Here is a 45,469-nt window from a genome sequence, read left to right as displayed (position 1 = left end):
TAGTGCGGGGTGGAGCAGTTGGTAGCTCGTCGGGCTCATAACCCGAAGGTCATCAGTTCGAGTCTGGTCCCCGCTACCTCTTCAAGCCGAAAGGTAAAAGCAGAAAGCTCAAAGCTTTGGTCTTTTCCCTTTAAGCTTATAAGCTTGAAAGGCCCGTTCGTCTAGGGGTGAGGACGCCAGATTTTCATTCTGGAAACAGGGGTTCGATTCCCCTACGGGCTACGAAGACCGCTTACCATGGCGGTTTTTTTATCGGCAGAGGCTGATGCAAGGATGGTGTTCCTTATAAAAACACATTATAGTGCGGGGTGGAGCAGTTGGTAGCTCGTCGGGCTCATAACCCGAAGGTCATCAGTTCGAGTCTGGTCCCCGCTACCAAATTGAAATACGATTGAAGAATTACGATTTACGATTTGAACACCAATCGTAGGTCTAAAATCCTAAATCTAAAATCAAAATGGCCCGTTCGTCTAGGGGTGAGGACGCCAGATTTTCATTCTGGAAACAGGGGTTCGATTCCCCTACGGGCTACAGAAAATTAAAAAACCTTTAACGAAAGTTGAAGGTTTTTTTGGTTTAGAGGGGTTTTTGATATTTGAATTGCTATTTTTTTTGAAATTGATTTTTCCAATGAGGTAATAAATTTTTACTAACATGAGAAAGACTGAAAAAATCAATATCTTTACACTAGATGCAATTTTTATGAATAAAAAAGCAATTAATAGGTTAAAATTTGTTCTTGCGGAGAAAAATGTAAGTTGTAAATGGCTGGGAGAAAAGCTAGGAAAAAATGAAGCAACCACTTCAAGATGGTGCATTAATGAAGTACGGCCACCTATCAAAAATTTTTTAAAGATTGCAGGTTGCTTAGACGTAAAACTGACTAATATTTTTAATTATTAAATAAATGGGAGAAGGCAATAATAATATTATCCCATTTAAGGTTTCTGCTAGAACAGCAAGATTAATTGGTAGGGAAAATGTCGCAAGTTCTAAAGGAGCGATTATAGAACTTGTAAAAAATGCCTATGATGCAGATAGCAAAGTCTGTATCGTTTATTTCGATAATAAATTTTCAACGCTGCTTTCCGAAATAGATCAGAAACATTACGATGGTTTAGTTAAACTAGGGTTTTCAGTGGAATCTTTAAATGAAATCTATTCCCAAAATGAAGAGGTATATAATTTAAGAACAGAATTGGCTGAGGAAAAAAAATCATTGTTCAAAAATGTTCTTTCAAAATTATCTGCACTTTACATAATTGATTTTGGTGAGGGAATGACTCAAAATATTATTCGTGATCATTGGATGACCATCGGAACAGATAATAAAGCAAATGAGGTTTTTACAAAAAATGGAAGAGTAAAATCCGGGGCAAAAGGAATTGGAAGGTTTGCACTAGATAAATTAGGTAGTAAATGTGAAATGACTACTATATTCAATCCATCACCTGAAATTCATGCCACCGATACTGATATTGAAGGTAAAATTACTAACAACAATGGTTATAATTGGGTTGTTAACTGGGAAGATTTTGAAGGTGAATTTAAAACTATCGACAAGGTAGGTGCTAAACTAATTGGTCTTCAAACGGATTCGATTAAAGAGGAAGTCTTAAAAATACTCCCTGAGAGTGATTTAAACAAAATTGAGTCTGAAAAGGAGTTTAAATATGGGACGATTCTAAAAATTACTGAGTTAAGGGACAATTGGGAAGATTTTTTTGTGGAACAAGTTTTTTCTGACTTAGAGGTATTAGTTCCTCCAAAAGAAGCAGGTGGATTTGAAATTTTTGTATTTAACTCTTTAACTCCCGAAAAATATGGAGAAGTTTTAGGATCTGTCTGTGATGATTTTGATTATAAACTTGTTGCCACAGCAGATGAAAATCAAAATGTTAAAATTAAAATTTATAGAAATGAATATAATGTCGAGTTAATTCCGAATGCATTTTTCGAGAGAGAAGCTATGCAAAAGGAGAACTACAAGAGAAAAGATTTTCTAAGAGGATATTGGGAAAAGGAAACTTCATTTAATCAATTGCTTAAAGGGTTTAATGCGATAGATGAGGATAACATCTTTAAAAGTATTGGCGTCTTTAATTTTACATTCTATTTTTTAAAAAGACAGTCTAATTCAATTGATGCAAAAAAGTTTTTTAATAAGAACTTCATGTCAAATAGTAGAAAAGATTGGCTTAACAAATTTGGAGGAATTAAGTTGGTTAGAGATAACTTTAGGGTTAGACCTTATGGAGAAGTTAAAAATGTAGCTTTTGACTGGCTTGGTTTGGGTAGTAGAAAAACTCAAAGCCCTGCAAGTGTTGCAAAAAAAGAAGGCGGATACAGAGTTGAACCTGATAATGTAGCAGGTGCCATAAATATATCAAGATTGACAAACCTCAACTTTGAAGATAAGTCAAGTCGAGAAGGATTACAAGAAAATAAGATCTTTCAGATATTTTCATTATTGATAACAGAGATAATTGCTGAATTTGAGAAAGATCGAGCATATATTGCTAGAGAAATGTCGGAATATGATGATTTTATCTACGGGCCAGAAAGAGACCGGCAAAAGGCTGAAGAGTTAAAAAATGATATTTTAGCGAAAAGTAGAGTAAAAAAAGAACAAAAAACTAATGATTCTAGTGGTAATAAAAATCAGAGTGAACAATGGAAGGAAGAAGAATCAGAATCAGACAAAGAAAAAGAGATTCTTGCGGGCGAGTTAGATAGAAAAGATGAAGAAATTGAAAAACTTAAGGAAGAACAAAAAATGCTTCGAGCTTTAGCCAGTAGCGGAATTGTTTTAGCATCTTTCAGCCACGACTTGAGCAAGCTAAATGATGTTTTAGCTTCAAGAACAGAAAAGCTAAAAGACCTAATGCTTGAAAAAATAACAGAGGATGAATACGTTGGGTCAAAAGACAGTAAAAATCCTTTCAAACAATTGGAGCGGATAAAAAAGCAAGATACTAAACTTCAAAATTGGTTGAATTTTTCGTTAGGAGCAACCAGAAAAGACAAAAGGAAAAGAAAACAATTATTCTTGAAACCATACTTTGAAGGTTTAAAAAATGATTGGAGTACAGTCTTTGAAGATAGAGGAATAATTCTGGATATTTCTGAAATAGAAGAACTAGACATGAGGGTATTTGAAATTGACATTGATAGTATTTTTAACAATGTGTTGGTTAATTCAATTGATGCCTTTATCATTTCAAAAGATGAACGACAAAGGATTGTTAAAATAAAAGTATCAAGTAACTCTAAGGATATAGTAATCGATTATCATGATAATGGACCTGGTTTATCGACAGATATTTTAGAGCCTGAAAAAATATTTGAACCACTATTTACTACTAGAAGAAATAAACAAACTGGCGAAGAAGAAGGAACGGGATTGGGCATGTGGTTAGTAAAATCTATTGTTGATGAAAATGATGGGAAAGTAGCCCTCTTATACCCAGAAATAGGATTTGGCTTAAAAATTACGTTCCCAATCAAATACAAAAGATAACTATGTACAAAATATTATTTATAGACGAAGAAAAAGATACATTAGAAGATTTTGAAGAGTTTGTTGAAAAATCTCCTTTAAAGACTAAGTTGGATCCTATTACTATGTTTCCACTAGCTGATTTGGATGAAATGATAGAAAGTATTATCAAAATTGCTCCCGATGCAATTATTTCAGACTATAGGTTGAATGAACTTAAAACTGATATTAAATATAATGTCCCGTATAATGGTGTTGATTTAGTGGAGGAATTCCAAGGAATACGCAATTATTTTCCTAGTTTCGTTTTAACCGCTTTAGATGATGAGGCAGTCAATAGCTGTAATGACGTAAATATTGTATACGTCAAAAATATACTTTACAATAAAGAAGAAGGTAATGCAAAAGCAAAATTTCTAGATAGAGTTATTAGCCAAATTGAACATTACAAAAATAGAATTGAAAGTTATAAGCAAGAATTAGCAGAGTTAATAGAAATTAGGAAAAAGGATGAGGCTGATATCACAATTGAAAGTAGAATTATTGAACTTGATGAATTTTTAGAAAAATCCATTGATGCAAAAAGCGTAATTCCTCCGGAATTTAAAACACTAACAAATTATAATAAACTCGATAATATTATTAGCAAAGTCGATCAGTTATTAAGAAAGATAGATGAAGATGGCAAGTAATTTTAGACAAGTTAGTCCTAAAAGAACTTGTACAAAAATTTATGCAAGTTACAGAAGCTTTAAATCATATTTGGCTGCGGATTTTAATTCAAGATGTGGATATACTGATTGTCCAGACTTTTGGTTTGGGGGTAAAAACACGTTTCACATAGACCACTTTAAACCCTTCTCCAAAAATCCTGCACTGGCAACGGATTATAAAAATTTGGTTTATTGTTGTTCATATGTTAATATATTAAAATCAGATGATGAGGGAGATTATTTAGATCCTTGTGATATTGATTTTAACGAGCATTTTGAAAGAGAGATTGATGGTTCAATTATACCCAAAGATACTTCTAAAGAAGCAAAATATATGTTTTCGAAATTACAACTAAACTTATCAAGGTATAGGTTCATTTGGAAATTAGATGAAATTTGGGCAAAATTATTGAAACTTCAGGAACAAATTAATGATCCTAAAAATTTAAGGATAAAAAATGATTTAAGAATAATTCATAGCGAATTGGCTGAAGAATTTACAATCTATTTAAAATATCTAAAATCAGCCCAGTAATTTGAAAAAAGAAATTTTTAAATATCTTGAATCATATTCTCCGTTTCCAAAAGAAGTGGATAAACTCATTGTGTCTGCTTTTATTGAAATAAATGATTTACAGTCAATAAGCAATAGGTTTCTGAAAAGCTATTCAATCTCAAAGAGAAAATCACCAAAAAGAGAAAAGCTGCTCCAGTTTATTAAAATTGTACAAAATGAAATAGAAACTTTTGATATTGAAAAATTGATTGAACTATTTGAGTTTGTAATTTCTCCATCAGATAGAATTATTAACGGAGCAATCTATACTCCATCAGAAATTAGGGAATATATTATTGCTCAATCCTTCCAGAGAGAGGGTACTAGAATTACAGATGCAAAGATTGCTGATATAGCTTGTGGTTGCTCTGGATTTTTATATACAGCATCTAAAGAATTAAAAAGAAGAACAGGTAATAGTTACCAATATATTTTTCAAAATCAGATTTTTGGCTTAGACATTCAAAAATATTCGATTATTCGGAGTAAACTGCTATTGAGTTTATTAGCATTGTCTGAAGGAGAAGATGTGGAAGAATTTAAATTTAATTTACATCAAGGGGACGCTTTAATTTTTAACTGGAATGAACATTATGATAATTTTAATGGATTTCAAATCATAGTTGGAAACCCTCCTTATGTGTGTGCAAGAAACTTAGAAGATACCGTAAAAGAGAACTTAAGAAATTGGGCTGTATGCGTTTCTGGAAATCCAGACCTTTATATTCCTTTCTTTCAAATTGGGTACGAGAACCTTGCAGAAAATGGTATCCTTGGATACATTACAATGAATACTTTTTTCAAAAGCTTAAACGGTAGAGCATTAAGGAGCTATTTTGAAGAAAATAAAACTACCATAAGGGTTATTGACTTTGGCACACTTCAGATTTTTAAATCTAAAAGCACATATACTTGTATTTGTTTTCTTGAAAATTCAGAACAAAACTATATCGAATATTATAAGTCGACTGAAAAAGAAGTGCCCACTAATAGAAATCAATATAGGAAAATCAAATATCAAAATCTTGATGCAAAAAAAGGTTGGAATTTAAATGATAATGAAATTATTTCTCGAATTGAATCAATAGGAACGCCATTTGGAGAAAAATATAAAACCAGACACGGTATTGCTACATTGAAGAATGATATTTATATTTTTAAGCCAGTAGCTGAGGATGATGATTTTTTTTATCTCCAAAATGGAAGTCTATATCCAATTGAGAAGGGAATATGCAAAGATATTTTGAACTCAAATAAATTAAGTAGAGTTATTAATTTTGATACAGTTGTTGAAAAGGTGTTATTTCCATACAATGACGAGGTAAAGCCAAAAGCACTTGATGAAAACTTTCTAAGAGAAAATTTTCCAAGAGCTTTCGAATATCTGCAGGTAAAAAAGAATATTTTAGCAGCAAGAGATAAAGGAAAAGGTAAATACGAAAAATGGTTTGCCTTTGGAAGAACTCAGTCTTTAGAAAAGGTTGGTAATAAATTATTTTTCCCAAAATTTTCAGATAAAATTCCAAGTTACTTAATCAGCAATGATGATGATTTGTTGTTTTATAATGGTCAGGCAATCATAGGCCATTCAGAAGATGAAATGCTATTAATCAAAAAGATTTTAGAATCGCGTTTATTTTGGTATTATATCAAAACTACAAGCAAGCCTTATTCATCAGAATATTATTCTTTGAATGGAACCTATATTAAAAACTTCGGTATTCCTGACTTTACCAAGGATGATATTGATTTTCTAATAAATGAGCCTAATAAAGATATTATTGATATTTTTTTGGAAGATTATTATGAAGTCCAAATAAATGAGTAGTTAGTTTTTATTTAGTTGCTTAAAGTTACTAAAATGGCATTTAAGATTTTTTTCATGCTGCTGTAGTATACTCAGTAATCAGTTATTTGGAAGGTAGAAAAAGCAGTTAAAATCCCTCTTAGTAGTTCGAACAAATTCCCATCCCCGCTACAGAAAATTAAAAAACCTTTAACGAAAGTTGAAGGTTTTTTTGGTTTTAGACATTTTAAATCTTCTCTACTTCTATTTTTCAAAAACTAATATTTAACATCAAATTTTTATAGTACAAGATATTTTATCGAAAATAATTACAAATTTATTGTTTATCAATAAATATTTATTTATAATTGCATCGTTGTATTTAAAAATTAGAAACGATGGAAATTAAAATTTCAACCCAGCAAATCCTCAAAGTGCTTTATGTTGTCGCTTGGATCATCTTTATCGGCTTATGTATAGAAGCAGGAGGGATCATCTTCAATACTTTTTTTGCGCTGTTCATTAACCCAAAAAATGCAAGTACCATGTGGGGCATGGATTTAGGTGATTTGTATCAAAACGATAGCGGAAGGTTTTTGATGCTTACTGGTTACATGATCATTACTTCGCTAATGAAAGCTTTCATGTTTTACTTAATCGTGAAGATTTTGCACGATAAAAAACTGAATTTAGTGCAGCCATTTAACAGGGCAGTCGCCCGTTTTATTGCTCATGTGGCTTATTTGGCTATAGGTATTGGTATATTTTCCCTTTGGGGCATTAAATATGCAGATTGGCTGTTGCAACAAGGCATAGTTTTACCAGAAACCAGGCATTTAGGTTTGGCAGGTGCCGATGTTTGGTTGTTTATGGGCATTGTGTTATTGGTAATTGCACAAATTTTTAAAAGAGGAATAGAAATACAAGACGAACACGAATTAACGGTATAAATTATGGCGATTATAGTAAACCTAGATGTGATGATGGCAAAGCGAAAAATGTCGCTCAATGAACTATCTGAAAAGGTAGAAATTACGCTGGCCAATTTATCTAATCTAAAAACAGGTAAGGCAAAAGCCATTAGATTTACTACGCTAGATGCCATTTGTAAAGCGTTAGATTGCCAACCGGCAGATATTTTAGAGCATCGTTAGTAAAATTTAATTTTGTGATTTTTTTATAAGTAATAATTTAAAATTAATTTTTATTCTTTGTCAGTCTGAGCTTGTCGAAGACCCTTTAATGCGCTTCGACAAGTTCAGCGTGACAATCTCTAATATTTAATTAGTTAGTTCTTGGCAGAAATGATTTAAGAGACAACCTATTATTATTTAGTGATTTGCAAATTAATGTGATGCGCTATTCTCAAAGCCAAAAACAGTTAAACGGTATGGCGTAGCAGAAACTTTAATCTTTTTGATGATGCTTAAATCGCTTAAGCTCACTTGCTGTACTTCGCCAGCTTTTGGCATTACCACATAAGCATAACGAGCAGTGCCAGCCAAGGTTGGCTTTTGTGTTTCGGTTTTAGCAGTTGCGTCTAAAACTTTAGCTTCTTTTTTAAGTGAACCTGTACTTAAATCGTAAACTTTAAGTGTTCCATCATGTAATAGAACCAATAGATTTTTCTTGGCAAAATCAACTACACATTGCATAATGTCTAAGCTTTCAACTATAGGCGTAATTGTATTTGTATTGGTGTTGATTAAGTATGCACCTTTAGCTGCAGTGTAACCGATAAATCTTCCATCGGCACCGCCTTCCAAAATGGTACCAAACCAAGCCGTACCAAAACCTGCAGGGTGAGCAATTAAGCGTTGTGCACCAGTTTGATCTACCACTAAAATGCCGCTGCCAGAACCAAATAACGAAACTTTACCATCACTTGCATTGCCATGTATGCCAGTAGTTTGTATGGTAGAAGCGGCAACTTGTGCACCCGAAGCATTAATCAATTTCACTCTTTCTGGTAAAGTACCACTTACCGATCCATCTTTAACGGTAATAGCATAATTACCATTGTCAAACTTAGTCATGGCCCCATGGTGAGCCACATTGCCAGCATTGATGATCTGCATTTTAGCACCAGCCACATTAAAATTAGCTTCGTTGGCCACGCTTAAAGTTCCATCGCCGTCGTTAAAAGTGATAATTTCGTTTCCTTTAGTTTTAAAGTGCGTAGGTCTGTTGGCATCTCCAGTTAATGCAGCCATTCTAGCGGTGTTTTTTATATCAACGTGGTCGCCATGAAACTCTAAGCCACTATCAAAGTTCTCTACAAAGTTAAAACCGCCGTGTATTAAGGTGGCGTATCTGCCAGATGCGGTAGTATAAAGTGCCGCTTTAGGGTGTTTAGCTGTAAAAGATTCTACTTTTCCAGTTGCCGGATCAATTAAACTCAATTGATTAGTTATTTCATCGCTCACTAAAAGCCTTAAGTGTTTATGTTCAGCAACCGCTTCAACTGGTTCTGGATCTACGGTTCTGTCTTTTTTACATCCGCCTAAAGCAATTAAAGCAACGGCTAATACAATTAATAGTTTTTTGTAATTTGTTTTCATTTGATTTATAGGGTTTAATTTATTTTAATACTGATGCCTTTAATAGTTTGCCAGCCTTCTTTATCGGTTAGCTTAATTAAAAAATGGTAATCGCCTGGGTCTATATCTGCAGGTACGGTAATCTCATTTGTGGCTTCAAAAGTTTTTTGTCCTGTCGGGATTTGAAAAGTATTGATGAGCACAAATGGCTTAACAGGCGTTTTAACAACTACTGCAGAGCAATCCGAAACTTCTGTGCTGTGCGAATGATTATCAAAATTGTGGTGAATGTCTAAACTGTAAGAACCTAATTCCGCATTGTCGGTAAATCTGGCTTTAAACGTAAATTTTTGCCCGCGACTAACCGTTGCACATTGTTGTGGAAATGCATTAGCAATAGAAAGGTCGATTACTGGATATTCGGTGTCAATGCTTTGTTCGTCTTTTTTACATCCGGCAGCAAAAATGCTCAATAAGCCAAAGGCGATTAATGTTTTGTGTAAATTTTTCATCGGTTTTTTCATCATTTAAATCGTGTTATTAATTCCTTTGTTAGCTTATGGTTTATCAAAGTGTTCTTCAAACTCGTTTTCTTTGCCAGCTTGGTCTACCACTTTTAAATGCACATGGTAATGTCCTTTTGGTACTTCAGTTACGTTGATGTGTTTGTGAAAATTGTAGCTTGTTGCACCAACTATTGCAGCATCGGTGTACAAAAACTCTTTTTCGTAAGTGCCGCCATGTATTTCTACCACTACTCTTGCAATTTTAGTTACTGCGATGATATTTGCTTCTACATGTAAATCGTCGCCAGCTGTGTTTAAACCAACTTCAAGTCCGCTTGCTTGCGGTAAGGTTGGGTCGAATTTTAACTCCAAATCAGATTCTATTTTGGTAGATTGGCCTAGCGCATCGGTTAGGGTTAAAACCACACGGTACATTCCTAAAGCCGCATCAGCCGGAATGTCAAAATGCTCATGAAATTCAGCATTTTTTAAGCCAGCAAAACCATCAGTAAATTCTTGGTTAAACTTCCATCCAGTAGCAGCAACAGGGTTGATTTCAAGTTTTACACTAGCAATATTTGCAGTTGCAATTAGTTTAGCCTCAATGTGTAAATCTGAACCAGGAAATGCTACTTTGCTATTGTTTAAGCCCACTTCAATATCGCTAATGGTAGGCAGTTCGAAGGTTTCATCTTTTTTACAAGCTGTAAATAATGCAGCTACGGTAACAAATAGAAATAAGAATCTAGAAAATTTAATAAGCATAGGTTTTTTGTAAAAGGTTTGCATAATTGTTGTTTTTTAAGATGATTGTGTAATTGTTAATTGTGGGTATGTGATAAATTAAAAGGTATTTTTAAGGATAAAATGATGTTTCTTCCAGCTTCTGGCAGCTCAATTAAGCGGTAGAAACTGGTGTGGTTCATGTATTTTGTATCTAGTAAGTTTTGCGCTTGCAAACTGATCATCAAGGGTTGTTTATAGAGGTGTAGTTTAGTGCCCACCTGTAAATTGATGATGTTAAAGCCATCCGTTTTACGCTCTGGTGGTACAATGTTATTTTGCGTGGTGGTAATGCGGTAATCGACAGAAAAATAGGTATCCTTTAATAACTGATGATTTTTTGGTGTGTAGGTTAGATTAAACAAAACTGATGGAGGTGGCGAGAAAGGCAGCGTAAAGCCTTTTTTTGCACCCGAAATTTGCTCGGCATATAAATACTCGCCCAATAATTCGGTACTTAAAAATTTAGAGATTTGATAGCTAAACTGCAGCTCGCCGCCATACCGCATCACTTCACTTTGTGCATATTCGAAAACCTGGTTGCCCGCACCGTAAAAATAATCGTAGTTGGCAGTTGGATTTAAGTAAATATAGTTCGGGAAATAGTTGTAAAATGGGCTTAATTTGATAGACCAGCTTTTTTCTTTCCAACCTATGGTGGCATCTGCCTGATATGATTTTTCTGGAGCAAGTGTCGGATCACCTTTTTCATAGCTGAAATAATGATAATTTACACCATTTGCGCCAAGTTCTTTGGCAATTGGCATTCTAAAGCTTTTACCAATATTGGCCTTAAAAATAAATTTTTCTGGGTTGTAGTTAATCCCAACTGACCAAACTAGGCTGTTAAAGTTTCGCGTTAAATCATCGGCTCTAACTAAATTTTCCTTGCTGCCATCATTTAAGGTAGATGCGAACCAGTCGGTATATTTATTGAGTTTGATGCGGCCATAATCATAACGCAATGCTCCATGCAAAATGGTTTTTTCGTTCAGCTGTAATTGATCGTAAACAAATACACCACTTGTAAATTGCTTAAATCCGGGCACTAAAAAAGTCCAACCATTAATGCTATTGTCTTGATATTCTACATTTCCGCCAAAGCTCAATTGATGTTTACCCAATTCAAACCTATCTCTCAGGTTTGCCGAATAAACATTCTTATCAAATTCACGTTCATTATCTCTGGGTATTCCTAAATTTTCAGGATAGATAGCAGGCATGTAACCATGGTTTACATACTGACTAAATTCTTGTCTAAAGTTGCGCTGGTAGCCCAACTCCATTTCCACTTTGTGCTTATACAGTTGCAAATCGCTTCGGTTAATTAACTTAAAGTGGTTTACCTGTTGTTTTGGCAATAAAATATCTCGGTTGCTGCGATCGTGTAAGGCTAAATCAACATTTCTAGGTTCTAAACCGTGTGCGTTGGCAAAAAATCCACTTTCACTAAATACATTGCTTAGGTAAAAAATAGAGTTAAACTTTTCGCCCAAAATACCAGCGCTTAAATGAATTCCATTTTCGTTTCCAGCGGTGTTGCGTAAATAATTGTTATCCAATGGCACTTCGAAGTTGTACACCGAAACTCTATCGGTTGGCACACGGTAATCTCCATAATTTTGATAAGTAAATCTGCTATCAAAAAAGAACCGTTCATTTCTGCCTAATAGATTTACCGATGTACCGTACAAATTATTGTTGCTTTTGTCAATTAAATCCACGTTTCCACCTAAGCTGTGCTTGGCTGGTAATCTTGCTGGTTTAACATTTATTGCGCCTGCAATAGCATCAGAACCATACATAAATGATGCAGCTCCTTTTAAAATTTCTACTTCTCCAGCAGCAAATTGATCTAACTCTAAACCGTGGTCGGCACCCCATTGTTGCCCTTCGTGTTTTACTCCTTTGTCTACAACAACAACTCGGTTAAAGCCCAAACCTCTAATTAATGGCTTCGATTGTCCGGAGCCAATACCAATTGTTTTGATGCCTGGCAGGCGCTCTAGCGTTTTCATTAAACTACCACCTAAATTGCGTTGTATAAAATCTGCATTTATAACTTCAACATTAAGCGATTGTTCTTTTTGCAGGTTTTCAATCCTATTGTCTTTAATTAAAACTTCATTTAAAAGATAGCTTGATGCAGCTAATTTGATAGTTAATGTTTGCAGGGCATTTTTTAGCGTAAGTGTTCTTTTTTCATTCAAAAAACCATCCTTACTAACGCTTACGATTATTGTTTCGCCAATTTGGCCATCATAGGCAAATTTACCCTCGGTAGTACTTGTAAAGGTTATTGCAGCAGGGCTGATGTTTATTTTTGCACCAAAAACGGGTAGGCCGTTGCTGGTAATTATGCTGCCATTTAATTGCGATTGTTGCGCAAAAACATAAACTTGGCAAAATATAAATAAGCCGAGGATACTGAATTTCTTCATTATCATTTTAGAAAATAGATAAACTAGCTGATTGAAAGTCTTAATTAGATTTTCGCTCAGTTGAGTAGGTAAAAAAATAGGAAGCACCAGAAAGACTTGTTAAGTGGTGCAGATTTTAATTAAGAGAAAAGCGTAGGCGGGCCTTTATTGGTAAAGCCGTTTAAGGTAAAAGCGTAATTGATAGCTATGTAGTTGCCATATTTTTTGACAGGCTTAACCAAAGCAATTGAAAATGAATTTGCAATTGGTAGATGATATTCTTTAACCTGTTTGTGCGCTAAAAAATCACAAAGTTTACACTGTTCACTTAATTTATCGATAACAGTTTTTTGATCTGCATGAGCGCTAGATTGTATATTATCACTGTGAAAGTGGAACAGCTGCATTGTTGGCATAGCCAAAAAAAGCAACAACAATAAGCAAGCGCTTAGCTGTTTCAATTTTAATGCAATATGGTTTTGTTCTTTTTTCACGGATGCAGCAAAGTTGCAACAAATAATTATAAAAACCTAATTAGGATGTGAATTAGCTGTTTTTATATAAAAAATGTGACAGAGTTTAGAATTGATTTAGCCTTTGGTGTTGCAATCTTCGCAAATGCCATGTGCCAGTAATTGAATTGATTCCATAGTGAAATTAGCAGGAATTGTGGTGTTTGGAATTTTGATATCTAAACAATAAACTTTTTTGCATTGGTTACAATTGAAGTGCAAATGCTCATCGTGGTGATGGTTTGAGGAGCAGTTAGACTGGCAAATGGCAAAATTCGCAGTGCCAGCATGATCAATAATTTTGTGTAAAATTCCTTTTTCTTCAAAGGTACTTAAGGTGCGGTACAGGGTAACCCGATCTACTTCCTTGCCCAATTTTTTCTCCAACTCAGGTTGAGAAATGGCAGAGTTTCGTCCAATAATCTGATCTAAAACCATTAAACGAGGTTTAGTTTGTTTTAAATTACTGGCGGTAAGTATATCTTTTGGTTCCATGTTTTGATATACAAGATTAGTGATAATATGCAGTTTTGCCAAACATTAAACAACATGCTAAAGCTTATTTACAATTTTTTAGCAAATTGAATCATTGTTTTACGAGCTAAAAGTTTTCGTTCGGTAGTCTTTACTTCGTGATGATCGTGTCTGCATCCCGGTTGCAAAATACTCATGATCATCAGCATCAATAAAAAGTATTTACTATTCATCTTCATGTTTATGGTGTTGATGTGTGCTAAAATTTTTATGCGCTTTAATGTTAAAAAAGTGAGCCATGGCAATTAATAATCCACCTAAAGGGATTAAAAACGCTTCGGCATGAGCTACGAAATGTCCTAAACCGATAAGTAAAAATCCAGCTGATAAAATTGAAATAGGTAATTTTTGTTGATGTAAACGATAAGCAGTCGTTAGGGCAAATAGCCCAATGCAAAGCGATAATACGAGCATTGAAATTTCTACTAATGGATTGGCTAAGAATGTTAAACCCACCAAAGGCAGCAAGGTAGTTACTAAAGGTAAAGCAGCACAATGTATAGCGCAGGCTAAAGATGCAGCAATGCCAGTTTGATCTAACCATAAAATTCTATATCTATTTTTCATACCACAAATATAAATGCAATTTAGTTGCATTTAAAATATTGAACTTAACATCAACCAAAAAATGATTATTTATGTAAGGTGAAATATTTAGAAAAGTGGTTGTGACAACTTAGAGAGCCGTTTTATTAGATTGTAAATTAAATGCAATAATGTTGCAATTGTAATTTTAAGTTCGCATCTTTCGTTTTCATCATTAGTTAATAGTTCAGATATGGTGCAGCGGATTGGTTTACGTTGCACCTTTTTATCTATGAAGATCTAATATCAATGGTTTTCTTATTTTTTGCTGAAAATGCTTAATTTGCCTTGCATATGCAATCTAAAAACCATGTATAAATTACTTTCGGTATTCATTTTAAGTCTAGTAAGCTTTTCTTTACCTTCTAAAAAACCCATGATAGTTTATATTATCGGCGATTCTACAGCTGCAAATAAAGCTACAAATGCTTTTCCTGAAACAGGCTGGGGCATGGAGCTAGGATCTTATTTTAATAAAAATGTTCAGGTTGACAATAGAGCAATGAACGGTAGAAGTACTAAATCTTTCATCAACGAAAAAAGATGGGATGCGATTCTAACTACGCTAAAGCAAGGCGACTATGTATTGATCCAATTTGGGCATAACGACGAAAAAATTGACAAGCCAGGTATAGGTACATCTTTGGCTGAATATAAAACTAATCTGATCAAATTTATACAAGAAACCCAAGCTAAAAAGGCAAATCCGATAGTGCTTACGCCAATTATGCGAAGAAGTTTTAAGAATGGAGATCTTATAGATACGCATCAAGGTTACCCGTTTGTTGTACGTCAAGTAGCCGATTCGCTTCGGATTCCTTTAATTGATATGCACCGTAAAACGGCACAATTGTTTGTGTTGCTTGGTGAAAATTCTTCAAAAGCACTCTTCAATCATGTGGCTGTTGGTCATGTGAATTATCCAGATGGCAAAAAAGATGATACACATTTAAGTCCAAAAGGTGCTAAAATAATTGCTGGTTTAGTTATAGAAGGCATAAACGAACTTTACATCCCGTTAGGGAAACAAATAAGAAAAACTGGCAAAGTCATAAGAAAATAATTTTAGTTCTTTTTTTTGTGAACTAAAAAAACTTATGTAAATTTGCATTGTTAATTTTAAAAGCTATGACAGATAACAAGGTGATATTGAAGAAAGAGCAGGTAGCGCTTATAGAAGAATTGGCAAATGTGAATGAACGTTTGGGTATACAACCTGCCATGTCTAAAATTTTAGGTTTATTGGCAGTTTCTGATAATCCAGAACTTACTTTCGACGAGATTAAAGATACCTTAGAGTTGAGTAAAAGTGCAGTTAGTCAGGCCTTAAACCAATTGCAAATGTCAAAAAAAATCAGTTATAAAACAAAAATTGGCGATCGAAAAAGATACTTTCATTTAAGAGTAGCCGATTGGGATGCACATATTTTAGAACAGTTTGAGGGAGTTTCTTCTTTAATCAGAGTACATGAAAAGGTAATCGCAGCCCGTACAAGTGAAACGAAAGAATTTAATGACAACCTTAGAAAAATGGTCAATTTTTTATCGCTGGTACACGAGCAGGTGATGTTAATTCATCAAAAAGTTGTGAAGGATAAGCAATAATTTTTTTGAATTTATGGTTCTTTAAAAACAGAACTAACTAATAATAACTAATTAAAATAGAAACTATTAGGCTATCTAGATTAACGCGAATAGGTAGGATTTTATAAATAGTTGAGATTGGATACAAGAGCATATATTATTACAGAGGCCGATAAACTTTTTTGCCAATTTGGTTTTAAAAGTGTAACCATGGATGATATCGCAAAGCATTTAGGGATATCAAAAAAAACCATATATCAGCATTTTGCCGATAAAAATGACTTGGTAAATGTTTTAATGGAAGCGAGATATAGCAACCATAATTGCGAGATGAAAATGCATACTAAACATGGCCTGGATGCGGTGCATGAGATTTTGTTGGGGTTAGAAGATATGAACGAATGGTTAATTACCCTCAACCCAAAACTGTTTTTCGATTTGCAAAAGTATCATCCAGAGGCTTGGTTTAAGTTTTTGAAGTTTAAGGAAGAAAGCTTGGCAATTGCCATAGCAGCAAATATGGAAAGAGGAATAAAAGAAGGGATTTATAGAAGTGATATTCACATCCCGATTTTAACGGAAATGCGTTTGGCGCAAACACAGCTTGTTTTGAACGAATACAATACCTACCATAAAAACAAATACAGTATTCCGCAAGTGATGATTGAGATTACCCAGCATTTTCTCTTCGGAATTGTAACTAATGAAGGAAAAATAAGATTAGAAAAATACATAAACGAACAATTAATTAAGCAATAAAATAAAAATGAAATCGAGAATAGAAATGGTTAAGCTGCTGCTGATCTTGGTTGGGGTAATTGCCCTCCCAGAATTTACGATGGCTCAGCAGAAAATTACTTTAGGTGAAGCCTTAAATTTCGCTCTGCAAAACAACACTAGAATACGCAAAGCGAGATTAGATATTGAAGGTGGAAAGTATAAAGTGGAAGAAGTAAGAGCTCAAGCCTTACCACAAATTACGGGTACATCGGGTTTAACTTACAATCCAATTATTGGGCAACAAGTAGTAGATTTTGGAGGTCAGTTACAAACTTTACGTTTTGGGCAAAAGTGGAATTCTAATGCTGGCGTTCAATTATCGCAACAGTTATTTAACCAACAAGTATTTACAGGTTTACAAGCGGCTAAATCGAGTACAGAATATTACAATCTAACAGCTCAATTAACTGAAGAGCAGATTATTGAGTTGGTGGCCAACAACTATTATCAAGTTTTAGTAAATAGACAACAATTAACAGTGGTTGATAACAACATCAAAAATGTTAAGGTGATTGAAAAAATTATCTCCAATCAGTATAAAAATGGCTTGGCAAAAAAGATTGATGTAGATCGTATTCAAGTTAATCTTACCAATTTAGAAACCCAACGTGAGCAAAATGTAAATGCAATAATACAGTTAGAAAATCAGCTTAAATTTGCGATGGGAATGCCGGTAAGCACGCAGATTGTATTGCCAGAAACTGAACTAACAGCGGTTACGCAATTACCTCAGTTTACAGATACTGTTGCTTTAGCTAACAGAACGGAAATTAAATTATTAGATACACAGGATAAGCTTTTATCGCTACAAAGAAAAGCTTACGTATCAGAATATTATCCAACTTTAGCCTTAACAGGAAATTATACTTATTCTAGTCAGAGTAATGGTTTCGATTTTTTAAGCTCAAATGCAAGTGCCATCGGTTTTGGTTCATCAGCCATAGGCTTAACCTTGAGAGTGCCAATATTTAATGGGTTTTTAACCAGATCAAAAATTCGCCAAGCAGATGTTGATATTAGAAAAGCTAGAGAAGATAGAAGAGAAACAACAAACTCGTTAAACTTGGCTTATGAAAATGCTAAAATTCAACTAAAAAACAGCTTAAACACCATTAATGCGCAAAAAAGAAATGCAGAGCTGGCGCAAGAAATCTATAAAAGCACACAAAACAATTACAACAATGGCTTGGCAAGTTTAACTGATTTGTTAGATACAGAAAGTTCACTTACCGAAGCACAAAATAGCTATACACAGGCATTGTTAAATTATAAAATTGCCGAAATACAATTAATTAAATCAAACGGAAACATTAAATCGCTAGTAAAATAAGATGAAAAGAATAGTAATCATAGTTGTTGTAATTGTTGTTGCTCTTGGTGCAATAGCTTATGTATTAACAAACAATAAAAAGAAAAATCAAGAGAAAACAGATTTCGTAGCCAAAGGAAATGGAGCAATTGCAGTAAATGTAGCTGTAATTAATAAAACAGTTCCTGAATTAGATTTTAGTGCAAACGGAACTTTTGCTCCAAACCAAGAGTTAAATTTTTTATCAGAAAGTGCTGGTCGTGTTAAAGCCATTTATGTTAAAGAAGGTGCAAGAGTAAGTAAAGGGCAAGTTTTAGCTAAAATAGATGCTGAGATTATTAATACCGACAGAGAAACTGCTGAAGCAACGTATCAAAATGCGTTAAAAGATGAAGCTAGATACCAAAGTTCTTACACTACTGGTGGTGTAACACAGCAACAATTAGATCAGGCTAAGTTGGCGACAAAGAATGCAAAATTGCGTTTACAAGCATCACAAAGAAGATTGAGCGATGCCAATATCAAATCTCCAATTAATGGTATCGTAAACAAAAAGTACATTGAAGTTGGTGCTTTTGTAACTGCTCAAGGAACACAATTATTTGAATTGGTTGATGTTTCTAAACTAAAATTGAAAGTTAATGTAAACGAAAGTCAAGTAGCTAATTTAAAAGTTGGCGATAAAGTAGCCATTCAATCTTCAGTTTTTCCTAAAGATAAATTTACAGGTAAGGTTACTTTTATTGCCCCTAAGGCAGATGAAGCACTTAACTTTCCGATAGAAATTGAAGTAGCTAACAATATTAACAACTCGTTAAAAGCAGGGATGTATGGTACTGCAGTTTTCGATTTTCCAAAACAAGCATCTAGTATTTTAATTCCGCGTACTTCATTTGTAGGCAGTGTAAGTAGCAACCAAGTTTTTGTTTACGACAAAGCTACCAACACTGCTAAAACAAGAAGTGTGGTTAGTGGTAGAATTTTGGGTGATCAAGTTGAGGTTTTAAATGGTTTAAACGAAGGTGAGACCGTAATTACAAGCGGACAAATTAACCTGGTTGATGGCACACCAGTAAGCATAGTTAAATAAATTAGATAGGAGAAGTTAGATATGAGATTTGAGACAAATCCCAATTCTCCCATCTCATAAAAATAAAAACTAATAAAGCACAATAGATTAGAAATTGGGATAGAAAATTTGAGAACAGCATTGAGTTTTAGCTTCTCAGATCTCAAATCTCACGTCTCAAATCTTAATATAAAAAAAGATGAAAATAGCAGAAATATCCATTAAAAGACCTTCGTTGGTAATTGTAGTTTTTACTGCATTAACCTTATTAGGCTTGCTAAGTTATTTCTCATTGGGCTATGAATTATTACCAAAATTCTCTCCAAATGTGGTATCGGTATCAACCATTTATCCAGGAGCATCGCCAAGTGAGGTAGAAAATACGGTTACCAAAAAAATCGAAGATGCCGTTTCTTCGATGGAAAATGTTAAAAAAATTAACTCAACATCACTAGAAGGTGTATCTATTGTTACCATTACCTTAACAACGGCTGCAGATGTAGATTTATCCTTAAATGATGCACAACGTAAAGTAAACGCCATCTTATCTGATTTGCCTGAAGATGTAAAAGCACCTTCATTAAGTAAATTCTCATTAGATGATATGCCAATTATTACGATTGCGGCAACAGCAAAAATCTCAGATATTGATCTTTATGATATCATCGACCAAAAAATTGCACCAGAAATTTCTCGTGTTCCGGGTGTAGCTCAAGTATCTATAATTGGTGGTTCTGAGCGTGAGGTTAAAGTAGGTATCGATGCCGCAAAATTAAAAAGTTACGGTTTAACGATTGTGCAAGTTCAACAGTTGGTACAAGGCTCTAACTTAGATTTTCCTACCGGAAGTGTTAAAGCTGATGGACAGGATATTTTGGTTCGTTTGTCTGGTAAATTTCAAACCATTGATGAATTAAGAAACTTAGTCGTAGCCACTACTCCGGATGGAACACAAGTGAGAGTTTCAGACTTTGCTGATGTTCAGGAATCATCTAAAGAAGCTGAGAAAATTTCTCGTATCGATAGGTCTAACTCGCTAACATTGAGTATCGTAAAACAGAGTGATGCAAATGCGGTAAGTGTAAGTGAAGGGGTTAAAGCTGCCATCGCAAAAACCAATGCAGATTATGCAAAAGTCAACGGCTTAAACTTAAAAATTGTTAACGATAGCTCGATATACACCTTAGAATCAGCCGATGCTGTAATACATGATTTAATGATTGCTGTTGTATTGGTGGCATTTGTAATGCTTTTCTTTTTACACAGTTTAAGAAATGCGGTTTTTGTGATGATATCTATTCCGGTATCATTAATTGCAACCTTTATAGCAATTAGTCAGTTTGGTTTTACATTAAACTTAATGTCATTACTAGGTTTATCACTAGTGGTTGGTATTTTGGTTGATGATGCGATTGTGGTTTTAGAAAACATCCAACGCCACATGGAAATGGGTAAAAATAAATTTAGAGCAGCTTTTGATGCAACTCAAGAAATCGGTTTTACCGTAATTTCTATTACTCTAGTAATTGTGGTGGTGTTTTTGCCAATTTCTATGAGTACAGGTCTAGTGTCAGATATCCTTCGCCAGTTTTGTATTGTGGTAATTGTAGCCACATTGATGTCGCTAATTACCTCTTTTACAATTGTACCTCTATTGTTTTCGCGTTTTGGTAAGTTAGAGCGTATCGAGGGTAAAAATGCTTTTGGTAAATTTATCTTATGGTTCGAAAAACAGTTGGCTAAATTCACAAAGTGGATTACCAATATTCTTAACTGGACACTAAATCACAAAGCAATTACGCTAATTGGTGTATTTATGTTGCTGATAAGTTCATGCGGTTTGTTTGCGGGCAAATACATAGGCGTAGAGTTTTTCCCTAAATCTGATAAAGGAGAATTTTTAGTACAAGTAGAGTTGCCGAAGGATGCATCATTAGAGTTAACCAATCAATATGCATTACGTGCAGAAAACTATTTGAGCAAAAAACCTGAGGTTGAGCAAATGATTACTACAGTTGGTCAGTCGAGTGGCGATATGGGTAGCTCACAAGCCACAGCTTACAAAGCAGAGATAAATGTAAAATTAGTAGCTCGTGAGTTAAGACCAGGAACTAGTAGTGATATTTTGGCAAAAACTTTCTCAAGAGAACTAACCAATGAATTAGTAGGTGCCAATGTAAAAACAGTTAATATCTCTATTATGGGTACGGCAGAAAATGCGAATATTCAAATGGTGGTAATAGGCCCAGAGTTAGATAGTGCTTTACATTATGCAGAGCAAGCCAAAGCAATTTTAGCGAAAATACCGGGAGCTGCAGAAACTAAACTTTCGGTAGAAAAAGGTACACCAGAAATAAACGTAAAAGTTGATCGCGATAAAATGGCTTCGTTGGGTTTAAACTTGCAAACAGTAGGTGTAACTATGCAATATGCTTTTAGTGGTAACACCGATGCAAAATATCGTAAAGGCCAGTATGAATATGATATCAATGTTCAGTTTCAAGATTTTGATAAGAAAAACATTGATGATGTACGTAATTTAACTTTCATCAACAATAAAAATCAGCAGATTAAATTAATGCAATTTGCCGAAATTAATGAAGGTTCTGGTCCATCGCAGTTAGAGCGTTTAAATAAAACCACTTCTGTAACTGTAAAAGCACAATCAATTGGTCGCCCAACGGGTACTATTGTTGCAGATTTTCAAGCAGAGTTAGATAAACAAGAGAAGGATGGTAAACTACATCGCCCACTTGGTGTAAGCTATACTTGGGCCGGAGATCAGGAAAATCAGAGTGAAGGTTTCGGTACATTAGGGATCGCTTTATTGGCATCAATTGTATTGGTATACTTTATTATGGTAGGTTTGTATGATAGTTTTGTATATCCATTGGTAGTAATGTTTTCTATTCCTTTGGCGGTAATAGGTGCATTTTTAGCGCTCGCTTTAACCAACAACAACTTGGGTATTTTTACCATTTTAGGTTTAATTATGTTGATTGGTTTGGTAGCAAAAAATGCCATTATTTTGGTCGATTTTACCAACCAGATGAAAGCAGAAGGCAAATCAACTCGTGAGGCTTTAATTTTAGCTAACCATGCTCGTTTGCGCCCAATTTTAATGACCACCATTGCCATGGTAATTGGTATGTTGCCTATTGCATTAGCAAGTGGTGCCGGTGCCGAGTGGAAAAATGGCTTAGCTTGGGTAATTATTGGTGGCTTAATTAGTTCGCTATTTTTAACCTTAATTATTGTACCAGTAATGTACCAATGGTTCGATAACATTATGCATTATTTTGGCGCCGATAAAAAAGCTGCACCAATAGATGCGTTAATTGCAGAACCATACGATCATAAAGATGTACATGAGTACGATGTAAAACATTAATTCCCTTAATTAACATATATATCCAATCCCGTTTTATTTCGATAAAGCGGGATTTTTTTTACCATTTATATGATCTTCTTTCGCTTTGCGATATAAAATTTATTTCATTTTTTGGTGGGAGTTTTGCCGATAGGTGGCTCTTATTGTTAGAACCAAAATATCAACCTAACCAAAATGAATAAAATTAAGCTTGTATTAGCCTTATTAATTGTCATCAGTTTTACTGCATTAAAAACCAAAGATGAAGATTTTGTAAAACGAAGTTTTGACGCTGCGGCACCTTTGTATACTTCACTTTTAAACCTAACGGGAGATAATTTTAAGAATTATCCTCATTCTATTTTGCCAAATGGCGATGTTAAATATTACCAAATTGATGAATGGACAGGTGGCTTTTGGCCTGGGAGTTTGTGGTATGTGTATGAATATACAAAGGATGAAAAATGGAAATTGGCCGCTCAAAAATGGACAAACTCTTTAGAAAGTAATCAGTTTAATGATAAGCATCATGATATTGGATTTATGATGTATTGTAGTTACGGCAATGCGTTAAGGTTCGATAAAAATCCGAAATACCAACAAATATTGGTGCAATCTGCAAAAACATTAACTAAACGTTACTCGCCAATTGTAGGTAGCATTCAATCTTGGAATAAGCGCAAATCAAAAGGCGATATCAATACTTGGGAATATCCAGTAATTATGGATAACATGATGAATTTGGAATTGTTGTTTTATGCATCTAAAGTAACAAAAGATGATACATATAAAAATATTGCCATTAAGCATGCCGAGCAAACGATGAAAAATCATTTGCGTGCTGATTATAGTTCTTATCATGTAATTAATTACGATCCGAAAACTGGCAAAGTACTGCATAAACAAACCTTGCAAGGTTTTTCTGATGGGTCTACATGGGCCAGAGGTCAGGCTTGGGGCATTTACGGTTTTACCACAAGTTACAGAGAAACCAAAGACAAACGTTTTTTAAATACGGCAGTAAAAATGGCCGATTTCTTTTTAGATCATCCAAATTTACCGAGCGACGGAATACCATATTGGGATTTTAATGTGGGGCAAGCTGGTTTTAAACCTGATTGGAATTTTGATCCGAATAGATTTAAAGAGACACCAAGAGATGCTTCTGCTGCTGCAATTGCAAGTTCGGCGATGTTGGAAATGAGTACTTTTTTAAGAGGAGCACAAAAGGAAAAATATTATAATGCGGCAGTTAAAATGTTAAAATCATTAAGCACCGATCAATATTTAAATACTGACAAAGCTAATCCTTATTTTTTATTGAAACACAGTACGGGCAATTTGCCAAGCGATAGAGAAATTGACGTGCCTTTAATTTATGCAGATTATTACTTTTTAGAAGGGTTGTTAAGGTATCAGAAACTGAAGAAATAGCAGCGATGTTTTGAACCATATAAGAAATATAAGTTCATTTAAGGTCGAAGGTACTTATATTTTCTTAAATGCCTTATACGGTTTAACATTTCTGATGTGAGCTTTTAGTCTAATGCTGGTGCGAGCTTGTAGCTCGTACAGTTAGATAACTAATATAAAAGTCCGAGCTATAAGCTCGAAATAGCTAAACAGTACATCATTTAAAAACCTTCAATTTATATGTTAAGTTGATGAATTTGCAGCCTCAAATTTTGCCTAAGTAAAGATTTTACAGTACAATTGGTTGTTTAATTCAAAATATTCAATATTTTTGATTTACTCCCAAAATGTTTAAATCAAAAGATAATAAGGCAGAAGATGATTTGTTGTTGCAACAAATTAAAGCTAACAGTATGTTGGCTTTTGATGCTTTATACGATAAATATTGGGAACAGGTATACGCATCGGCATTTAAAAGATTAAAAGATGCTGATTATGCAAAGGATATCACCCAAGATATTTTTCTTCAAATTTGGCAAAAACGAGAGGAGATCAACATAGATCATTTTGCGCCTTATCTATTTACTGCAGTAAGAAATAATGTGTTTAAATGGATGCAAAAAGAGCAACGTTTTACTCCAATTCCTGATTTGTTGGCACAATTATCAGCCACTAAAGATAACGCGGATGCTGAATTACTGAGAAAAGAATTTATGCTTAAGTATGAAGCATTGATTGATACCTTAACACCTGCTCAACAAGAAATTTTCAGGCTGCGTTTTCATGATGATTTGAGTACCAAAGAAATTGCCGAAAAACTGAATATCAGTCGTAAAACCGTACAAAACCAATTGGGTAAAAGTGTTAACCAATTACGCGGATCTTTAGATTTACTCTACTTTGTAGTGATGCTTCACATCTACAATTAAAAATAATTTATTTTCTCGTGGGAGTTATTCGGAGTTTTAGCTCTATCTATTAGTGGCATAATGATGTCGCAATTTGCAATGGATAAAATTGAGTTTTTAAAACTTCTCGAAAAATATAATACAGGTTCGGCAACTGCCGAAGAAATAGCTTTTCTGGAGGCATATTATGATCTTTTTGATCAAGAAAATGATGGCTTAGCACATTTAGATGATATTCAAAAGGGTAGCATTAAGGCCGAAATTGCCGTAGGAATTAAATCTCAACTATCAGCCTTAGCAGAAGAAGAAATTAAAACTATACCATTTTTTGTTAAATATAAATGGTTAACAATTGCGGCTATATTTTTAGTGGTAAGTAGTTTAACTATACTCTTTTTTAATAAAGAAAATGTAAAGCAACAAGTTATTGCTTTACAAACTAAACCTGCAAAAAATGCCATTATTCCGGGTAGCAATAATGCCGTGCTTACCTTGGCAAATGGCAATCAAATTTCTTTAAATGATAAAGAGAATGGTGTATTGGCTAGTCAATCTGGGGTTGTTATTACCAAAAATAAAGATGGGCAATTGCAGTATCAAATTAAGGCAGATGCTCCGGCAGGTATCAATACCATTAGTACCCCTAGAGGCGGCCAATATCAATTGATTTTAGTTGATGGCACCAAAGTTTGGCTAAATGCGGCCTCATCAATTACTTTTCCAACACAGTTTAATGGTGCAGAACGCAAGGTTGAAATTATAGGAGAAGCCTACTTCGAAGTTGCCAAAAATGCGAAAAAACCATTCAAGGTAAAATCTAAAAGTCAAATAATTGAAGTTTTAGGAACGCATTTTAATGTGAATACTTATGATGATGAAGTTGCCGATAAAACGACGCTGCTTGAAGGTAGTGTGAGTATAAGTAAAATCACCAATGGAACTGTACAAACTGCAGGAACGAAAATTTTAAAACCTGGTCAGCAGGCTAGCGTAAGTGGCAATCAATCTCAAATAAATGTAGCAATGGCTGACGAAGATGAAGCTATTGCATGGAAAAATGGCTATTTTAAATTTAATAAAGCAGATATACAAACCATTATGCGACAAGTTTCGAGATGGTATAATGTTGATGTGGAATACAAAGGTGAGATGAACCAAGACCTTTTTGTGGGTAAGATTAACAGAAGTGAGCACGTAGAAGAAGTGCTCAATATTTTAGAACGGAGCAAAATTAATGTTGCCATAAAAGGCAGAACCATCATTATTTCTAATTGAACAAAACCAAATATATAAACCTAAACCCCTAAAACATATGAAGACATAATTACTATCTCCTCCATGTCTAACCCATAAATAACAAAACCGGTGTGCTACCAACACAACCGGCTTTATCCCGTTAGGGAAATTTATTTGGCGTTAGAAAAAAAATCGTTAGTCATTTTTATCAGTTCAACCAAACTTAACAAAAGTATGCAATTAAATTTTTATGGAAAAATGCAGCACTTTGCTGTGTTCATCCAACCCAAACTGTTAAGAGCTATGAAACTCACAGTAATTTTTATGATTGTTGGCTGTTTGCAGATTAGCGCTAAAAGCTTTTCGCAAAACATAAACCTTATCGGTAAAAATATCCCTCTAGAAAAAGCGCTAACTCAAATTGGCGAACAAAGTGGATATTTCTTTTTTTATAAATACAATGAAATTAAAGACGCAAAACCAGTAACACTCAATTTAAAGGGTGTAAGCTTAGAAAAAGCGTTGCAAGAAAGTTTTAAGGATCAATTATTTACCTACACGATAGACAAAAAAACTATAGTGGTAACTAAAAGCCCTGTTAAAAAAGAGCAAGAAGCTTTGCCAATAGATGTTAAAGGTAAAGTTGTAGACCAAGGTGGTTTACCTTTAATTGGCGCTAGTGTTAGACTAAAAAATAGCACCAAAGGTGTAATGACAGATGCAAATGGTAATTTCAGCATTGCTGATTTGCCAGATAATGCAATTTTGGTGGTAAGTTATACAGGTTTCATAAACACAGAAATAGCTGTGGGTGGTAGAACTAACATCACCATTACTTTAAAAGAAGATAGCCAAACTTTAGATGCAGTTGTTGCTATTGGTTATGGAACGGTACAGAAAAAAGATGTTACTGGCTCTATCAGTTCTATTGGTGCAAAGCAAATTAAAGACCAACCGATTGTAAGTTTAGATCAAGCAATGGCTGGTCAAATGGCTGGTGTGCAAGTAACGCAAGCAACTGGTGCTCCAGGTGGTGGTGCTACGGTAAGAGTACGTGGTGCAGGATCTTTATCTGCTGGTAATGAGCCATTGTATGTTGTAGATGGTTTCCCGGTAACTAATGATTATAATCAAAGAAACAATCCTTTATCAACCATAAACCCTTCAGATATTGAAAGTATTCAGGTTTTAAAGGATGCTTCTGCTACGGCAATTTATGGTTCTAGAGGTTCAAATGGTGTGGTAATTATCACTACAAAATCAGGTAAATCTGGCGCTTCTAAAATAGATTTCAATTTAACTACAGGCATACAGCAAGTAGAGAAAAAACTAGACATGCTAAATGCTAGAGAATATGCAATTTACATGAACGAGGCTAGAAATAATGCATGGATTAATTCTGGTCCAGGTCGCTCAGCTTCTGATCCTAATTCTGCTAGGCTTAATAACGTGATGTATCTATTGCCAGCGTCTTTAAGTAATCCAGATGCTTTGGGCGAAGGAACCGATTGGCAAGATGAAATCTTGAGAACTGCACCAATGAGTAATTATCAAATTAATTTCTCTGGTGGTAGCGAAAAAACAAAATACTTTGTTTCGGGTGGCTATTTAACGCAAGAAGGTATTCTTTTAGGATCTGATTTAAAACGTTATTCTTTCCGTGTTAACGTAGAATCGCAAATAAATAAAGTAATAAAAGTTGGTGCTAATATTACTCCATCTTATACTTTCTCTAATCAGACTTTAGCAGAAGGCAATTGGCAAGGTGGTGGTATTATTCAGTCAGCTTTAGCATCAAATCCACTTTTATCTCCTTACAATGCAGATGGTAGCTATACCAAAATTACAGGTCAAGGTTTTGGCTTAAGCGAGGTAGATAATGCAGTAAAAATTGCAAGAGAATATTTCCATCAGCAAGGTACCTCACGTTTATTGGGTACTGCTTTTGCTGAGGCAAGAATTATTGAAGGATTAAACTTTAAAGCTTTAGTTGGTGCAGATATTAGAAGTTTTAGAGAAGAAATCTTTAACCCATCTATCATCAACCCAAATAGTGTAAATGATACTAAACTAGCAACTGCTAACAACAATACAGTTGAGAACAGAAATTGGTTAGCTGAGTTTACCTTAAATTACAATAAAAAGGTTAAAAAACATTCGTTTGATGCTTTATTGGGTTACACGATTCAAAAAGAAAACATTGATCAGAATGCAATTAGTGCTACTAATTTTCCTAACGATCAGATTAAAACAATTAGTGCTGCTGGGGCAATTACAACTGCAACATCTATTAAACAAGAGTGGGCTTTATTGTCTTATTTAGCACGTTTAAACTATAGTTTTGATAATAAATATTTGGTAACCGCTACTTTAAGAACAGATGGTTCATCTCGTTTTGGAGTTGATAACAGATATGGTGTTTTTCCTTCGGTTTCATTGGCATGGAGAGTTTCTGAAGAGAATTTCATGAAAGATGTAAACTGGATTTCTGACCTGAAAATTAAAACCAGTTATGGTATAACCGGAAATAATTTCATCAGTAATTATGGTGCAATTGGCTTAACGGCGGCAGATAATTACATTTTTGGTGCCAGTGGTGGTACCGTAAATAACGGCATTAGGTTAGCAAATATTGGTAACACGTTATTAAGCTGGGAAAAAAATAAACAACTTGACATTGGTTTAGAGTTTGGCATTTTGCAAAACAGACTAGCGTTGTCTGTTGATTATTACAACAAAAGAACATCAGATTTATTATTAAACGTTCCTACCCCAACTTTAACAGGTTACACCAACGCTTTACAAAATATTGGCGAAATCCAAAATAAAGGATACGAGTTTACGGTAACTAGCAGAAACTTGGTAAAAGAGTTTAAATGGACAACCGACATGAACTTCTCTACCAATGGTGTTAAAGTTTTAGCTCTTGGTCCTGATGGTTCTCGTATTTTAGCCAGACAGCTTACTTTTGCCGCTGGAAATACTCACGTTACTGAAATTGGCTCGGCACCAGGTTCTTTCTTTGGCTACAAAGTGATTGGTATTTATCAAAATCAAAATGAGATTGATACACAACCAATCGTAAAAAATGCAAATGGCACAGCTTTCTCTAAACCTGGGCAATTAAAATTCGCCGATGTTAATGGTGATGGTGTGATTACTGCGGATGATAGAACGACTTTAGGTGATCCTTTTCCTGATTTTACTTATGGGATGACTAATAGTTTCGCTTACAAAGGTTTCGATTTTGCTTTTACCATTCAAGGTGTACATGGATTTGAGGTTTTAAATGCAGCAAGAAGATTTTATGGAAGCTACTCAGGCCTAAACAATACGTTAAGAAGTGCAGCAAATGGGTGGAAATCTGAAGCGGATAGAGGCGATGGGGTTACTCCGCAAATTGATAGAAACTTCGGTGCATTGGGCATAGCTTCGGTAGTTAATAATGCTACTTCTGCTTTTGTAGAAGATGGCTCATTTTTAAGGATTAGAAACATTACCCTTGGTTATAATCTGCCTGCTTCAGTTGCTAAAGCGTTAAAAGTAGCAAACGCTAGATTTAGTTTTACTGTACAAAATGCCTATACTTTTACCAAATATGAAGGATATAATCCTGAAGTGAGCGTAGAAGGAGCTAACCCATTAGTGCCAGGAGTAGATTCTGGTGCTTATCCATTAGCTCGCACATTTATGTTTGGTTTAAATTTTGGATTTTAATTACAACAATTGAGATGAAACCATCCCGAATATTCGGGATAGCTTCATCACAGTTGAAAACAAAATTATGTAAAGATGAAAAATATGAAAACAATTTTTGCTGCAGGTATAATGGTTATACTTTCGGCCAGCAGTTGTAAAAAAGACTTTTTAGATCTTGCTCCTATATCACAAATGAATGGGAACAATTTTTATAAAACCGCGGAGGATATGAAAAATGCCTTATCAGCTGCTTACGGCGGTCTTCAATATGGTGGTTTGTATTACTCTTCGATGCACATTATCGGAGATTTAAGATCGGATAATACAGAAATTACCAATCCGGCAGCTGGTACAGATATGGTAGCAGTAGATAATTTTCAGAATTTGGCTACAAATTCTATCAGCAGTACCACATGGGCTGGACACTATCAGGCTATCCAATCGGTAAATATTGTAATCGAAAAAATTGAGGCTGTACCTATGGATGCTGCTTTAAAAGCGAGATACACTGCTGAAGCTAAATTTTTAAGAGGCTTAATGTATTTTAACTTGGTACGTATTTTTGGTGATGTACCGTTGGTTACCAAGGTGATTAATAATCCACAAGAAGGTTATACTTATGGTAGAAATCCATCGGCAGAAGTTTACGCACAAATTATAACCGACTTATCTGAGGCAGAGGCAGTTTTACCTCACGAATTTACAGGTGCTGATATTGGCAGAGCTACTAAAGGTGCAGCTGCAGCTTTGCTAGGTAAAGTTTATCTTACCCAAAAAAGATGGGATTTAGCTGCACCACAACTTAAAAAAGTTATTGATAATGTTGGTTTAAACAGGTATCAATTATTACCAACTTATGCTGGTGTTTTTGGTATCGCTAATGAAAATGGCAGAGAATCTATTTTTGAAGTTCAGTTTAAAAAAGGCTCAAATAATGAAGGTAGTCCGTTTACCAATCAATTTGCGCCAATCGGTTCGGGTACTGCGGTAGTTTCTGTAGGTAATCCTTTAGGGCAAAATATTCCAACAGCTGATATGAACAATGCTTATGAAGCTAATGATGCTAGAAAAGCCGCTTCAATGAGAAACAGCTATGTGCTTGGTTCAAGTACAGTTCAGCATAATTATATCGTAAAATATTTGGGAGTTCCGGCAGCTAATTTAGATAGCGATAACAATTGGATTATTTTAAGATACGCAGATGTTTTGTTAATGTATGCAGAAGCTTTAAATGAGCAAGGGTATGTTGCAGATGGACCAGCTTTTACTTACCTAAATCAGATTAGATCAAGAGCGGGCTTACCAATTAAAACAAGTAACAATGCAAACTTAGCGCTAAGAGTGGCTAATCAGGCTGCTTTTAGATTAGCAATTGAACAAGAGAGACGAGTTGAATTAGCTTTCGAAGGACACAGATGGTTCGATTTAGTACGTACCGATAGAGCGGTAACAGTGCTGGCTGCTAAAGGTATCCAAGCGCATCAAGTTTTGTTCCCAATTCCTCAAAGTCAGATAGACATTAATCCAGCTTTGATTAAACAAAATCCTGGTTATACTAACTAATTGATGATAATGTTCATCCCGGTTCTCAAATTGGGATGAACATTATTAGTCACCTGAGTTCGATAATTAAATATTGATATTGAAGGTTTAATCTACGTTTTGGGTTATCTTGCTCGTCACCCTGAATTTATTTCAGGGTCTTTAATGCTAAACAGATGCTGAAATAAATTCAGCATGACGATCTTGCTAATACTAAGAGTATTAAAAAATTAATTTGAAATAATTGTAATCAGACTTAGTTTATCAAACAAAATTCTACTCCTAAAACCTAACCTAAATGAAAAAATTTCTTTTTTATTTAATGGTGTTTGCGCTATGCCATCAATTTTCTTTAGCCCAAGTTCAAACACTTAATATAAAAGATAGTGGCTATCGTTCTATCTGGTATAGTAACGAACCTTCTAAAGATGAATTTGTGTATAAATACAGTGGAGGATTAGGTACTTACCCGGCTAACCATTATCCATTTTCTATTTATGTGGCTAAAGTAAACAAAACGTTTTTTTGTTATGGTGGTACAGATCCCGATGGTAAAACCCTTTTACACAGCGTTTCTTACTTCGATCATGAAACTAAAATGGTTCCCAAACCCACGGTAGTTTTAGATAAAAAAACCAACAATGCTCATGATAATCCGGTAATGAATATCGATAACGATGGTTACATCTGGATATTTTCTACCGCTCATGGTACAAACGGGCCATCTTATGTACACAAAAGCTTAAAGCCTTATGATATTAGCAAATTCGAGCAAATTCAAACTACCAAAATAGAAAATGGCAAAGTCGTGCCGATGAATAATTTTTCTTATTTGCAAAGTTGGTATCAACCAGAAAATGGTTTTATTAACCTTTTTACGCATTACGATCGTAAGGTTATTGAAAACCAGCCTTCAAAACCTAGGCGTACCATTAGCTACATGACAAGTAAAGATGGTGTGAATTATTCAGAATGGAAAGATTTGGCCATAATTGAAGAAGGACATTACCAAACCAGTGGGCAGTTTAACAATAAATTGGGCAGTGCGTTTAATTTTCATCCTGTAACAGTAGGGCAAAATGGATTAAATTTTCGCTCAAATTTATACTACATCCAAACTCAAAATTTTGGTAAAACGTGGCAATCTGCCAAAGGCGATGAATTAAATCTCCCATTAAAAAATGTTTCAAATGCTGCTTTGGTTAAAGATTATCATTCACTGGGTTTAAATGTATACATCAACGACTTAGCTTATGATGCAAAAGGAAATCCAGTTATCCTTTATTTAACAAGCAAGGGTTATGAAGCTGGCCCAGAAAATGGCCCTAGAGTTTGGTATACGGCAAGGTTTACTGGAGCCGATTGGGAAATTTTACCCATTACCAATTCGGATAATAATTACGATATGGGTTCGCTTTATATCGATAAAAAAGGTGTTTGGAGAGTGATTGGGCCAACAACGCAGGGGCCACAAGCTTATAATACTGGAGGTGAAATGGTATTGTGGACGAGCAAAAATCAAGGTAAAACTTGGAAAAGCAAAGCGATGACTGCCAATAGTGAATTTAACCATTCTTACGCTCGTAGGCCAGTAAATGTGCATCCAGATTTTTATGCTTTTTGGGCTGATGGCGACGGTAGAAAGTTCTCAGAAAGCAAACTTTATTTCTCAGACAAAAAAGGAAACGTTTACCAATTGCCTATACAAATGGATGCAGATTTTGCAAAGCCAATTCTAATAAAAGTGAAGAAATAATGATGAAAAAATACTTGCTATTTCTTTTGCTAAGCATTGCGATGTATTCGTGTAAACCGGAAAAAGAATTGCCGGTTGTAGATTATATCCAATTAGAAAACACTCCACTAAAGGTTGAAGTTTTGGCTAAAAACCTAGATGTGCCTTGGGATATTGCCTATGCAGATGACAAGTCTTTATGGTTTGCCGAGCAAAAGGGAGTGGTTTCTAAAATAGATTTGCAAACCGGCGAACAAAAGAAAATATTAACCATAACCGATGTTTGGCATAAACGCACTGCTGGTTTGTTGGGTTTAGTTATTCATCCTAATTTTAAAGCTAATCCTTATGTTTTTTTAAACTATACGGTTAAAAAAGATAGTGTAATTAGCAATCATTTGGTTAGGTACGAGTTTAAAAATGATACTTTAATCAACAAAAAAATATTACTCGTTATTGATGGCTTTACAGCTCACAATGGCTCTCGGTTAGTAATAGATAAAAACGGAAAGCTACTTTGGGCAACTGGCGATGCCTATATAAAAGAGAATGCCCAAAACCTAAAAAGCTTAAATGGCAAAATTTTAAGGCTCAATATTGATGGTTCGATACCTAAAGATAATCCTTACCCAAACAGCTATGTTTTTGCCAATGGTTTTAGAAACATGCAAGGAATAACCATAGGTGATAATGGTTTAATCTATACCTCAGAACATGGCGATGCCATTGAAGATGAAGTGAATTTAATTGAAAAAGGTAAAAATTATGGCTGGCCAACTATTGAGGGTAAACATGATTTGCCTACCGATAAATTATTTGCACAACAATACCAAACAGTAGAACCCATCCAATCTTGGACACCAGTTATAGCACCTGCCGGGATCGCTTATTATGGCTATGGTAAAATTGCCGAATGGCGAAACAGCTTATTGCTGACTACGCTAAAAACCAAAAGTTTACGTGTTTTAAAATTAACTGAGGATGGTCGTAAAGTTTTGAGTGAAGAGATTTTTCTGAAAGAGCATTACGGGCGTTTACGTGATGTAGCGGTTGGACCTAAAGGCGAAATTTATATGAGCACAAGCAACCAAGATTGGAATCCTTCTCCAGGTTTTCCGTTGCCAGAAGATGATAAAATCTTAAAAATCAGTATTGCTGAGAAATCAGTAGAAAACGCCTTGAGAGGAGTTAAGCCAACGGTAGAAGAAGTGAAGACTGGCAAAATATTATACGAGCAATATTGTACATCGTGCCATAAATCAGATGGCAAGGGTATGCCAAACTCATTTCCGGCATTGGCTGGCTCTAAAAAAGTAAATGGCAAATCTGCCGATTTAATCTCACTGGTTTTAAATGGTGCAGGTGAGCAAATGCCTTCTTTTAAGTTTTTAAAAGATGATGAGGTAGCTAAAATTATCAATTACATCCATACAAATTGGGGTAATAAAGGAAAAGAAATTTCGTCCACGGATGTGAAAAATAATAGAAAATAATGAGTTCAAAAACACAAAAGAATAAATTAATCAGCCTTTTAGCTGGGCTTGGTCCGGGTATAATTACTGCTGCTTTAGTTTTTGGCCCAAGTAAAATGACCATTACATCAAAACTAGGTGCAGAGTATGGTTACAGCATGTTATGGATTGTGGTCGTAGCCATTTTCTTTATGCTCATTTTTACTAATATGGGCGCCAGAATTGGTTTACATACCGATGTAAGTTTACTCACCAATATTAGGGCAAAATGGGGTAAAGCTGTTAGCGTATTAATTGGCTTAGGCGTTTTTTTAGTCGCTACTTCTTTTCAGGCAGGTAACGCTATTGGAGTTGGCATCGCGGTAGCAGAAGCAACAGGCACAAAAGCATGGATTTGGGTTTTGGTATTTAATATTTTTGGCATGGCCTTGCTATTTTTTAGCAGCTTTTACAAAGTTTTAGAAAAGCTGATGATCGCTTTAGTTGGCTTAATGCTTGTTTCATTTTTAACTACTCTATTTTTAAGTAAACCTTCATTAAGTGGCATCGCCGAAGGTTTTATCCCAAGTGTACCGCTTGGATCATCAGCTTTAATTATAGCTTTTACGGCTTCTTGTTTTTCTATTGTTGGAGCATTTTATCAATCTTATTTAATGCAAGAGAATAAAAAGATCGGGGTTTTTAGTCAAAATAAAAGCTATACAGGTATTATCATTTTAGGAGTGATGAGCATTGTTGTTATCATTTGTGCTGCTGCGGTTCTCCATCCGCAAGGCTTAAAAGTTAACAGCGCTTCAGAAATGTCTAAAGCTCTAGTACCCTTATTTGGCACTTACGCGGCAGATTTGTTTCTAGCAGGTTTATTTGGCGCCTCATTTTCATCGTTAGTAGGTAACGCTACAGTTGGCGGCAGTTTATTAGGCGATGCATTAGGCTATGGAAGTAAATTAAGCTCAAAAGCAGTACGTTTATTTATCGCTTTTGTAATGATTTGTGGTGCAAGCATCGCGTTAATATTTGGCAAACTGCCTTTAGAACTCATCATTTTTGCACAAAGCGTTACTATTTTTCTAGTCCCATTTATCGGCATTGCCATGTACACCATCGCAAATGATAAGCAGGTAATGGGTAAAAATGCAAACAGCTTATTTGTAAAAGTTACTGGCGCTTTAGGCTTGCTTTTACTCATTGCATTAGCAGTAAAAAACTTTTTCGAATTATTTATCAACTAAAACACACACAAAATAAAACATAAAATCTATGGTAGATTTAAAACAATTAGAGCATGATTTGACCAAACCATCAGCCGCTTTAATAGCAGATATTAGACAGATAGAAGGCGATATTATATTACTAGGTATTGGTGGTAAAATGGGCGTAAGTATGGGTAAGCTAGCAGTTGATGCTTTAAAAGCTGCCGCCATGAACAATAAAGTGATCGGCGTTTCAAGATTTTCTGATGCCAAAGCTAAAGCAGAATTAGAAGCCGTTGGCGTAGAAACCATTGCTTGCGATTTATTAAACGATGCCGAGTTGCAACAATTACCTGATGCCAAAAATGTAATTTACCTAGCGGGAAACAAATTCGGTACAACAGGCAAAGAAGGCTTTACTTGGGCGATGAATGCTTATTTACCTGGCAGAGTTGCCGAAAAATATAAAAACTCAAATATTGTAGCATTTTCATCAGGCAATGTTTTACCATTTGTACCTGTAACTTCGGGTGGCGTTGCCGAAAATGTTACACCAGAACCCATTGGCGAATATGCACAATCTTGTTTGGGTAGAGAACGTATTTTCGAATATTTTGCTAAACAAAATCAAACTCCAATTTTAATTTACCGACTAAATTATGCGGTAGATTTTCGTTACGGTGTATTTATGGAAATTGCTAAATCGGTTTTAAGCGACAAGGAAATTGATTTAACTACAGAAAATGTAAATGTAATTTGGCAAGGCGATGCCAATGAAATCGCTTTGCGTAGTTTGTTGCATTGCGAAGCGCCAGCAAAAATCTTAAACGTAACCGGGCCAGAAATTTTATCTATCAGGTGGATAGCTCAAGAATTCGGTAAAATATTTAATAAATCGCCAAAATTCATTAATCAGCCTGCTGGGAGCGCTCTATTAAACAATGCATCCGAGTGCCATCGTTTGTTTGGCTATCCAAAAGTTACCGTAAGAGAAATAATTGATATTACTGCCACTTGGATTAACAACGGTGGCGATGAATTTGGTAAAGCAACACATTTTCAAGAAAGAGGAGGGAAATTCTAATGCAAATTTTAAATCCAATATTAAAAAAACACTTGCTAAACGGAACGGTTTTTCCGGCACATCCGTTAGCACTAAATGAAGATAGAAAACTTGATGAAGTCAAACAACGCCAATTAGCAAGATATTACATGGCTAGCGGTGCTGGTGGTATTGCAGTTGGCGTACATTCTACACAATTCGAGATTAGAGATCCTGAAGTTAATTTATACGAAACGGTTTTAAAAATTGCAGCAGAAGAAGTGGCAGCAGCAAATTTGGACCGCCCATTTATTAAAATTGCTGGTATTTGTGGGCCAACGGAGCAAGCTGTAGCAGAAGCAAAATTAGCTTTAAAATACGGTTACGATATGGGTTTATTGAGCATGGGCGGCCTACAAAGCTTAACCGAAACTCAGATTTTAGACCGTGTAAGAGCGGTTGCTGCCATTATTCCGGTTTTTGGTTTTTACTTACAACCATCTGTTGGCGGTAGAATTTTTAGCTACGATTTTTGGTTGCAGTTTGCCGAAGTCCCTAATGTTGAAGCTATAAAATGCGCTTCTTTTAATCGTTACCAAACTTTAGATGTAATGCGGGCGGTTGCCAATAGCAGCAGATGTGAAGAAATTGCGATGTACACTGGTAATGATGATAACATTGTTGCTGATTTATTAACTACCTATCAATTTAACGTAAATGGTAAAAATGTAAATAAAGAGTTTGTTGGTGGTTTGTTGGGGCATTGGGCAGTGTGGACTAACAAGGCGGTTTCTTTGTTGGCAGAAGTTAAAACTTACAAAGCCAACAAAACTGCAGCAGCAGCTGATGATTTGTTAACTCGTGGTATTGAAATTACTGATGTTAATGCAGCGATGTTCGATCCTGCAAATCATTTTCATGGATGCATACCGGGTATACACGAAATTTTACGCCAACAAGGTTTGCTAAATGGCATTTGGTGTTTAAATCCGAATGAAAAATTATCTGATGGGCAAAAAGAAGAATTAGACAGGGTTTATGCAGCTTATCCGCATTTAAATGATGATGATTTTGTAAAAGAATTTTTAGCTCAAGATTTATAAATGATGAAAAAATTGCATATCAAATTAATTTTCTGGTTGCTTATCTTAACTCAATTTGCTCTTGCGCAAAGCGATGATAAATTTACCAACCATGGGCCGCAATTAGGTGCCAAAATGATACAGGGGAGTATTTTTGTAACCGATGACATAGGAACAGAATTGGTTTATACCGTTGTTCGTGGCGAACCTGCTCATCTTTTAGCTTACAATTTGAAGACCAAAAAATTGGTTCTAGATAAGGAGTTGCCTAAAGCAGATGGTGTTTGGGATATGGCACAAGCCAGCGATGGTTATTTATATATTCCAGGGGCAAACGGAAGTTTATTTAAGCACAAACCTGGTAGTCAGCAAGTAGAAGATTTAGGCATCGTATTAGCCGGAGAAACTTATTTGTGGAATTTAACACCTGGTAAAAATGGCGAAGTTTTCGGCGCAACTTATCCAGGATGCAGGGTTTTCAGGTATCATCCAAAAGATGGATTTACTGATGTTGGCAAAGGTGCTTTAGTTGATGGAGAAAATTATGTGCGCAGTTTAGCTTATCACAAAAGTACAGGTTTAGTTTATGCAGGGGTAGGTTCTCATGCACATTTAATTGAGCTTAATCCCTTAACAGGAGAAAAAAAAGAGATTTTGCCGGCTAAATATCAAGACCGAGAATTTGTATATGGCTTAGAAATTGTGCCTGGCAAAGATGGTGCTGATCGGCTATTGGCCTTATTAACTGCAGGAAACATTACTTTAGTCTATAACCTAAAAACTAAAAAAGTTGAACAAGAGATCAGCGACATGGATATGAAATCAGTATCCAGCTCCGCTGCAAAAGAGGTTTTTTATACTGGTAAAACAAATTTGTATAGTTTCGATCCTACAAAATCGGTAAGTTCTGCTAAACAGTTGGCGGCAAATGTTGGTAGTGCAAATGCTTTTTATTGGGGCAAAGATCAAAATCTATATTTTTTAACAGCGATGGCCAATTTGGTGCAATACAATCCTAAAACCAAAAAACATAGCAGCATTAAGTTGCAAATACCGCCACAACCCATTCCTATCAATGCCATTATGGTTGGACCAGATCAAAAAATATGGACTGGCGGTTACTTAGCTGGTGGACATGCAACTTATGACCCAATAACGAAAACAAACACAAAATATTTGGGCCTAGATCAAACCGAAGGAATGGCGGTTTATGGCGATCAAATTTATTTTGGCATTTATCCAAAAGGTCGTTTTTATGTTTACAATACCAAACAAAGTTGGGATGTTGGTAAAAACAATCCACGTAAATTAGGTGAAATTGAGGGGCAGAGCAGAGCTTTTGCAGTGTTGAGTTTGCCAGAAAAGCAAAAAATGTTTTTTGGAACCATACCTGAATACGGCAAATTAGGAGGAGCATTGATTAGTTATGATGTGGTTAAAGATGAACTTAAAGCACATGAAAATATTGTTCCTAATCAGGCCATCGTAAGTTTAATTAATGATGATGATTTGCTTATTGCTGGGACTACAGTTTCTGGAGGTTTGGGCATAAAAGCTACTACAAAAGAGGCTGTTTTATTTGGTTGGGATATCACTAAAAATGCTAAAACATTTTCGTTGGTTCCTGTGCCGGGTGCTGCGGCAATTACTTGTTTAATCAAAGTTAATGGTAATATTTGGGGCATCGCCGATGGTAATTTGTTTGTATTTAATGTTGCAGAGCAGAAGGTTGTTTCAGTAAAAAAATTATATGATTATCCGCCTTTGGGTAGTCACATTTGGCGAAGTGCTTTTTTGGTAAAACATCCTAACGGACAAATTTATGGTACAGATAATAATGTGTTATTTAAAATAGACCCAGCAACGCAAAACTATACCGAAATTGCTAAAGATGCGGCTTTATTAGTTGTGGATGCAAAAGGAACATTATATTTTAAACGTAAAACAGAATTGTGGTCTTACCAGCCTTAAATAACCTAACCGTCACCCTGAATTTATTTCAGGGTCTGTTTGAGAGACCTTGCTCCGACGCTTCAGAGAACGATTTTTCATCGTCCGAAGCAATCTCCTTCTAGTAATTTAAGCAAATCTGAAAAGGAGATTGTTTCCCGAAAAATCGTGACAAGCTGTGCCTCGCAATGACGAAATCATTAATTCCTTCGTTGGCGTCCTCGCCAACGAATAGTTAATTTATAGAAAAATGAAAAAAATACTCTTAATTGCTTTGATAGGTTGTTTCCAAATCCTGAACACAAAAGCTCAAGAAAGTTTTAAACCAGCCGATTTATTTGTAGAATGGCAGCTTTTAGCAAATGATTATCAGGGTAAAACGCAATTTTTAGCTTCCTTTACACTCATCAACAAAGGAAAAACGGAGATAGATTTAAAAGATTTTAAACTTTATTTTTCTTACCCAAGAGTAATTAATTCGGTAACAAGCAACAACGCCAAATTCGATAATTTAAGCGGAGAGTTTTGCCGAATTGTTTTTGACACCAATGTTAAACCTTTAAAGTCTGGCGAAAAAGTTACCATCGAATACATCGCCAATGGCAAATCTAAAAATTATACCGATGCTCCATCTAATTTGTACATCGTTTTTAACAAAGATCCGCAACAAGGTTTTCCAATCTTAAATTTTAAAAGCAATTATTTGGTTGAGAAAGAATTAGCGCAGCTGAAATTGGCTCCCGAAAAAGTTTTTGAAAAAAATAAGGATATCACAGATTTACCAATTGAAACATTGGTGCCAATATTACCTTCACCAAATGAATATAAACCATCCATTGGGTTCTTTAAACTGAACAAAAATACCAGTTTAAATTTCGATTCTTTTTTTAAGAATGAAGCCGATTTATTTAATGCAGAGCTGTCTCAGCTTATAGGTTCAAGTCTATCATCCAGCAAAGCTGAAAACAATATAGTTTTTAAAAAAATTGATGGTTTAGCAAATGAAGCTTATGAGTTAAAGGTAACAGTAGATCAGATCGAAATTGCAGCGAGTTCAAAAAATGGTGCTTTTTATGGAATCCAATCGTTAAAAATGATGATGCCGCCAAAAAGTTGGGCTAAAAAGCAAAGCCAAATTAGCATTCCTTGCGCAAATGTTAAAGATGCACCAAGATTTGGTTACCGCTCATTTATGTTAGATGTGGCAAGAAACTTTCAGACTAAAACACAAGTTTTAAAGATTTTAGATTTACTAGCACTTTATAAAATCAACACCCTGCATTTCCACCTTAATGATGATGAAGGTTGGCGGTTGCAAATACCTAGTTTGCCCGAGTTAACTACCATTGGTTCAACTAGAGCACATACTTTAGACGATAAAAACAATCTTCACCCATCTTACGGATCGGGTGCTTTGCCAAATACTTTTCCGGGTAGCGGTTTTTACAGCAAAGCTGATTTTATTGAAATTTTAAAGTACGCAACCGCAAGACACATTAGCGTAATACCAGAAATAGAAACGCCAGGGCATGCTCGAGCCGCCATAAAAGCAATGGATGCTAGATATGAAAAATATAAAAACAGCGATTTAGCTGAAGGGAAGAAATATTTACTACGAGATTTATTAGATCAATCGGTTTACAAATCGGTACAAGGTTTTAAAGACAATGTAATGAATATCGCCATGCCATCTACTTATACTTTTATAGAAAAAGTGGTTGATGAAGTTAAAGAGATGTACAATTTAGCCAACGCACCTTTAAAAACTATTCATATTGGTGGCGATGAAGTACCTGATGGCGTTTGGCAAAAATCGCCAGCAATTGCACAGCTAATGGAAAAAGAAAACATCAAAAACTATAACGATTTATGGTATTTCCATTTATCAAAAGTTAATCAGATTTTAAAAAAGAATAACCTTTATTTATCTGGTTGGGAAGAAGTGGCCATGCGAAAAACAAGTTTAGATGGTAAAACAAAATACTTGGCTAACCCAGATTTTACCACGCAAAATTTTCATGCTTATGTTTGGAATAACGTTTGGGGTTGGGGACAAGAAGATTTAGCTTACCGCTTGGCAAATGCTGGTTATAAAGTGGTGCTTTCTGCTGTAACTAATTTTTATTTCGATTTAGCTTACGAGCAAGATGCAGATGAGCCAGGTTTATATTGGGGCTCATTTGTTGATGTAGATAAACCTTTTTATTTCATCCCTTTAGATTATTATAAATCTGCAAAAGAAGATGTGCAAGGCAATCCGATTGATCCGAAAATATTTGAAAATAAAGAACGCTTAACCGATTATGGAGCTGGTAATATTGTAGGTATCCAAAGTCAAATTTGGTCTGAAAAAATTAGAGGAGCGGAACAATTAGAATATATGCTGCTGCCAAAGTTATTGGGTTTTGCAGAAAGAGCTTGGGCAAAAAATCCCCATTGGGCAACAGAAAAAGATAGCACAGTGGCCAATGCAAAATATGTAAAAGATTGGAGTTGGTTTACGAATTTGTTAGGTAAACGTGAATTTACTCGGTTAAACTATTATACCGGCGGATTTAATTACCGTATACCAACTGTTGGCGCAAAGGTTATAGAAGGTAAAGTTCATGCAAACACCCAATATCCGGGTTTATTAATTAAATATACGTTAGATGGAAGTGAGCCAACTTTAAAAAGTAAAACTTACATAAACCCAATTCCACATAGTGGAATAATGAGGTTTAAAGTATTTAACAACAACGGCAGAGGCGGCAGAACCATTATTGTGCAGTAATTATGGAAAACCTTAACTTAAATAGAAGAGCTTTTGTGAAAGCGGGTAGTTTGGCCGGCTTGGGATTACTTTTAAATCCATTCGATGCATTGGCATATCAAAACAAAGGCAAAAGAGTTGGCATAATTGGTTTAGATACCAGTCATAGTTTGGCTTTTACCAAGTTATTATTTGAAGCTAAAAGCGAAGAATATAACGACTATAAAGTTACTGCAGCTTATCCCTTTGGGAGTAAAGATTTAGCCTTAAGTAAAGAGCGAATTCCTCTACAAACTGTAGAAATTCAAAAATGCAACGTAAAAATTGTTGATTCTATTTCAGCTTTGCTGGATGAAGTAGATGTGGTATTGCTAGAAACCAATGATGGCAGATTGCATTTAGCGCAAGCTTTACAGGTGATTAATGCCAAAAAGCCATTATTTATAGATAAACCTATGGCTGCATCGTTAAAAGATGCAAAAGCGATTTTCAAGGCGGCAGAAAAAAATCAAGTACCGGTATTTTCATCATCATCTTTAAGGTTTATGACAGCAGTTGTTGATGTTAAAAACAACAAATACGGTAAAGTTTTAGGGGCAGAAACTTTTAGTCCGGCTACAATAGAACCAACCCATCCAGATTTATTTTGGTACGGCATACATGGCATAGAAACACTTTTTGCATTAATGGGAACTGGCTGTAAAACCGTAACTAGGTATTATACTAAGGACACAGATGTAGTTGTTGGTGTTTGGAATGATGGTAGAATCGGTACATTTAGAGGAACTAGAAATGGTAAAGCTGATTTTGGAGGCACTTGTTTTTGCGAAAATCAAGTTGTAAATGTTGGGCCATATTTGGGTTATCAGCCTTTGCTAAAAGAAATTATATTGTTTTTTGAAACCAATAAAGTACCCGTTAAATCGGCAGAAACATTAGAAATATTAGCTTTTATGGAAGCTGCAGATGAAAGTAAAAAGTTGGAAGGGAGATCGGTAGATTTAGCTAAATTTCTTTTAAAAGCCCATTAAATTTTTTAATTGCCCGTATTACTAATCATTTTAAGTGCATTTTTTTAAGATTAATAAAATGATCAATGCAAGTAAATTTACTAAAATACAATTAACACTCCATTAAGGAATATAATAAACACTTCATTACTATAAATTAAATCAACTTATATTCTGTTTTAAATGCGAATAAGAATTTTTTTGTCCTTCGTTAACTTCCTGCTATCAGCCAAATCAGCTGATTTTTAAATGAATATAATCCAGTTTTATCAGACTTTTAATTCACTAAAAGTTTAGGTTTTAGCCTCCAATAATCAATTTTATACTTGTAACAATAAAATATTTGGGTGATTTTTTAACATTTGGTGGCATAGAAGTTGCAACCGATGCAGAAATATCATACCTAGATAAATTTATGAAAAATAAAATTTTAATAATTGAAGATGAAGAGTTGATGCTGATGTTTTTAAAGCAGCGAATGATTAAGGAAAATTTTGAAGTTGATGTTGCTAGAGATGGTAATGAGGCCATCGAACTTATTAATACCAGCAGATACGATACAATTTTGGTTGATCTGATGTTACCTTTTGTATCAGGATTTGAGCTCATTGCTCATATCAGAGAAGATAAGCAAAATGCTGAAACGCCTATAATTGTACTCTCTGCTTTAAGTTCTGAGAATACAATTATAGAGGCATTGTCTATAGGTGCAAACGAATTTTTTAAAAAGCCATTTGCAGTTAATGTACTTTTAACCAAATTAAAGTTGTTGGTTGGCGGTCAAACCTATTTACACAGCGCCTAAATGCCTATACTTTTCGTTTCCTACAATAACTATTATTTGCAATTTGATGGATATCCATTATTCATTCAAATTGCAATAATAATGATACTTCTATCGATCTGTTTGTTTCTAGCGGGTAATGCAATTCTTGCTGCAAAAAGAATGGCCTACACTTACCACAACGCTAGAGTTAATGAAGCAAGTAAACTAGTTTCTGCTGAGCTTACAAGTAATATCATGATGACAGATAAAGTATCTGAAAATGATTTTAATACTTTGGTGAGTAGATTAAGAAATCTCGGGTCAAAAAATAGGCTTTACAATCAGGTGTTAATTGATCAAATTATTTTCTATCATAGAAACTTTACAGACAGCACTGAAAGAGTATTAGGGCAATTGTTTGCTAAGCTAAATTTGATACAAAGCGCTATACAGAAAATTAAAAAAGGAGCATGGCAAGTTAAAGCAAAAGGTTTGAAAGAGATGCAAGAGATGACGCCAAAAGCCGAAATGCATGACTTAATTGATCCGCTCTTAAATGATGAGAATGACGATTTGCGTATTGAAGCCCAATCTGCCTATGTAAGATTAAATAAAGATCATCCGTTTGATTTTTTAACCCATGCAAAAAAGCCGCTTCTAAATTGGCATCAAATTTTATTGTATGAGTTGGTATCTAATTCTCCAGATCTCGAGGTGCCAGATTTACGCAAGTATTTAAAATCAGAAAATTTAACTGTAATTTCTTTTACCTTAAAACTTATACAGTTTTATCAGCAATTAGAAGCTATACCAGATTTAATTAATCTGATATCGCATCCTGATGAAGACATAAGAATTGAAATAATTGCCGTTTTGGGAAAACTTGACGCAGAAGAAGCTGAAGAAGAGATGATTAAAAGATATGCTCAGGAAAGTATAAAAATCAAACTGCAAATTATAGATTCTATTGGCGAAATCTCAAGCGGCAAATATTTAGATTTTTTGCAAAAAGAGTTTTTAACCTCAGATGAATTTTTGATCATGAAGGCAGTTGGCTGCGCCTTAGCAACTTATCCAAATTTTAATAGAGATAATTTTATTAACGATAGTAACACCAATTTAA

General features: G+C 34.9%; 35 protein-coding genes and 4 tRNA genes (1 of these 39 running past the window's edge). 32 read left to right on the top strand and 7 right to left on the bottom strand.

Features of this window, described 5'->3' with window-relative positions:
- Positions 1–3: 3 nt before the first annotated feature.
- The 11 genes from AC07XU_RS02620 to AC07XU_RS02570 all read left to right on the top strand — a co-directional run bounded on the left by AC07XU_RS02620 (position 4) and on the right by AC07XU_RS02570 (position 7,708).
- Positions 4–76: transfer RNA gene (locus tag AC07XU_RS02620), tRNA-Met, on the top strand.
- A 74-nt stretch (positions 77–150) separates the two neighbouring features.
- A tRNA-Glu gene (locus AC07XU_RS02615) sits at positions 151–222 on the top strand.
- Positions 223–302: 80 nt separating this feature from the next.
- Positions 303–378: transfer RNA gene (locus AC07XU_RS02610), tRNA-Met, on the top strand.
- 81 nt (positions 379–459) lie between these two features.
- Positions 460–531: transfer RNA gene (locus tag AC07XU_RS02605), tRNA-Glu, on the top strand.
- 123 nt (positions 532–654) lie between these two features.
- Positions 655–903 carry a helix-turn-helix transcriptional regulator gene (locus AC07XU_RS02600; protein ID WP_494942062.1) on the top strand — a complete coding sequence of 83 codons (249 nt, stop codon included), beginning with the start codon at positions 655–657 and terminating at the stop codon, positions 901–903.
- A gap of 4 nt (positions 904–907) precedes the next feature.
- Positions 908–3,520, top strand: a complete 2,613-nt coding sequence (locus AC07XU_RS02595; RefSeq protein ID WP_494942061.1) for an ATP-binding protein — start codon at positions 908–910, stop codon at positions 3,518–3,520.
- 2 nt (positions 3,521–3,522) lie between these two features.
- Positions 3,523–4,191: a response regulator gene (locus AC07XU_RS02590; protein ID WP_494942060.1), complete on the top strand. Its 669-nt coding sequence runs from the start codon at positions 3,523–3,525 to the stop codon at positions 4,189–4,191.
- Positions 4,181–4,747: an HNH endonuclease family protein gene (locus tag AC07XU_RS02585; protein WP_494942059.1), complete on the top strand. Its 567-nt coding sequence runs from the start codon at positions 4,181–4,183 to the stop codon at positions 4,745–4,747. Before AC07XU_RS02590 ends, AC07XU_RS02585 begins: the two co-directional genes overlap by 11 nt.
- A gap of 1 nt (position 4,748) precedes the next feature.
- Positions 4,749–6,596 (top strand): Eco57I restriction-modification methylase domain-containing protein, encoded by a 1,848-nt coding sequence (locus tag AC07XU_RS02580; RefSeq protein WP_494942058.1) that lies wholly within the window; start codon positions 4,749–4,751, stop codon positions 6,594–6,596.
- A gap of 356 nt (positions 6,597–6,952) precedes the next feature.
- The gene (locus AC07XU_RS02575; RefSeq protein WP_494942057.1) at positions 6,953–7,504 is read left to right on the top strand and encodes a DUF2975 domain-containing protein; all 552 of its coding nucleotides are present in this window, start codon (positions 6,953–6,955) and stop codon (positions 7,502–7,504) included.
- A gap of 3 nt (positions 7,505–7,507) precedes the next feature.
- Complete coding sequence (locus tag AC07XU_RS02570) at positions 7,508–7,708, top strand: helix-turn-helix domain-containing protein (RefSeq protein WP_136877390.1); 201 nt, start codon at positions 7,508–7,510, stop codon at positions 7,706–7,708.
- 192 nt (positions 7,709–7,900) lie between these two features.
- Here the strand turns inward: AC07XU_RS02570 and AC07XU_RS02565 are convergent, their stop codons facing one another.
- From AC07XU_RS02565 to AC07XU_RS02535, 7 genes are all read right to left on the bottom strand, one after another.
- Positions 7,901–9,115 (bottom strand): YncE family protein, encoded by a 1,215-nt coding sequence (locus AC07XU_RS02565; RefSeq protein WP_494942056.1) that lies wholly within the window; start codon positions 9,113–9,115, stop codon positions 7,901–7,903.
- 14 nt (positions 9,116–9,129) lie between these two features.
- Positions 9,130–9,606, bottom strand: a complete 477-nt coding sequence (locus AC07XU_RS02560) for a DUF4625 domain-containing protein (RefSeq protein WP_494942055.1) — start codon at positions 9,604–9,606, stop codon at positions 9,130–9,132.
- Between the two features lie 45 nt (positions 9,607–9,651).
- Entirely contained in the window at positions 9,652–10,365 is a 714-nt protein-coding gene (locus AC07XU_RS02555; RefSeq protein ID WP_494942054.1) for a DUF4625 domain-containing protein, read from the bottom strand.
- Between the two features lie 56 nt (positions 10,366–10,421).
- Positions 10,422–12,824 carry a TonB-dependent receptor gene (locus AC07XU_RS02550; protein ID WP_494942053.1) on the bottom strand — a complete coding sequence of 801 codons (2,403 nt, stop codon included), beginning with the start codon at positions 12,822–12,824 and terminating at the stop codon, positions 10,422–10,424.
- Between the two features lie 119 nt (positions 12,825–12,943).
- On the bottom strand, positions 12,944–13,297 hold the full coding sequence (locus tag AC07XU_RS02545) for a hypothetical protein (RefSeq protein ID WP_494942052.1): 354 nt from the start codon (positions 13,295–13,297) through the stop codon (positions 12,944–12,946).
- Positions 13,298–13,393: 96 nt separating this feature from the next.
- The gene (locus tag AC07XU_RS02540; RefSeq protein ID WP_494942051.1) at positions 13,394–13,810 is read right to left on the bottom strand and encodes a Fur family transcriptional regulator; all 417 of its coding nucleotides are present in this window, start codon (positions 13,808–13,810) and stop codon (positions 13,394–13,396) included.
- 204 nt (positions 13,811–14,014) lie between these two features.
- Positions 14,015–14,416 (bottom strand): MerC domain-containing protein, encoded by a 402-nt coding sequence (locus tag AC07XU_RS02535; protein ID WP_494942050.1) that lies wholly within the window; start codon positions 14,414–14,416, stop codon positions 14,015–14,017.
- A 328-nt stretch (positions 14,417–14,744) separates the two neighbouring features.
- Here AC07XU_RS02535 and AC07XU_RS02530 point away from each other — a divergent pair, with 328 nt between their 5' ends.
- The 21 genes from AC07XU_RS02530 to AC07XU_RS02430 form a co-directional block, all read left to right on the top strand.
- Entirely contained in the window at positions 14,745–15,497 is a 753-nt protein-coding gene (locus AC07XU_RS02530; protein ID WP_494942049.1) for a rhamnogalacturonan acetylesterase, read from the top strand.
- Between the two features lie 65 nt (positions 15,498–15,562).
- Positions 15,563–16,039 (top strand): GbsR/MarR family transcriptional regulator, encoded by a 477-nt coding sequence (locus AC07XU_RS02525; protein WP_494942048.1) that lies wholly within the window; start codon positions 15,563–15,565, stop codon positions 16,037–16,039.
- A gap of 117 nt (positions 16,040–16,156) precedes the next feature.
- Positions 16,157–16,777: a TetR/AcrR family transcriptional regulator gene (locus AC07XU_RS02520; protein WP_494942047.1), complete on the top strand. Its 621-nt coding sequence runs from the start codon at positions 16,157–16,159 to the stop codon at positions 16,775–16,777.
- Between the two features lie 7 nt (positions 16,778–16,784).
- Positions 16,785–18,128, top strand: a complete 1,344-nt coding sequence (locus AC07XU_RS02515; protein ID WP_494942046.1) for a TolC family protein — start codon at positions 16,785–16,787, stop codon at positions 18,126–18,128.
- Position 18,129: 1 nt separating this feature from the next.
- Positions 18,130–19,197 carry an efflux RND transporter periplasmic adaptor subunit gene (locus tag AC07XU_RS02510; protein WP_494942045.1) on the top strand — a complete coding sequence of 356 codons (1,068 nt, stop codon included), beginning with the start codon at positions 18,130–18,132 and terminating at the stop codon, positions 19,195–19,197.
- Between the two features lie 178 nt (positions 19,198–19,375).
- Complete coding sequence (locus AC07XU_RS02505) at positions 19,376–22,567, top strand: efflux RND transporter permease subunit (RefSeq protein ID WP_494942044.1); 3,192 nt, start codon at positions 19,376–19,378, stop codon at positions 22,565–22,567.
- Between the two features lie 174 nt (positions 22,568–22,741).
- Positions 22,742–23,980 (top strand): glycoside hydrolase family 88 protein, encoded by a 1,239-nt coding sequence (locus AC07XU_RS02500; RefSeq protein WP_494942043.1) that lies wholly within the window; start codon positions 22,742–22,744, stop codon positions 23,978–23,980.
- A 326-nt stretch (positions 23,981–24,306) separates the two neighbouring features.
- Complete coding sequence (locus AC07XU_RS02495; RefSeq protein WP_494942042.1) at positions 24,307–24,888, top strand: RNA polymerase sigma factor; 582 nt, start codon at positions 24,307–24,309, stop codon at positions 24,886–24,888.
- Between the two features lie 60 nt (positions 24,889–24,948).
- Entirely contained in the window at positions 24,949–26,142 is a 1,194-nt protein-coding gene (locus tag AC07XU_RS02490) for a FecR family protein (RefSeq protein WP_494942041.1), read from the top strand.
- Positions 26,143–26,406: 264 nt separating this feature from the next.
- A complete protein-coding gene (locus AC07XU_RS02485; RefSeq protein WP_494942040.1) occupies positions 26,407–29,820 on the top strand; it encodes a SusC/RagA family TonB-linked outer membrane protein in 3,414 nt (1,137 codons plus the stop codon).
- A gap of 84 nt (positions 29,821–29,904) precedes the next feature.
- Complete coding sequence (locus tag AC07XU_RS02480) at positions 29,905–31,365, top strand: RagB/SusD family nutrient uptake outer membrane protein (protein ID WP_494942039.1); 1,461 nt, start codon at positions 29,905–29,907, stop codon at positions 31,363–31,365.
- A 277-nt stretch (positions 31,366–31,642) separates the two neighbouring features.
- Complete coding sequence (locus tag AC07XU_RS02475) at positions 31,643–33,100, top strand: BNR-4 repeat-containing protein (RefSeq protein WP_494942038.1); 1,458 nt, start codon at positions 31,643–31,645, stop codon at positions 33,098–33,100.
- Entirely contained in the window at positions 33,100–34,572 is a 1,473-nt protein-coding gene (locus AC07XU_RS02470) for a PQQ-dependent sugar dehydrogenase (protein ID WP_494942037.1), read from the top strand. The genes AC07XU_RS02475 and AC07XU_RS02470 overlap by 1 nt, the downstream gene beginning before the upstream one ends.
- Entirely contained in the window at positions 34,572–35,783 is a 1,212-nt protein-coding gene (locus AC07XU_RS02465; protein WP_494942036.1) for an Nramp family divalent metal transporter, read from the top strand. The genes AC07XU_RS02470 and AC07XU_RS02465 overlap by 1 nt, the downstream gene beginning before the upstream one ends.
- Before the next feature lie 28 nt (positions 35,784–35,811).
- The gene (locus AC07XU_RS02460; protein WP_494942035.1) at positions 35,812–36,828 is read left to right on the top strand and encodes an NAD-dependent epimerase/dehydratase family protein; all 1,017 of its coding nucleotides are present in this window, start codon (positions 35,812–35,814) and stop codon (positions 36,826–36,828) included.
- Complete coding sequence (locus AC07XU_RS02455) at positions 36,828–37,889, top strand: dihydrodipicolinate synthase family protein (protein ID WP_494942034.1); 1,062 nt, start codon at positions 36,828–36,830, stop codon at positions 37,887–37,889. The genes AC07XU_RS02460 and AC07XU_RS02455 overlap by 1 nt, the downstream gene beginning before the upstream one ends.
- Entirely contained in the window at positions 37,890–39,839 is a 1,950-nt protein-coding gene (locus AC07XU_RS02450) for a ligand-binding sensor domain-containing protein (protein WP_494942033.1), read from the top strand.
- A 229-nt stretch (positions 39,840–40,068) separates the two neighbouring features.
- Positions 40,069–42,591 (top strand): family 20 glycosylhydrolase, encoded by a 2,523-nt coding sequence (locus AC07XU_RS02445; protein ID WP_494942032.1) that lies wholly within the window; start codon positions 40,069–40,071, stop codon positions 42,589–42,591.
- A gap of 2 nt (positions 42,592–42,593) precedes the next feature.
- A complete protein-coding gene (locus AC07XU_RS02440) occupies positions 42,594–43,601 on the top strand; it encodes a Gfo/Idh/MocA family protein (RefSeq protein ID WP_494942031.1) in 1,008 nt (335 codons plus the stop codon).
- A 322-nt stretch (positions 43,602–43,923) separates the two neighbouring features.
- The gene (locus AC07XU_RS02435; protein ID WP_494942030.1) at positions 43,924–44,385 is read left to right on the top strand and encodes a response regulator transcription factor; all 462 of its coding nucleotides are present in this window, start codon (positions 43,924–43,926) and stop codon (positions 44,383–44,385) included.
- On the top strand, positions 44,386–45,469 hold the 5' portion of the coding sequence (locus AC07XU_RS02430) for a HEAT repeat domain-containing protein (protein ID WP_494942029.1). Its footprint extends 50 nt past the window's final position; the window shows 1,084 of its 1,134 coding nt (coding positions 1–1,084); its start codon is at positions 44,386–44,388; its stop codon lies off the right edge, out of view.

It is taken from the genome of Pedobacter sp. GW456-11-11-14-TSB4, from assembly GCF_059424425.1.
Note: the sequence above shows the minus strand (reverse complement) of the source record. Positions and strands in the feature narration are given on the sequence as shown.

What these genes read in the sequence shown, in the direction of transcription:
- AC07XU_RS02555 (WP_494942054.1), bottom strand. Translation starts at nt 10,365, where the DNA reads ATGCTTATTAAATTTTCTAGATTCTTATTTCTATTTGTTACCGTAGCT.
- AC07XU_RS02495 (WP_494942042.1), top strand. Translation starts at nt 24,307, where the DNA reads ATGTTTAAATCAAAAGATAATAAGGCAGAAGATGATTTGTTGTTGCAA.
- AC07XU_RS02585 (WP_494942059.1), top strand. Translation starts at nt 4,181, where the DNA reads ATGGCAAGTAATTTTAGACAAGTTAGTCCTAAAAGAACTTGTACAAAA.
- AC07XU_RS02460 (WP_494942035.1), top strand. Translation starts at nt 35,812, where the DNA reads ATGGTAGATTTAAAACAATTAGAGCATGATTTGACCAAACCATCAGCC.
- AC07XU_RS02500 (WP_494942043.1), top strand. Translation starts at nt 22,742, where the DNA reads ATGAATAAAATTAAGCTTGTATTAGCCTTATTAATTGTCATCAGTTTT.
- AC07XU_RS02485 (WP_494942040.1), top strand. Translation starts at nt 26,407, where the DNA reads ATGAAACTCACAGTAATTTTTATGATTGTTGGCTGTTTGCAGATTAGC.
- AC07XU_RS02595 (WP_494942061.1), top strand. Translation starts at nt 908, where the DNA reads ATGGGAGAAGGCAATAATAATATTATCCCATTTAAGGTTTCTGCTAGA.
- AC07XU_RS02575 (WP_494942057.1), top strand. Translation starts at nt 6,953, where the DNA reads ATGGAAATTAAAATTTCAACCCAGCAAATCCTCAAAGTGCTTTATGTT.
- AC07XU_RS02535 (WP_494942050.1), bottom strand. Translation starts at nt 14,416, where the DNA reads ATGAAAAATAGATATAGAATTTTATGGTTAGATCAAACTGGCATTGCT.
- AC07XU_RS02600 (WP_494942062.1), top strand. Translation starts at nt 655, where the DNA reads ATGAGAAAGACTGAAAAAATCAATATCTTTACACTAGATGCAATTTTT.
- AC07XU_RS02480 (WP_494942039.1), top strand. Translation starts at nt 29,905, where the DNA reads ATGAAAACAATTTTTGCTGCAGGTATAATGGTTATACTTTCGGCCAGC.
- AC07XU_RS02470 (WP_494942037.1), top strand. Translation starts at nt 33,100, where the DNA reads ATGATGAAAAAATACTTGCTATTTCTTTTGCTAAGCATTGCGATGTAT.
- AC07XU_RS02540 (WP_494942051.1), bottom strand. Translation starts at nt 13,810, where the DNA reads ATGGAACCAAAAGATATACTTACCGCCAGTAATTTAAAACAAACTAAA.
- AC07XU_RS02560 (WP_494942055.1), bottom strand. Translation starts at nt 9,606, where the DNA reads ATGAAAAATTTACACAAAACATTAATCGCCTTTGGCTTATTGAGCATT.
- AC07XU_RS02450 (WP_494942033.1), top strand. Translation starts at nt 37,890, where the DNA reads ATGATGAAAAAATTGCATATCAAATTAATTTTCTGGTTGCTTATCTTA.
- AC07XU_RS02550 (WP_494942053.1), bottom strand. Translation starts at nt 12,824, where the DNA reads ATGAAGAAATTCAGTATCCTCGGCTTATTTATATTTTGCCAAGTTTAT.
- AC07XU_RS02505 (WP_494942044.1), top strand. Translation starts at nt 19,376, where the DNA reads ATGAAAATAGCAGAAATATCCATTAAAAGACCTTCGTTGGTAATTGTA.
- AC07XU_RS02570 (WP_136877390.1), top strand. Translation starts at nt 7,508, where the DNA reads ATGGCGATTATAGTAAACCTAGATGTGATGATGGCAAAGCGAAAAATG.
- AC07XU_RS02530 (WP_494942049.1), top strand. Translation starts at nt 14,745, where the DNA reads ATGTATAAATTACTTTCGGTATTCATTTTAAGTCTAGTAAGCTTTTCT.
- AC07XU_RS02490 (WP_494942041.1), top strand. Translation starts at nt 24,949, where the DNA reads ATGATGTCGCAATTTGCAATGGATAAAATTGAGTTTTTAAAACTTCTC.
- AC07XU_RS02475 (WP_494942038.1), top strand. Translation starts at nt 31,643, where the DNA reads ATGAAAAAATTTCTTTTTTATTTAATGGTGTTTGCGCTATGCCATCAA.
- AC07XU_RS02515 (WP_494942046.1), top strand. Translation starts at nt 16,785, where the DNA reads ATGAAATCGAGAATAGAAATGGTTAAGCTGCTGCTGATCTTGGTTGGG.
- AC07XU_RS02565 (WP_494942056.1), bottom strand. Translation starts at nt 9,115, where the DNA reads ATGAAAACAAATTACAAAAAACTATTAATTGTATTAGCCGTTGCTTTA.
- AC07XU_RS02525 (WP_494942048.1), top strand. Translation starts at nt 15,563, where the DNA reads ATGACAGATAACAAGGTGATATTGAAGAAAGAGCAGGTAGCGCTTATA.
- AC07XU_RS02440 (WP_494942031.1), top strand. Translation starts at nt 42,594, where the DNA reads ATGGAAAACCTTAACTTAAATAGAAGAGCTTTTGTGAAAGCGGGTAGT.
- AC07XU_RS02510 (WP_494942045.1), top strand. Translation starts at nt 18,130, where the DNA reads ATGAAAAGAATAGTAATCATAGTTGTTGTAATTGTTGTTGCTCTTGGT.
- AC07XU_RS02465 (WP_494942036.1), top strand. Translation starts at nt 34,572, where the DNA reads ATGAGTTCAAAAACACAAAAGAATAAATTAATCAGCCTTTTAGCTGGG.
- AC07XU_RS02445 (WP_494942032.1), top strand. Translation starts at nt 40,069, where the DNA reads ATGAAAAAAATACTCTTAATTGCTTTGATAGGTTGTTTCCAAATCCTG.
- AC07XU_RS02455 (WP_494942034.1), top strand. Translation starts at nt 36,828, where the DNA reads ATGCAAATTTTAAATCCAATATTAAAAAAACACTTGCTAAACGGAACG.
- AC07XU_RS02590 (WP_494942060.1), top strand. Translation starts at nt 3,523, where the DNA reads ATGTACAAAATATTATTTATAGACGAAGAAAAAGATACATTAGAAGAT.